This is a genomic window from Cohnella lupini (assembly GCF_003386205.1).
In the GTDB taxonomy this organism is placed as follows: domain Bacteria; phylum Bacillota; class Bacilli; order Paenibacillales; family Paenibacillaceae; genus Cohnella; species Cohnella lupini.
Genome location: NZ_QRDY01000007.1, coordinates 172,357 through 230,027 on the forward strand (window position 1 = coordinate 172,357; position 57,671 = coordinate 230,027).

Annotated in this window: 57 protein-coding genes and 2 pseudogenes (2 of these 59 only partly in view); 43 read left to right on the forward strand and 16 right to left on the reverse strand. The window is 47.7% G+C overall.

What is annotated here, in order from left to right; all coding sequences use genetic code 11:
* On the forward strand, positions 1 to 368 hold the 3' portion of the coding sequence (locus DFP95_RS14620; RefSeq protein ID WP_115993378.1) for a TetR/AcrR family transcriptional regulator. The gene continues 346 nt to the left of window position 1, outside the view; 368 of the gene's 714 nt are visible here — the last part of the coding sequence; its start codon lies off the left edge, out of view; its stop codon occupies positions 366 to 368.
* Positions 369 to 446: 78 nt separating this feature from the next.
* Entirely contained in the window at positions 447 to 1,004 is a 558-nt protein-coding gene (locus DFP95_RS14625) for a GNAT family N-acetyltransferase (RefSeq protein WP_115993379.1), read from the forward strand.
* Positions 1,005 to 1,011: 7 nt separating this feature from the next.
* On the opposite strand, the gene DFP95_RS14630 is transcribed toward DFP95_RS14625, so the two are convergent.
* The 6 genes from DFP95_RS14630 to DFP95_RS14660 all read right to left on the reverse strand — a co-directional run bounded on the left by DFP95_RS14630 (position 1,012) and on the right by DFP95_RS14660 (position 12,314).
* Positions 1,012 to 2,205 (reverse strand): MFS transporter, encoded by a 1,194-nt coding sequence (locus DFP95_RS14630; RefSeq protein ID WP_115993380.1) that lies wholly within the window; start codon positions 2,203 to 2,205, stop codon positions 1,012 to 1,014.
* A gap of 91 nt (positions 2,206 to 2,296) precedes the next feature.
* Positions 2,297 to 3,415 (reverse strand): GerAB/ArcD/ProY family transporter, encoded by a 1,119-nt coding sequence (locus tag DFP95_RS14635; RefSeq protein ID WP_181907434.1) that lies wholly within the window; start codon positions 3,413 to 3,415, stop codon positions 2,297 to 2,299.
* A 19-nt stretch (positions 3,416 to 3,434) separates the two neighbouring features.
* Positions 3,435 to 4,538, reverse strand: coding sequence for a Ger(x)C family spore germination protein (locus tag DFP95_RS14640; RefSeq protein ID WP_115993382.1), 1,104 nt, complete (start codon positions 4,536 to 4,538; stop codon positions 3,435 to 3,437).
* Positions 4,535 to 6,049: a spore germination protein gene (locus DFP95_RS14645; RefSeq protein WP_342768230.1), complete on the reverse strand. Its 1,515-nt coding sequence runs from the start codon at positions 6,047 to 6,049 to the stop codon at positions 4,535 to 4,537. Before DFP95_RS14645 ends, DFP95_RS14640 begins: the two co-directional genes overlap by 4 nt.
* 301 nt (positions 6,050 to 6,350) lie before the next feature.
* Complete coding sequence (locus tag DFP95_RS14655; protein ID WP_115993383.1) at positions 6,351 to 6,641, reverse strand: hypothetical protein; 291 nt, start codon at positions 6,639 to 6,641, stop codon at positions 6,351 to 6,353.
* Between the two features lie 162 nt (positions 6,642 to 6,803).
* Entirely contained in the window at positions 6,804 to 12,314 is a 5,511-nt protein-coding gene (locus DFP95_RS14660) for a DUF7507 domain-containing protein (RefSeq protein WP_115993384.1), read from the reverse strand.
* A gap of 187 nt (positions 12,315 to 12,501) precedes the next feature.
* On the opposite strand from DFP95_RS14660, the gene DFP95_RS14665 reads away from it, so the two are divergent.
* The 3 genes from DFP95_RS14665 to DFP95_RS14675 all read left to right on the forward strand — a co-directional run bounded on the left by DFP95_RS14665 (position 12,502) and on the right by DFP95_RS14675 (position 16,320).
* Positions 12,502 to 13,575, forward strand: a complete 1,074-nt coding sequence (locus DFP95_RS14665) for an ABC transporter permease subunit (RefSeq protein ID WP_115993385.1) — start codon at positions 12,502 to 12,504, stop codon at positions 13,573 to 13,575.
* Positions 13,572 to 14,528 carry a hypothetical protein gene (locus tag DFP95_RS14670; RefSeq protein ID WP_147304166.1) on the forward strand — a complete coding sequence of 319 codons (957 nt, stop codon included), beginning with the start codon at positions 13,572 to 13,574 and terminating at the stop codon, positions 14,526 to 14,528. The genes DFP95_RS14665 and DFP95_RS14670 overlap by 4 nt, the downstream gene beginning before the upstream one ends.
* A 274-nt stretch (positions 14,529 to 14,802) precedes the next feature.
* A complete protein-coding gene (locus tag DFP95_RS14675) occupies positions 14,803 to 16,320 on the forward strand; it encodes a malate:quinone oxidoreductase (protein WP_115993387.1) in 1,518 nt (505 codons plus the stop codon).
* Between the two features lie 56 nt (positions 16,321 to 16,376).
* On the opposite strand, the gene DFP95_RS14680 is transcribed toward DFP95_RS14675, so the two are convergent.
* Positions 16,377 to 17,135: a Crp/Fnr family transcriptional regulator gene (locus DFP95_RS14680; protein ID WP_245987668.1), complete on the reverse strand. Its 759-nt coding sequence runs from the start codon at positions 17,133 to 17,135 to the stop codon at positions 16,377 to 16,379.
* Between the two features lie 263 nt (positions 17,136 to 17,398).
* On the opposite strand from DFP95_RS14680, the gene DFP95_RS14685 reads away from it, so the two are divergent.
* The 6 genes from DFP95_RS14685 to DFP95_RS14710 all read left to right on the forward strand — a co-directional run bounded on the left by DFP95_RS14685 (position 17,399) and on the right by DFP95_RS14710 (position 21,887).
* Entirely contained in the window at positions 17,399 to 17,860 is a 462-nt protein-coding gene (locus tag DFP95_RS14685; RefSeq protein WP_115993388.1) for a GAF domain-containing protein, read from the forward strand.
* A 50-nt stretch (positions 17,861 to 17,910) separates the two neighbouring features.
* On the forward strand, positions 17,911 to 18,564 hold the full coding sequence (locus DFP95_RS14690) for a response regulator transcription factor (protein WP_115993389.1): 654 nt from the start codon (positions 17,911 to 17,913) through the stop codon (positions 18,562 to 18,564).
* A gap of 34 nt (positions 18,565 to 18,598) precedes the next feature.
* The gene (locus DFP95_RS14695) at positions 18,599 to 19,684 is read left to right on the forward strand and encodes a PAS domain-containing sensor histidine kinase (protein ID WP_425453283.1); all 1,086 of its coding nucleotides are present in this window, start codon (positions 18,599 to 18,601) and stop codon (positions 19,682 to 19,684) included.
* 216 nt (positions 19,685 to 19,900) lie between these two features.
* Positions 19,901 to 20,443, forward strand: coding sequence for a DoxX family protein (locus DFP95_RS14700; protein WP_115993391.1), 543 nt, complete (start codon positions 19,901 to 19,903; stop codon positions 20,441 to 20,443).
* A 158-nt stretch (positions 20,444 to 20,601) separates the two neighbouring features.
* Complete coding sequence (locus DFP95_RS14705; RefSeq protein ID WP_115993392.1) at positions 20,602 to 20,814, forward strand: hypothetical protein; 213 nt, start codon at positions 20,602 to 20,604, stop codon at positions 20,812 to 20,814.
* 116 nt (positions 20,815 to 20,930) lie between these two features.
* Complete coding sequence (locus DFP95_RS14710) at positions 20,931 to 21,887, forward strand: D-2-hydroxyacid dehydrogenase family protein (RefSeq protein ID WP_245987669.1); 957 nt, start codon at positions 20,931 to 20,933, stop codon at positions 21,885 to 21,887.
* 9 nt (positions 21,888 to 21,896) lie between these two features.
* On the opposite strand, the pseudogene DFP95_RS14715 reads toward DFP95_RS14710, so the two are convergent.
* The 4 genes and pseudogenes from DFP95_RS14715 to DFP95_RS14730 form a co-directional block, all read right to left on the reverse strand.
* A pseudogene (locus tag DFP95_RS14715) lies at positions 21,897 to 22,076 on the reverse strand (low molecular weight phosphatase family protein); the annotation flags it as partial.
* A 3-nt stretch (positions 22,077 to 22,079) separates the two neighbouring features.
* The gene (locus DFP95_RS14720) at positions 22,080 to 23,372 is read right to left on the reverse strand and encodes an arsenic transporter (RefSeq protein WP_115993393.1); all 1,293 of its coding nucleotides are present in this window, start codon (positions 23,370 to 23,372) and stop codon (positions 22,080 to 22,082) included.
* A 277-nt stretch (positions 23,373 to 23,649) separates the two neighbouring features.
* Positions 23,650 to 25,365, reverse strand: a complete 1,716-nt coding sequence (locus tag DFP95_RS14725) for a SulP family inorganic anion transporter (protein WP_115993394.1) — start codon at positions 25,363 to 25,365, stop codon at positions 23,650 to 23,652.
* A gap of 146 nt (positions 25,366 to 25,511) precedes the next feature.
* On the reverse strand, positions 25,512 to 25,847 hold the full coding sequence (locus DFP95_RS14730; RefSeq protein ID WP_115993395.1) for an ArsR/SmtB family transcription factor: 336 nt from the start codon (positions 25,845 to 25,847) through the stop codon (positions 25,512 to 25,514).
* Positions 25,848 to 26,051: 204 nt separating this feature from the next.
* Here DFP95_RS14730 and DFP95_RS14735 point away from each other — a divergent pair, with 204 nt between their 5' ends.
* From DFP95_RS14735 to DFP95_RS14750, 4 genes are all read left to right on the forward strand, one after another.
* Positions 26,052 to 26,624 (forward strand): dihydrofolate reductase family protein, encoded by a 573-nt coding sequence (locus DFP95_RS14735; RefSeq protein ID WP_115993396.1) that lies wholly within the window; start codon positions 26,052 to 26,054, stop codon positions 26,622 to 26,624.
* 59 nt (positions 26,625 to 26,683) lie between these two features.
* Positions 26,684 to 27,895, forward strand: a complete 1,212-nt coding sequence (locus tag DFP95_RS14740; protein WP_342768231.1) for an MFS transporter — start codon at positions 26,684 to 26,686, stop codon at positions 27,893 to 27,895.
* A 35-nt stretch (positions 27,896 to 27,930) separates the two neighbouring features.
* On the forward strand, positions 27,931 to 28,944 hold the full coding sequence (locus tag DFP95_RS14745) for a helix-turn-helix transcriptional regulator (protein WP_115993398.1): 1,014 nt from the start codon (positions 27,931 to 27,933) through the stop codon (positions 28,942 to 28,944).
* A 93-nt stretch (positions 28,945 to 29,037) separates the two neighbouring features.
* Positions 29,038 to 29,832, forward strand: a complete 795-nt coding sequence (locus DFP95_RS14750) for an SDR family NAD(P)-dependent oxidoreductase (protein WP_115993399.1) — start codon at positions 29,038 to 29,040, stop codon at positions 29,830 to 29,832.
* A gap of 44 nt (positions 29,833 to 29,876) precedes the next feature.
* Here DFP95_RS14750 and DFP95_RS14755 read toward each other — a convergent pair whose 3' ends face one another.
* Complete coding sequence (locus DFP95_RS14755) at positions 29,877 to 31,490, reverse strand: S-layer homology domain-containing protein (RefSeq protein ID WP_181907437.1); 1,614 nt, start codon at positions 31,488 to 31,490, stop codon at positions 29,877 to 29,879.
* Positions 31,491 to 31,701: 211 nt separating this feature from the next.
* Here DFP95_RS14755 and DFP95_RS14760 point away from each other — a divergent pair, with 211 nt between their 5' ends.
* The 9 genes from DFP95_RS14760 (at position 31,702) to DFP95_RS14800 (ending at position 40,053) form a co-directional block, all read left to right on the forward strand.
* Positions 31,702 to 32,175, forward strand: coding sequence for a hypothetical protein (locus tag DFP95_RS14760; RefSeq protein ID WP_115993401.1), 474 nt, complete (start codon positions 31,702 to 31,704; stop codon positions 32,173 to 32,175).
* Positions 32,163 to 33,197, forward strand: coding sequence for a CehA/McbA family metallohydrolase (locus DFP95_RS14765; RefSeq protein ID WP_115993402.1), 1,035 nt, complete (start codon positions 32,163 to 32,165; stop codon positions 33,195 to 33,197). Before DFP95_RS14760 ends, DFP95_RS14765 begins: the two co-directional genes overlap by 13 nt.
* Positions 33,194 to 33,925 (forward strand): glycerophosphodiester phosphodiesterase, encoded by a 732-nt coding sequence (locus DFP95_RS14770; protein ID WP_115993403.1) that lies wholly within the window; start codon positions 33,194 to 33,196, stop codon positions 33,923 to 33,925. Before DFP95_RS14765 ends, DFP95_RS14770 begins: the two co-directional genes overlap by 4 nt.
* Positions 33,915 to 34,916 carry a LacI family DNA-binding transcriptional regulator gene (locus DFP95_RS14775; protein ID WP_115993404.1) on the forward strand — a complete coding sequence of 334 codons (1,002 nt, stop codon included), beginning with the start codon at positions 33,915 to 33,917 and terminating at the stop codon, positions 34,914 to 34,916. Before DFP95_RS14770 ends, DFP95_RS14775 begins: the two co-directional genes overlap by 11 nt.
* Positions 34,917 to 34,946: 30 nt before the next feature.
* On the forward strand, positions 34,947 to 35,771 hold the full coding sequence (locus tag DFP95_RS14780) for an ABC transporter permease (RefSeq protein WP_115993405.1): 825 nt from the start codon (positions 34,947 to 34,949) through the stop codon (positions 35,769 to 35,771).
* 35 nt (positions 35,772 to 35,806) lie between these two features.
* Positions 35,807 to 36,844 (forward strand): ABC transporter ATP-binding protein, encoded by a 1,038-nt coding sequence (locus DFP95_RS14785; protein ID WP_115993406.1) that lies wholly within the window; start codon positions 35,807 to 35,809, stop codon positions 36,842 to 36,844.
* A gap of 22 nt (positions 36,845 to 36,866) precedes the next feature.
* Positions 36,867 to 38,069: an extracellular solute-binding protein gene (locus DFP95_RS14790; RefSeq protein WP_115993407.1), complete on the forward strand. Its 1,203-nt coding sequence runs from the start codon at positions 36,867 to 36,869 to the stop codon at positions 38,067 to 38,069.
* Positions 38,066 to 38,905, forward strand: a complete 840-nt coding sequence (locus DFP95_RS14795) for an ABC transporter permease (RefSeq protein WP_115993408.1) — start codon at positions 38,066 to 38,068, stop codon at positions 38,903 to 38,905. The genes DFP95_RS14790 and DFP95_RS14795 overlap by 4 nt, the downstream gene beginning before the upstream one ends.
* Positions 38,906 to 39,018: 113 nt before the next feature.
* Positions 39,019 to 40,053, forward strand: coding sequence for a zinc-binding alcohol dehydrogenase family protein (locus tag DFP95_RS14800; protein ID WP_115993409.1), 1,035 nt, complete (start codon positions 39,019 to 39,021; stop codon positions 40,051 to 40,053).
* A 384-nt stretch (positions 40,054 to 40,437) separates the two neighbouring features.
* Here DFP95_RS14800 and DFP95_RS14805 read toward each other — a convergent pair whose 3' ends face one another.
* Positions 40,438 to 41,346 carry a DMT family transporter gene (locus DFP95_RS14805; RefSeq protein WP_115993410.1) on the reverse strand — a complete coding sequence of 303 codons (909 nt, stop codon included), beginning with the start codon at positions 41,344 to 41,346 and terminating at the stop codon, positions 40,438 to 40,440.
* 147 nt (positions 41,347 to 41,493) lie between these two features.
* Between DFP95_RS14805 and DFP95_RS29805 the strand changes: the two are divergent.
* The 9 genes and pseudogenes from DFP95_RS29805 to DFP95_RS14840 all read left to right on the forward strand — a co-directional run.
* Positions 41,494 to 41,682: pseudogene (locus DFP95_RS29805) on the forward strand (GntR family transcriptional regulator); the annotation flags it as partial.
* Between the two features lie 12 nt (positions 41,683 to 41,694).
* On the forward strand, positions 41,695 to 42,870 hold the full coding sequence (locus tag DFP95_RS14810; protein ID WP_245987671.1) for an aminotransferase-like domain-containing protein: 1,176 nt from the start codon (positions 41,695 to 41,697) through the stop codon (positions 42,868 to 42,870).
* An 88-nt stretch (positions 42,871 to 42,958) separates the two neighbouring features.
* Positions 42,959 to 43,375 carry a VOC family protein gene (locus DFP95_RS14815; protein ID WP_115993412.1) on the forward strand — a complete coding sequence of 139 codons (417 nt, stop codon included), beginning with the start codon at positions 42,959 to 42,961 and terminating at the stop codon, positions 43,373 to 43,375.
* A gap of 23 nt (positions 43,376 to 43,398) precedes the next feature.
* Complete coding sequence (locus tag DFP95_RS14820) at positions 43,399 to 43,785, forward strand: VOC family protein (RefSeq protein ID WP_115993413.1); 387 nt, start codon at positions 43,399 to 43,401, stop codon at positions 43,783 to 43,785.
* 156 nt (positions 43,786 to 43,941) lie between these two features.
* Complete coding sequence (locus tag DFP95_RS14825; protein WP_115993414.1) at positions 43,942 to 44,418, forward strand: DUF6376 family protein; 477 nt, start codon at positions 43,942 to 43,944, stop codon at positions 44,416 to 44,418.
* A gap of 79 nt (positions 44,419 to 44,497) precedes the next feature.
* On the forward strand, positions 44,498 to 45,166 hold the full coding sequence (locus DFP95_RS14830) for an RNA polymerase sigma factor (RefSeq protein WP_115993415.1): 669 nt from the start codon (positions 44,498 to 44,500) through the stop codon (positions 45,164 to 45,166).
* A gap of 196 nt (positions 45,167 to 45,362) precedes the next feature.
* Positions 45,363 to 45,770 carry a VOC family protein gene (locus DFP95_RS29810; protein WP_115993416.1) on the forward strand — a complete coding sequence of 136 codons (408 nt, stop codon included), beginning with the start codon at positions 45,363 to 45,365 and terminating at the stop codon, positions 45,768 to 45,770.
* Positions 45,655 to 46,002: a VOC family protein gene (locus DFP95_RS29405; RefSeq protein ID WP_425453284.1), complete on the forward strand. Its 348-nt coding sequence runs from the start codon at positions 45,655 to 45,657 to the stop codon at positions 46,000 to 46,002. The genes DFP95_RS29810 and DFP95_RS29405 overlap by 116 nt, the downstream gene beginning before the upstream one ends.
* An 18-nt stretch (positions 46,003 to 46,020) precedes the next feature.
* Positions 46,021 to 46,482: a hypothetical protein gene (locus DFP95_RS14840; protein WP_115993417.1), complete on the forward strand. Its 462-nt coding sequence runs from the start codon at positions 46,021 to 46,023 to the stop codon at positions 46,480 to 46,482.
* A gap of 120 nt (positions 46,483 to 46,602) precedes the next feature.
* Here the strand turns inward: DFP95_RS14840 and DFP95_RS14845 are convergent, their stop codons facing one another.
* The gene (locus DFP95_RS14845) at positions 46,603 to 47,592 is read right to left on the reverse strand and encodes an SDR family NAD(P)-dependent oxidoreductase (RefSeq protein WP_115993418.1); all 990 of its coding nucleotides are present in this window, start codon (positions 47,590 to 47,592) and stop codon (positions 46,603 to 46,605) included.
* A 300-nt stretch (positions 47,593 to 47,892) separates the two neighbouring features.
* On the opposite strand from DFP95_RS14845, the gene DFP95_RS14850 reads away from it, so the two are divergent.
* From DFP95_RS14850 to DFP95_RS14865, 4 genes are all read left to right on the forward strand, one after another.
* Entirely contained in the window at positions 47,893 to 48,372 is a 480-nt protein-coding gene (locus DFP95_RS14850) for a hypothetical protein (protein WP_147304168.1), read from the forward strand.
* A 351-nt stretch (positions 48,373 to 48,723) separates the two neighbouring features.
* Positions 48,724 to 49,500 carry a TerC family protein gene (locus DFP95_RS14855; protein ID WP_115993420.1) on the forward strand — a complete coding sequence of 259 codons (777 nt, stop codon included), beginning with the start codon at positions 48,724 to 48,726 and terminating at the stop codon, positions 49,498 to 49,500.
* A 186-nt stretch (positions 49,501 to 49,686) separates the two neighbouring features.
* On the forward strand, positions 49,687 to 50,730 hold the full coding sequence (locus DFP95_RS14860) for an Atu2307/SP_0267 family LLM class monooxygenase (protein ID WP_115993421.1): 1,044 nt from the start codon (positions 49,687 to 49,689) through the stop codon (positions 50,728 to 50,730).
* A 79-nt stretch (positions 50,731 to 50,809) separates the two neighbouring features.
* Positions 50,810 to 51,577, forward strand: coding sequence for an SDR family NAD(P)-dependent oxidoreductase (locus DFP95_RS14865; RefSeq protein ID WP_220376389.1), 768 nt, complete (start codon positions 50,810 to 50,812; stop codon positions 51,575 to 51,577).
* Between the two features lie 212 nt (positions 51,578 to 51,789).
* On the opposite strand, the gene DFP95_RS14870 is transcribed toward DFP95_RS14865, so the two are convergent.
* On the reverse strand, positions 51,790 to 52,293 hold the full coding sequence (locus tag DFP95_RS14870) for an RrF2 family transcriptional regulator (protein ID WP_115993423.1): 504 nt from the start codon (positions 52,291 to 52,293) through the stop codon (positions 51,790 to 51,792).
* A 259-nt stretch (positions 52,294 to 52,552) separates the two neighbouring features.
* Here DFP95_RS14870 and DFP95_RS14875 point away from each other — a divergent pair, with 259 nt between their 5' ends.
* The 5 genes from DFP95_RS14875 (at position 52,553) to DFP95_RS14895 (ending at position 56,685) form a co-directional block, all read left to right on the forward strand.
* The gene (locus tag DFP95_RS14875; protein WP_115993424.1) at positions 52,553 to 53,014 is read left to right on the forward strand and encodes a carboxymuconolactone decarboxylase family protein; all 462 of its coding nucleotides are present in this window, start codon (positions 52,553 to 52,555) and stop codon (positions 53,012 to 53,014) included.
* Between the two features lie 216 nt (positions 53,015 to 53,230).
* Positions 53,231 to 53,557 carry an ArsR/SmtB family transcription factor gene (locus DFP95_RS14880; RefSeq protein ID WP_115993425.1) on the forward strand — a complete coding sequence of 109 codons (327 nt, stop codon included), beginning with the start codon at positions 53,231 to 53,233 and terminating at the stop codon, positions 53,555 to 53,557.
* Between the two features lie 33 nt (positions 53,558 to 53,590).
* The gene (locus DFP95_RS14885; protein ID WP_115993426.1) at positions 53,591 to 53,959 is read left to right on the forward strand and encodes a DoxX family protein; all 369 of its coding nucleotides are present in this window, start codon (positions 53,591 to 53,593) and stop codon (positions 53,957 to 53,959) included.
* Between the two features lie 29 nt (positions 53,960 to 53,988).
* Positions 53,989 to 54,387, forward strand: a complete 399-nt coding sequence (locus DFP95_RS14890) for an SRPBCC family protein (protein ID WP_115993427.1) — start codon at positions 53,989 to 53,991, stop codon at positions 54,385 to 54,387.
* 42 nt (positions 54,388 to 54,429) lie between these two features.
* The gene (locus DFP95_RS14895) at positions 54,430 to 56,685 is read left to right on the forward strand and encodes an ATP-binding cassette domain-containing protein (protein WP_115993428.1); all 2,256 of its coding nucleotides are present in this window, start codon (positions 54,430 to 54,432) and stop codon (positions 56,683 to 56,685) included.
* Positions 56,686 to 56,750: 65 nt separating this feature from the next.
* On the opposite strand, the gene DFP95_RS14900 is transcribed toward DFP95_RS14895, so the two are convergent.
* Complete coding sequence (locus DFP95_RS14900) at positions 56,751 to 57,122, reverse strand: iron chaperone (protein ID WP_115993429.1); 372 nt, start codon at positions 57,120 to 57,122, stop codon at positions 56,751 to 56,753.
* Positions 57,123 to 57,309: 187 nt separating this feature from the next.
* Here DFP95_RS14900 and DFP95_RS14905 point away from each other — a divergent pair, with 187 nt between their 5' ends.
* A protein-coding gene (locus tag DFP95_RS14905; RefSeq protein WP_115993430.1) for a cache domain-containing sensor histidine kinase crosses the window boundary here: on the forward strand, positions 57,310 to 57,671 show its 5' portion. Its footprint extends 1,420 nt past the window's final position; only the first 362 of its 1,782 coding nucleotides appear in the window; it begins with the start codon at positions 57,310 to 57,312; its stop codon lies off the right edge, out of view.

Sequence of the window (57,671 nt, forward strand, 5' to 3'; positions counted from 1 at the left end):
CTTTTTTCTTAACGGATATCTTTCTCCAAGATCTGAAAGCCGCGTACCCCGACCTGTACGCAAAACTATCTGAAGCCGTAGAACAGTGTCAGAGGAAGCTAATCGCTTATTTGAACAGCGGAATGGAGCTTGGCGTATTCCATCGAATGAATTCGGGAATCCTGCTCATCCAATTAGATGTCGTGTTAAGAAAGTTGTTAGATCCGAATTTGCTTATGTTACACGACATGACCTTGAAGCAAGCTCTCTTGGATTTCTATGAAGCCATAAAGCATCAGACCTTTAACGAAAAATGGATTCATGAAGACCAATCGGGAATCGAGTCGTTCATTAATCAGATGGTCATAAAAAAGTTATCTCACGACTAACGTTTAACGAGAATTGAACGAAGGAGCAGGCTGCCGCGGCAGCCTGCTTATTTAAATAAACTTAGAGGAGCGGTTAGCATGGTCAATATTCGACCAGTGGAACTTCGCGATGTAGACGCGATATACCGGTTCAGGCTGGATGAAGAAGTGATGTTCTGGGCGTCGGGCGGGTATGGCAACGCGATTCCGGCACGCGAGCAGTTGGTTGAACAATTTCGGAATCAGTCGCCTCTTGATACGCAACGTTATTTCGTGATCGAGCTACAAGAAGAGGAGCATGGGATACCGACCGTAATCGGACAAATATCCTTTCGCGATATGGACCGGGTGGCGCGAAGGGCCACCATAGGCATGTTGATCGGCGAGCGCGAATATTGGGGCAAAGGGTACGGGGCGGCTGCGTTGGAGAAATTCGTAACGATCCTCTTCGCGCGCTACAATCTGAATCGTATCGATATGGACACGTTTGCCGATAACAAACGGGCTATCCGTTGTTATGAAAAAGCGGGCTTCGCCATCGAGGGAATGCGGAGAAAAGCCATGTGGACGATGAATGGCTTCCGCGATCAAGTCGTCATGGGTCTCTTACAGGAAGAATGGCAGAAAACTCAAGGGAATACGTCATATTATCTATAGCCGCCTATTATTTGGTTTTAAGCTCGGTTATAAAGTAAAGGAAAGCAAGGAATGGGAAGAGAACGCCGAGCCAGGCGGACAGAACCCAACCTCCATGAGCATAGGACAAACCGCCTAAGAACGATCCGACTGCACCGCCTATAAAGAAGATCGCCATAAATAGACCGTTTAACCGGCCTCTCGTTTCATTACCCAAGGAGTAAATCGCTCTTTGACCGACGACAAGATTCCCGGATACCGCCATATCCAACGTAATAGCCGCAATGAAAAGCAAAGCCAATGAAAAATTCGATTTGCCGTGAATAAGCGCGATTAATAAAAAGGACAATGTCGCAACGATTATCGCGCCCATGGTCAATGGCTTGGTCCAATTTTTGTCCGCCAACCTTCCGGCGATAGGTGCCGCGATTGCACCGGCCACTCCGACGAACGCAAATAACGCTATGCCTTGCTGAGACATTCCGTATTCATCCGCTAATCTCAAGGGAACGGTAGTCCAAAAAAGGCTAAACGCCCCGAAAAGGCAGGCTTGATAAAAAGAACGGCGTCTTAAGATAGGGGTTTGCCTAAATAATTTTAGCAAGGATGCTACTAGCCCTCCGTAGCTTAGGGTTTGATCGGGATGCCGTTCCGGTAAAACACGTGACAACACAATCGCCAGCAACGCCATCAGAATTGCGGATATCATAAAAATGGTTTGCCAACCCCATATGTCGGTAATCATGCTTGCGATCGGTCGGGCCAGCATGATTCCAAGTAAAAGGCCGCTCATGACGTTCCCCACTACGCGACCTCGTTGCTCCTCCGTTGATAGGAAAGCCGCTAGCGGCACAAGTATCTGTGCGACCACGGAGCTCGCTCCGATCAATAAAGAGGCCGTCAAGAACATTGCGGACCCTGTCGAGAACGCGGCACCGATTAATGCGAGTACCACAACGGAGAGAAAAGAAACGACAAGACGACGATTCTCCAGCTTATCGCTTAACGGGACGATAAAGAGAAGACCGGCAACATAACCCAGTTGGGTCAATGTCACAATAAGTCCCGCGGCTCCGGATGGGAGTCCCAGGTCGGAGCTTATCGGTCCTACAAGAGTTTGGGAATAATATAAATTGGCGACGATAAGTCCGCATGCGGCGGCTAATAGCAGGATAATGCCGCTTGAAATGTTAGGTTTCTGCGCGCTAATTGGTTTTTGCATGACCATTTCCTCCCTAGTCATTTATACCAAACGTGAAGGGCTTTAGCCATGCTGATCTTGAAACGGGTAGTTTGATCTTGCTTATAAGGATTCAAGTATTACCCTTGGCTTCGGTCTTTCCCGAATTTTTTCCGATAAGAGAAATAATGAAAATCAAGGGTACGTACAGATAGACGAGAATCTCGCCCGTATGGGAATAAAAATCCTGAAGGATCGCGGTGGAAGAGGGCTCTCGGAAAATGAAACAAACAAAAAAAATCAATAAAATAACGAGCAGGAATCGACTCGGCCTTATGGAATGCATTAATTTGGCGCTATGACAGCTTGCCCATATTCCTATGCTTATCGCTGCTAGTATTTTCAATAAAAAAACGGCGACGATAAAGTATTCCATACGTTGCAATACAGGAAGTTCGATCATGGCGATAAAGCTTAACGTTGGCCATAGCGTTATTTTTAATTCGCCTAAGCTGAAGTACATATAAGACATAAAAAAATAGATCAAATAAATAAGAGCGGAAGCACCTATTGCGATAAAAGCCCATTTTTGAGATTTTTTCGGATTTTGGACAAACGGATATACGGCTAGGAGAATAATGCAACTTATAAATTCGTGAGAAAACTCGCGGGTAGTGAAGAAATATTGACTAAGGTTATGATTGAACATCGGTAACAAATTGCTTGGTCGGATATACGGAGTAATGTAGTACAACTGCGGGAGAATAAAAGTGTAAAGGAGCAAAGTACCCCAAAAACATATAGCAGTGATGGATTGGAATCCACCCGAAACCGCGTAATAAATGAGGGAAATGATAAGTAAACTTAGCGGCCACACGTTAACGTTGGGGAATAACCAGAGTTGTATAACTTGAATATAGGTTTGAAACCAAACGAATCCTCCGAGGATGAAATAAAGAATAAATATCCAGTTAATCATAAGGCCAAAGAATCGCCCGAAGTACCGGAGATTTATATGTACGAGACTGGCCTTTTTGATGTCCTGGCGAGCAAGAACGACGTACATCATTTTGGTCAATAGCAGTATCAAGAGAGCCGCGATGATAATGCTAATCCAACCATCGTTCTCCGAGCCGTTTGGTAATATCATTTTTTGTTGAAAATTCATGATTCCAATACCGACTAAGCTAATGTACATCAAGTAAAAAACGTTACCGGGAGATACGGAATATTTATCGTTCATGAGTTTCATTTCGCATCGTTCCTTTGCATTAATCTTCTGTTCCGATTTGATTGAGCTTGATTTCGACATCGAGATTAAATGTAAATTGTTTATCGTATTGCCGATAAAATTCATTCTCGTTCCATTTTCGATCTCTGCTCCGAGTAAATCTGCCGAAACCGACCGGATCTACCTTTAAGCTTTGAAGCTTTTTCGTCAGTTTTTCTATGTTGTTTCTCACGTACTCCTCGAGTTCTTTCTCCAGTTCATCCAGTTGTTGTTTCTTCCTGATCGGAATTTCTTCCGAGATGTTTTTTATCGAAGCGTTTATTTTTAAGCGGTCTTGGATGATTAATTGCGGATTGCTTTGAATTAATTTCATTTTATTTTTCGAAGAATCGATGTGAATCAGTATGTTTTCATTGTGCTCCTTTGTCATGGCGAAGGTTCCGCTCTTGGCATTTTGGAGGAGTAACTTAAGCCAAATACATTCATCGATCGACAAGTGATGGACGTCTTTGTCTTTTTTGAACAGGGCAATACCGTCAATCTCGACCGATTCATTCGGTGTCAATTTGAATGTAGGGATGTAAATGTCTTGGCCTTGACCATAATAGTTAAAAACGTGTGTATGAAGATTTACATTAGGCAAATTTTCGTTAATATAATTTTGCTCTATCATTCTCATTAAATACAATGGATCATGGGTTTCGATCGTTGCTCGCATGATGTCTTCGGGCTTATCGGAACTTACGGCAAGCTGCAAATGACTTGAAATCTCGGCATCTCTCGACAAAATATTAATGACATCGCCGATTCCCTTTCGAGCAAATGCTTGACCGAATAGAATCATCCTCATTTGGCCATAGGCGATTGGTTTATTCATTTGCGTATTCAAATGCGTTATTATTTCATAGTTATTGTTAGAAGTTGTCTTTCGGAAGATGATATTGGTTTTATCTTGTTCGGTGTATTCTCCGATCAACACGTTGTTTTCTATCTTATTATCGTTCAAGTCATAACTGGCCGTCAGGACCATCGTTAATTTATCGATAATGTGTTCGCTGTTGCATGAACATAAAAGCAAAGAAGTAAAGACGAGATAGAGGGTTTTCGATTTTCTGATGCCAATTGGAATAATGTGGTTTTTCAGACATAGCCCTCCTCGTCTATTTTACTTTTTTTCCTCTGTTTTTTAGGGGTCTCATATCTCTTCAAGAACGGAGGCCGAAGATATCCAGGTCGATTAGACGTTAACGAGAAAGGAGCTCGAATAAATCTGTCGTTTAAGTCCTTGGCTCTTAAAGGAAAGAAGGGAACCGTATAGGGAGAACCGAGCGATTCCAATCGCGACAAATGCAAAAGCAAAAAGCTTAATCCCACGGCAATTCCGAATAACCCCCACATCGCGGCGAGTATAATCATCGGGAATCTAATGAATCGAATGGCGTTTGACATTTTATATATGGGAGTCACGAATGAAGTCAGCGCGGATAATGAAACGACAATAATTAAGATATTGCTCGTTAACGCAGCATCGACCGCCGCTTGCCCCAAGATAACGCCGCCGACGATTCCTAAAGTTTGCCCGATGCGGCTTGGCAGCCGCGCGCCGGCTTCCCTAAGAAATTCTACGGTTGCTTCTAGGACTAAGGCTTCCAGCACCGGGGGAAAGGGGACGTTTTGTCGCGAATAGATGAGGCGTCCCAGAAGCTCCTTCGGTATCACCTCATAATGGTGAGTCAATAAAGCAACATACAGGGCCGAAGCGAATAAGGAAAAGACAACTCCTGTAATTCTGATGACTCGGAAAAAGGACCCCAAAACCCAGGGCAAATAGTAATCTTCGGGGGATAGGAAAAAATCGAAAAGAGTAGATGGACCGGTGATGAAATAAGGAGACCCGTCGGTCGATACCGCGATTTGTCCGGAAATCAGAGCAAATACGACCCGGTCTCTTCGTTCCGAAGTCGTAAATAGCGGGAATGGAGTATTGTGGTTGTCCGTTATAAGCTCATCTAATTGAGTGGTATCTAATATGATGTCGAACTCGATCTCGCGAATTCGGGCTTCCATCATGGATACATTATCCGGATTGGCTATGCCGTCTAAATACATCATGACCACTTTCGTTTTGGATATGGTTCCGACCGTTAATTCCCTTACGATTAATCGAGGCGTGCGCAATTGCATTCTTACGAGGTGAACATTCGTATCTATGTCCTCAATAAAGCCTATTTTGGGGCCGACGACGCTGAATTCCACATCGGTATCGTTATCGGTACGCAGACCCTGTTTGCCGGTGATAGGGATTAGTAAAAACGCATCCGATTTATGCTCTTCTTGAATAAGCAAGAAGCCCCCAAAAACAGACGATTCGATTTTATCAAGATCATTCGTTACGAATGAGCCTTCGAAAGGATTATATTGTTTGAGCTGATCAAGCGATTTAATTTCATGTGCATCGTGCGGATTTTGGAGGCTATGTATAAGTTGTTCCAAATGGGATTGATCAACAAGAGTTTTTAAGTAATGGGCGATAAAAGTGCAGGATGAGTTTATGTTAAGATTAGCGGTCACAAAATCATTGGAGCGAGAGCATAAATCTATGAATTGGTCAAACGTCGAGATGGAGTCGTTTGGCATGCTTGGGGATGTGCTCATAGCTGTGTCTCCATTCTATAATGTGCTTCCTACATTATCACCTCATTTGGGAGTAATATTCAGTGCATAGCCGACTCAGTTCTAAGAAGACGATGGAGAGAGTAAGAGACGAAAGAGGCTCCAGCGAGAGGCGCCGGAGCCTTATGGGTTCAAATCGACAGTCCGCCGGTGACTTAGATGCGTTGAGCGGTTATCCAACGGTTATCTTCAGATAGGAGAGAGGCGATCATCGGACCGATGTCGTTCGGTTGACCATCCCGGTCGAGCGCCGTCAAGTCCGTGAACATGAATAGGTCTTAATTTATTCGGGGAGCGATACGGAGAATGATCCCGTTGCCGTTGCTCCGCTTATGTTCAGAATGCCGATACTTTGAATCTGGGTGATGCTGATGCCATATTCCTTGCCACCCGGAACATCCAATTCGAAGGTCGAGAGCCCGTTATATCGCGTAATGACCAATCGAACAGGTCCCGTCAGGCTGTCGGTGCTGACCGTTACGATCCCGGACGTACCGGGGGGATCGACGGCAGAGTAATATCCTTGCCCGACGCCGGCTTCTTGCGAATAGAATGTGAAGAACCCAATCGACATACCACTCCACCTCCGCTTCTACTATAAGATGAAGATGAGGGAGTCCGCGGAACGGCTAATGTCTGATGTCGATAGAAGCCTTGGAGGTCGTGGGCAACCGGCAACCAAGGCTTTTTTTGGCATACTTCCGATCAAACGTCTATGTTAGCGTATCAGCCCGGATTACTCCTCATTATCGAAGACTTCGACGCGGACCAGATTCGAAGCGGACGTTACTCTTAGCTCGAAATCGGTAATGAACGTGGAGCTGGCGAAAGCTTGGTTAACGAGCGTGTCGTTCGGCTGTTCGTTATCGAGCTTGATACTAAACGCTACGTTGACGCTGCTTCCGGCATTCAACGTTCCTAGCGGGAAGCCCAGCTCCAAGTTCGGGTCAGCCTCTGGCATTCCATTTAACGTAAAGCTTCCATCGACGAGAGATGTGCCTGGCGCCAAAGGATCCGTCAGAACGACATCATGCGCGGAGAGTTTCGTTGGATTATTTACCTTAATGCGGAATATAACGGATCTGTTCAATTCAGTGGCATCGGCAGAAGCGCTCTTCTCGACGATAAGCCCGACTACCTGCAATTCCTTAGACACTTTTACGGGTCCGGCTTCTTCCGAGATGGCCTCTGCCCGATTGACGATCGTCGATCCGATGATGGCGTCACTTGGAATGGTATAAAATTCATGCAAACTAAATGAATGTTCCTGAAGCAATTTGGCCGTAAATACGTTAATTGGCGGCACGGAATCGGTCAAACGTACAAGATGCAAGGTTTGATTTCCTACGTTGGCAACGGTCAGTATGACGTGAACTCTTTGTCCAGGAAAGCCGAGCGATGGGAACTGCTTGGTTAAGCGAAGCTTCGGCCTCGCTAGAACGGTAACCTTGCTTTCCGCGGAGGTTACTCCCGTTTGCGTCGACGAGACGAATATTTGATTGGAGATCTGAGAATCGACGCTTGAGTTGAATTGGACGGGAACAAGCGTAGATAGTCGAATCGTCGCTCCTGCGTCCAGGGAAGAGATGTTCTCGGTCAGAAGGACAAGAGGGTCCTCTATAAACAGATTCGTCAGTCTAGCGTTTGAGGTATTCGTTATTTCAGTTACAAAGGTAATGAAAGAACCCGGATCTACGGTAGACGATTGCGCTGTTTTGGTGACGAGAATGGAATGGACAGGAACGATTTCGATGTTGGTAATCGACTGCTGGGTAGGCGTCTGGTTCGATGAAACCGTTGCGATATTGATGATTCTCGAACCGGCGATCGCATCGGTCGGGACTCTGTATATGGCCGTGATCTCCACGGTTGATTGCGGCTGAATGACGGAGATTATTTCATTCAGATTAATCAGCGGGTCTATTAATACGATCCGGGTGAGTGGAGTATTGCCGGTGTTAATCAATTTAAGCGTATAGATAATCGTATCGCCGGGGTTGGCAAGAACATTGTCTTGCAATTTACGTAGCGTCAATGCCGGTAAAGCCGTTACGAACACGTCAGCTTCAGCCGATGCGGGAAGCGTCTGGTCTGAGATTACGGTTGCCGTATTTACGATAATTGTGCCCTCCGGGGTACGCGGCGGGATCACCGAGTGGAGGACGACCGACTTTGAAGTTCCTGGGGGCAGCGTTGGCACGGTCTCGATCAAATTGAGGATTGTATCCGAGACGATGACATTCGTTAACGTAAGCGCAGAAGTGTTAGTCACGACTATCGTGTATACGATAACTTCGCCGGGAGAGCCTTGGACGGGATCGGCTGTTTTGGAGATCGCGATCGTGGCGGCAACGCCTACGCTGATGTATGCCGTAGCTTGAATAGGGTCGGGCGTTTGATCGGATGCTGCTGTTGACGTATTTGCAATAATGGTCCCGATCGGCAGCGCGGGAACGACGAAGGGGACGACGAAGCTTTGGCTTGCTCCTGCCGCTAGAGAGGGAAGGATCGTTGCGAATCCAAGCTGCGGATCGGTAACGTCGATGTTCGTCAAAGGTACGTTCCCCGTATTCGTGATGGTCAAGGTGTAGTTGACAGTACTGCCCGGCAAGGCAGACTGGACATCCGCCGACTTTGCAAGAGCAAGTCTCGGCTGGGCAAGAATAGTAACCGTCGCGGACGAGCTGACGCTTAATCCGGCGACCGATGCTGTCGCGGTATTGGTGAGTTGCGACCCGCCTGGCGTTCCGATAGGGATGACGTACGGGACGAGCAATGATAGGCTTTCGCTCGCATCCAGGGAAGAAATCGTTTGGTCGATTCCGATTGTCGGATCGGTCACTCGGATATTGAAAATCGTGAATAAGGTATTATTCGTAACGATGATCGTGTATTCTACGGTTTCGCCGGGAAGGGCGATTTCAGGCACTACGAGCTTCTGAACGTTGACCGAATTACTCGGAAGAGGCGTAACCAGAACATCGGCCTCAGCAGTCACGGGGGTTGTCGCGGAGGAGCTAGCCGTTGCCGTATTGGCGATTATCGCACCCGGTATCGCGGTGCCCGAAACTGTGAACGGGATGATGAAAGTGGTGCTTCCACCTTGACTTAGGGAAGGAATTAACGTATCAAATAGAGGCATGTTGTCCGTCACGATTACGTTGTTGAGCGTAGTATTGCCGGTGTTCGTCACGGTTATCGTGTATATCACTCTCTCGCCAGGAAACGCAATCGTGACATTGGCGATCTTGGATATAGCAATCCCTGGGACCGCTAATACGGTAACCTGCGCTTGGGCGGATACGAGTGGAGTTTGGTCGGAAACCGCGGTGACGACATTGGTGAAGACCGTTCCCGCAGGAGTGTCTTGGGGAACGATAAATTCAAAAGTGAAGACTCTTGTTTCTCCCGATTGTAGCGTCGGGAAGCTGTCGACTATACCGAAGAATTCGTCCTCAAGAATGACGTTGGTTAACGAAATAGCCGAGGTATTCGTAAGACTGACGGTGAAGACGACCGTTTGTCCTGGCGTTGCGGTGTTATCGCTCACGGTTTTCGTCAACTCGATAGACGGAGCGGCAACAACGGTTACAGATGCCGAATCTTCCACCGGCGTCGGTGTCTGGTCCGAAACCGCCGTTGCCGTATTCGTAAGGATTGTTCCGGGAGGTACGGCAGGCACCGTGAACGGAATAATGAATTCCACATTCGCGCCTATCGCGAGCGTGGGTATCATCTCATCGACGCCGAGGATTGGATCGATCACGCGCACGTTGGTCAGCGCAATATTCCCGGCGTTGAAGACACTGAGCGTAAACGTTACCGTCTCTCCCGGATTCGCGATTTCGGGCGATACGCTTTTGATCAGCGTCAGATTCGGAACCGCCGCGACCGTAACTTGCGCCGAAGCGGTTCTAACCGGCGTCTGGTCGGATACGACGCTGACGATGTTGGCTATGTCGGTTCCAGCGATTGCGTCTTCCGGAATCGCGAAAGGAATTTCGAATAGGATCAAAGCATGGGCGGGCAGAGAGTTGATGGTTTGCATCAAGCCGATCGTAGGATCGGAGATCACGACATTCGTGATTGGCGCGTTAGAAGTATTGGTAACGGACACGGTGTAGGTGACAAGTTCTCCTGGAGCGGCAGTCGTTGGAGCGACGAGCTTCTGGATCGATACCGAGAAAACCGGAGAGACGATAATCTCGCTGGTGGCTTCCTCGGGAGGTGTTTGGTTCGTGATGACGGAAGCCGTGTTGAAGAACTTCGTTCCGGCTGCGGTGCCTAACGGAACGGTGAAAAAAGCCTCGGAGACGCTTTGGGCACCGATCGCGAGCATGTCTATCGTGGTGGAGAACGAAAGGGCGGCGTCGCTAATGACGACATTCGTCAGAGGAACGTTGCCGGTGTTCGTCACGACGATATCATAAATAACTGTTTCGCCGGGTACGACTGTCGGGTGTCTCGGCGTCTTCGTAATAGCGATCGATGCCAATGGAGCTACGGTGACTTGCACGGTCGCTGTCTGCGTGCCGAGCGAAGATTGAAGCACGGCCGTATTCGTGATGACGGTTCCGGCCGGAGTGCCGAGAGGTACGGTGTACATGCCGGTAAAGACGATCGAGGCTTGCGGGTTCAATTGGACGATTAGTTGATCCAACGATAGGAAGGGATCCGTCAATTGAAGGTCAAATACGGTCGTCACCGTGGAATCGTTCGATACGGTTACGATGTATTCAATCGTATCTCCGGGCAGTGCCGTGGAACGATCGGCGGATTTAGTCAACATGACGGTAGGTGTCTCCGTTATGAGTACCGACGCTTGAGCGGAGACCGGATTAGGCAGATTCGACGCATTCAGAATCGCCGTATTGACGAGCGTGCTACCGATTACGGCATTGTTTGGAATCATGTAGGAGAATGTGGCGATGGTGCCGCTCACGAACGTGGGGAAGAACAGATTGATCCCAAGCGTTGCATCGGTAAGCGTCACATTCTCCAGCGTCGCCTGTCCCGGATTCACGACGGTGAACGTGTAGTTAACCGTATCGCCGGGAGCCGCTGACATTCGGTCCGCGGTTTTAATCAAACTAACATCGAAGAAGCCTTCTATTGTTATGGTGACGGAGCTGGATTGCTGCGGAGTTTGGTTGCTCTGGACGAAAGCCGTATTAAGATAGCTGCTGCCTGGAGCTCCGGGTAGAACCTGCGAATTAATCGTGAAATCGACGGATTGACCGGATGCCAGGGATGGCACCGTTTGGTTGTACCCCAGTAACGGATCGCTGATCTGGACATTGGTTAAAGTGCCCCCTCCGGTGTTGCTCACCTGGACGACGTAGGTGAGCGGCGTTCCGGTCGGACCTGTAAAGGAAACACCTCCGTTTACCGTCTTCCGTATGGTCAGCATTGGCATGCATGCTACTTCCGGGAGGCAGCCGATGAAGGGTATCGTATGCGCTTCAAGCGTTCCCGTCGTATTAACGAACGACTGCGCGACCATCGTTCCATCGATATTGCCGAAGCCGACGGCGCTCCATACTGCGAGCGGAGCCAGTACCGAGCCCTTGATGGACAGGTTCAGGTTGAAGGCCGTCGTCGCCTGAAAGAAGTTCCATAGAATAACGGCACCGTTACTTGGCGTAGACTGGCCGCCGTTAATGAAGATTGCATAGCTACCAAAACCGACGCCGGTGCCGCTAATATTGACGAGAACGGTCGAACCTGGCGGCGTGACGATATTGATTCCGTTGGCCGACGCCAGCGAGGTGCCGGATCCAGCTACGTTCAATCCATTAATCGTGAAAATATTAAGAGTCGGACTGGTTCCCGTAAGCGTGATCGTCCCGAAAGCAACGGTTGCAGTCCCCGTTGGTAACAAGGCTCCCCATGAGGCGGAGGCGCAGGTTAAATACTGTCCTGCCGCCGCAAAATCGATCGGCGTGCCGATCTGCGGTTGCGGGCTTACGCCGTTATTGTTCGTCATGCTGTAATTGACGATCGTCCCGGTAGGGGAGATGACGCTGTTCCCAGCGAAATTCGTCCCTCCGATGATGTCCATATTGCCGCCTACGATCAAATCGGCTCTCGTCGTGGACACGTTCAGCGCGCTTCCTATTCCGTAGCTTCGGTAAGTCGCGTTTCCTCCTACGGCAACTCTTCCGCCGGCATCCACAAAAGACTGCGTGTGATTGCCAAGTACGAAAACGTTATAATCGTTAGCAACGCCAAGATTCGCACAAGCCATTGTTCACTCTCCCCATTCCAACAAGTTCCGCCCCAAATGGCCGCTGTTTTTTACATATTCGGCCCATACATCTTTAAGAACCGCTTCCAACAGATGGGGCTTTACTGTGAGGTATTTTGTTGTGGTATACTGCTTTAGTCATAATTAACGTAAAATTTTTAATTTGATCGAGAGGAGTCTTATTGCATTGAAAGCCATCATGAAGTGGGGATTACTTAGCCTTTGTACGATTGCAGCCGTCTTCCTGATGAGCGGTATCAGCAAAGCCTTCATCCATGAAGAGCCCGACCAGTTGAGCCTTAAAATGGGCTCGCAATCGACGATCCAAGCAGTCGTGTCGCAGCTTCCCGGTAGCGCGATCGTCGACGAGGAAAACCTGATATTATCCGTACCTTACGGCAGAGTCGACGATTACAGGAAACTGGCCGTCAAGCTTCCCGGCGTGCTCAAAACCTTTGTCGTTCCATTGGACAAGCCTGAAATCTCGTTTCGCTATTACTGGCTTTCCGTCAAGGACTTATTGCATAACTATTCGCATGGCGATTTAGGTTTGATCCGTACAACCAGTAATTATGATATCCCCGTCACCGACATGTTGAAGGAAACGGTCGCCCGCACTAGCTTATATTTAATTCCGGGATTGATTGTCGGGGTATTGTTGTCCGTTCTGTTATCGTTGTTGGCTTCCATTCGGCGGGGGATAGGAAAGGTAACGGATTCGGTCCACGCGTTATTGAGCGGACTGCCGGATTTTCTGCTGATCATTCTCATCCAGCTCGCATCCATATATCTAACCCGTTTAACCGGGAGAAACGTTATACTCGTTGCGCAATTCGGCGATGAAATTCCGTTCGTGATTCCTTTCCTTACGATTACGTTTATTCCCGGCCTCTTGATATACGGAACGCTGCGAATGGCAATTGAACGCGAATTGTCCCAAGATTACATTACGACGGCGCTGGCTAAAGGATTATCCAAAAGGAATGTCCTGCTGCGACACGTATTAAGAAATATTATGGAGGATTTGTTGACGGTGTTGCCCAAAGCGACGACGTTGGCGCTCGCAAGCATGGCGGTGGCGGAAGCGATCTGTGATATTTTAGGCCTTGGGGGATACATCGTAAGTCCGAGAATGCAAAATATTAGCGCCACTCCGACTATCTGCATCGTTCTGGCTATCTTCTCGATTCTCTTTCACATCCTGTATGCGTTGCTCGGCAAGCTCTTCGTCGTGCGAGTCGGGGACGGTGTCCAACCGTGAAGAGAAAAACATCGAAAATGTACTACTTCGCATGCGCGATTATTGTTGTCATCGTATTATTGGCGGTTTTCGGCGGTATGCTGAAGCCCCATGGCCTGACGAACGAAGATAAAATCAATATGATAACCACTGAAATAGACGGGAAATTGAACTACGAATTGCCTCCGTTCGCTCCGAACGGTACTTTTCTTCTAGGGAGCGATCACAGGGGGTTCGATATTCTGAGCCTGCTACTGAACGGATTGAAATATACGCTGGCATATGCGGGAATATTAATGGCATTAAGGTTTATGGTTGCGGTGCCGCTGGGCATGTGGTCTGGGACGACGGGAAGGGGAGGCGTCGCGATACGCGCCATGCAATGGGTCGTCTCGGCCGTGCCGGCGTTCTTGTTTCTGTATCCGTCGCTGTCGGGCATGTATTTCGGACTTGGCCTGAATGAAGGGGATAAGGCGGATCCTTACTATAGGATGCTATTTACGATTGTCTTTTTCGTCATGGTGACGGTCTTGGGTGTTTTTCCGCTTGCTTACCAGATCGCCGAAAGAACTCGTTTCTACAATCGGAAAACTTTTGTCGACGCGTCTCGATTAATGGGCGCTTCTCCGTACCATACGACAGTAAGACATATCCTATCCAGCATGCGCCTTGAGTTGCTGTTTATGGCGATAAGCGAATTCATCCTTGTGCTCTTTCTTATGGGGCAGCTGGCGATTTTCAATATCATCATCGGCGGTTCGGAAACCTTGGAATGGGAAGACGGTTTGGGTTACTTTATTCATCTGACAACAACCGGCGAGTGGACCTCTATGATCGCATACGGAGCTAAGTTTATCCGGATATATCCCTATATGGTAATCGAGACGGGTATAGCCTTTGCGCTTTTAATACTCGCGCTTCAATTTTTCCTGCATCAATTCAAGAAACAATTTGACGCAAGACCAAAACTATAAGATCTATTCCGTTTAACCGTGTCATTTAGCGATAGAAAATTTATCAAAATACGGCGATGAATGGAATACCTTGCTGGAGCCAGGCGAAAAACTCCTAAAATAGTACAATATATGTACAATTATTTTTATCCATAATTGAAAGTGATACACTATAATAGAGTTAGTACTGATCCAGAAAAGATGTGTGACTAGGTCGCGCACTGGTTTTGCTGCGGCGCCTGAGCAGGATCTCCTACATCCTTTCTGCAAATCATAGGATATAAGGACGGTAAACATGAGTAAACCACAAACAAAATCAGACGTTATATTAATCGGTGCCGGAATCATGAGCGCGACTTTAGGGTCGTTGCTGAAAGAATTAGCACCCGAATGGGACATTACGGTGCTTGAGCGGCGCGCAAAAGCCGGAGAGGAAAGCTCCAACGAATGGAATAATGCGGGAACAGGGCATTCTTCGCTATGCGAGCTTAACTATACCGTCGAAAAACCGGACGGATCCATAGATATCAGCAAAGCAATTAAGGTTAATGAAGAGTATCAGGTTTCAAGACAGTTTTGGTCTTATCTCGTAAACAGCAAACTTATACGCAATCCGCGGGACTTTATCGTGCCGATACCCCATATGAGTTTTGTTCAAGGGGATCAGGATGTAACGTTCTTGAGGAAACGTTATGAAGCGTTATCCCACAATCCTTTGTTTCATGGAATGGAATACTCGGAAGATCCGGATAAACTGCAAGAATGGATTCCGCTTATGATGAAAGACCGGATAATGAATAAACCTATAGCCGCAACAAGAATCGAATCCGGAACCGATGTTAACTTCGGTGCTTTAACTCGTATGTTGTTCACTCACTTAAAGAATAAAGACGTTGATATCAAATTCAATCAAAACGTCGATGACATTAAACGCAGTAACGATGGCTCGTGGGAACTGAAAGTACGGAACGTCGAAAGCGGCAACGTCGAACGACATACCGCGAAATTCGTCTTTATCGGCGGAGGCGGAGGAAGCCTCCATTTGCTGCAAAAATCCGGTATTCCTGAAGGTAAAGGGATTGGCGGCTTCCCGGTAAGCGGATTATTCATGGTCTGTAAGAATCCGGAGATTGTAGCGAAGCATCAAGCCAAAGTATACGGACAAGCTTCGGTAGGCGCTCCTCCAATGTCCGTTCCGCATCTTGACACTAGATTTATCGACAAGAAGGAATCGTTGTTCTTCGGACCGTTCGCCGGCTTCACGCCTAAGTTCTTAAAATACGGTTCGATGTTTGATTTGATAACTTCCGTCAAGCCGCATAATCTGGTAACGATGATGGCTGCCGGCGTAAAAAACGTTTCGTTGACGACTTACCTGATCAAGCAAGTCATGTTATCGAAAGAGAAGCGGATGGAGGCGTTACGGGAATTTGTCCCGAACGCCAGAAGCGAAGATTGGGAATTGGTGGTAGCGGGCCAACGCGTGCAAATTATCAAAGATACCGCCGCGGGCAAAGGAACGCTCCAGTTCGGCACGGAAGTGATTAGTGCCGCCGATGGCTCGATAGCCGCATTGCTCGGCGCTTCTCCAGGTGCTTCTACCGCCGTTTCGGTCATGCTCGAGGTAATGAAAAAGTGCTTCCCGCAGCATATCAAAGCATGGGAGCCGAAAATTAAAGAGATGATTCCTTCTTATGGCGTGTCTCTATTGAACAATCCCGAGATTATCCGCGATAATCAAGCTTCGACGGCGCAGTCGCTTGGTTTAAGCGAGAAATCGCCTGTAAAGGTTGCGCGACGCACAGTATCGTAAATAATAGATAAACAAAAAACACAGGATGAGATCCTGTGTTTTTTTCGTATGAACAATTAAATTCGGCAAACTTCCTTCGGACAGCTAGGACATGCGGGACAATGGCACATTTGCCTCAATGCTCTAAGATTTAATATGATGATTCGGCATTTGACGATATCGATCGTTCCTTCATCCTTTAACCCGTTCAACATGCGGTTGACGCTTTCCCGAGTCGTTCCGATGAAATCGGCAAGCTCTGCGTTCGTGAGCTTCAGGCTGATTCGGATCCCATCCGAACAGGCAATGCCATACGAGTTCGCCAATCGAATAAGCGTAGAAGCCAGTGCTCCCGGCTTGCCGAAGAGCAGCAGATCGCGAAATTTCGATTCGGTCACCCGATGCATGAGCGCGGTCCAGTTGAGGAAACGAACGGCAAAATCTCCATGACGGTAGAGAAGAATCTCGAGGTCTTTCCATTGAATGACGCCAAGCTCCGCATTCTCGATGACTTCAGCGCTAAAGCTGTGTACCCCGCGCATTCCATCCTCCGGCTCGCAAAGCATGTCGCCAGGCTGCAAGATCGAAAGAATGAAATCTTTACCCTCTTCGGTTGATTTTCTGAGCTTCACTTTGCCGGAACGAATATAATACAGCTTTCCTGTCGGTTCGCCTTCCCAGAATAAATAACTGCCGGCTTCCGCGCTCTTTGGATACATGAGCTCTTGAATACGTATGAATTGCTCCTCCGAGAAGAAGTTCTCGATTCCAAGCGGATTTTCTTTCCGTACAGTCCCCAAGCCCGATTTATTCAAGACGGCTTCGCTCATCTTCATGTCCGTCAGCTCCTGTTCCTTGATAAATTCATCATATCTCCTACGGCGAATAATTGTTATCGGGGAAAGTTCTGATTATATAAGGGGGAATCCCCCTAAATTGCTGTGAGCAATATCACTACATTGATGCGAATATTATTACGGACAAAAAGAAATCAGGGGTTTTCCCTATCGATAATTCAGGGAGTTCCCTGAATTACATCGTGTAGCCGATACATTACACTTAGATACATATGGGGCTATAGAGGAGAGGGAGTAACGGCATGGATAGTTGGGAAACAACCTTCATGGAGGACTTGAACCAACTTCGAGTCTCGATAAACAGCGATTTCTGCGCATTAGCTTTATTGGATGCGGACGGATTTACGCTTAGATGGAAGTTGGCGTCGGGAAACGAAAACGAAAGGTATCGCAGTATGAAATTTCAGCCCGGGAGAGGTTTGTCGGATACGGTAGTCAAAGTAGGGCGGGCTGTATCGCTGAATCTTGCCGAAATCATCTTTACTCGTAAACTGCATGAATATCCGATTATGCTCGCCGAGAGTTTGCGTTCCGCCTATGCCGTTCCTCTGCATGATGGAATCCAGGTAATAGGCGTGTTACTCATAGGCGATCGGAAAAAGCGCTTGTACCGTCCAGAAGAAAAAAAGGCAGCGGAGCATGCCGGCGAACGTATTTCTAAGCTCGTTTCTCGGCATTCACTTGATCGTCTTCCCCCTAATTAAATATGGTAAGCTAGTCATGACACATTATAAATATCGGGAGGAGAAATCGAATGCTTCGTATATTAGTCGTAGATGATCACGCTGTCGTTCGCTCCGGACTCATGTTATTACTAGATGGCAAACACGGCATGCATGTGGTCGGAGAAGCAGCGGATGGCGATGAAGCGGTGCAGAAATCCATCGAGCTGAAGCCGGATGTCGTTCTTATGGATCTTAGCATGCCCCACGGTAAGAGCGGACTGACCGCGACGGCCGAGTTAAAGAAGGCGCTGCCTGACACGTCCGTCTTAATCCTGACGATGCACGATGACGAGGAGTATTTGTTCCGAGCCATTCACGCCGGAGCTTCCGGATATATATTGAAGAGCGCTCCGCATGACGAGCTTCTGAAAGCCATTGTTCACATTGGATCGGGTAATGCTTATTTGTACCCGTCCGCAACCAAACGACTGATAAGCGACTATTTAGATAAAATAAAAAACGGAGAGCATGCAGACACTTATGATTCTCTATCTATCAGAGAGAAGGATGTGTTGGCGAAGGTTGCTCAAGGTTATTCCAATAAGGAGATCGCAGAGCAGCTCTTCATTAGCGTTAAGACGGTAGAATCCCATAAGAGCAATCTAATGGAAAAGCTAGATTTGAAGACCCGGCCCGATCTCGTCAAATTCGCAATGAAGAAAGGACTGCTGAATTTTGAGTGAACGCCATCACGGGGAACACTATCCGTCCGAGAACATCGCGGTAAACGTAGGTTCACTTCTCGAACGGTTGGACGGGAATATTGATGATCCGGAATTGAGAGCGCTTCTGAAGCGATCTCTTAAGCAGCTTGCCGATGTCAAATTCGCATTGGACGAAGCGTCCATCGTTGCCGTAACGGATAGCAAAGGCATGATTCAATACGTGAACGATAAGTTTTGCGAGATTTCAGGTTATTCACGAGAAGAATTACTCGGTCATGATCATCGCCTTGTTAATTCCGGCTATCATGGAAAGTTGTTTATTCGTGAACTATGGGTAACGATTTCTTCCGGGCGAGTATGGCGGGGAGAGATTAAGAACCGTGCCAAGAGCGGCAGGGAGTATTGGGTCAATACGACGATCGTTCCGTTCGTCGATGAAGAGGGTCATCCTTATCAGTATCTTGCCGTTCGCCATGAAGTAACGAAATTGAAGGAAACCGAAGAAGAACTCCAGTCTATGATGGCCAAGTTGATGCAGATCCAGGAGGAGGAACGTCGTCGTTTCTCGCGGGATCTACATGATGGGATCGGTCAGAGCCTGTTTGCCTTGAAGATATCCTTAGAACGTATAATCCAAGGCGGCGGAGACACTAGGCTTGAGGCATTTGGCCGAGAACTCTCTCAATTGATGACGGAGGTCCGCGAGCTAGCCTGGGAGCTTCGTCCGTCCGTGCTCGACGATTTAGGCATTGTGCCTGCGCTTAGAACTTATTTCGATAATTTCGAACGTCATTATGGCATTCGTATTCGCTTCGACTGTAACTTAATGAAACGGCTTCATCTTCTTGCGGAAACGACGATTTACCGCGTTGTTCAAGAAGCGCTGACTAATATCGGTAAATACGCAAGAGTGTCCGAGGCATCTGTAAAGCTTAGAGATCTGGATACGAAAGTCGAGGCTGTTATAGAAGATCAAGGTATAGGATTCATACGCAAGGAAACGAGGCATGGGGTTGGCTTGTTCAGTATGGAAGAACGCGCTAGAACGGTTTCCGGAGAACTTCATATTCATTCGGAGCCGGGAATGGGCACTACCGTCAAGCTAATCGTGCCGGTTGAATCGTCGGATAAGATTTGATATTCGTATAACAACCTAATAGCTATTTCTAATAAGCCGTTTCGGATCATTACGATCCTGAGCGGCTTATATTTATGTTGCTTGCTGATGTACTTCTTCGGTCGATGCGATTATTTACTTCAGGTGTGATGAACGTCACATTCAAAACTCGGGAACTATCGCATACTGAGGCTGTAGATGAAATCAGTAACGCAATCAGGAAGGGTGATCATTATTATGGCTATGAAATGGTTCAAAGAAAACGCGTGGGCTGCCGTCGCGATAACCTTGCTAAGAATTTACGTAGGCTGGGAATGGATGCACCATGGGTGGGAGAAGCTGACGGGGGGATTCGACGCAACGGGCTTTCTGAACAACGCGGTGGGCAAGCCAGTCGCTGATAAAGCGACGCAAGAAGTATTGTTTCCTAATTTCACCTACTTTCTTGAGCATTTTGCATTGCCGAACGTGAAGCTCATTAACTTCCTTATCCCGCTAGGCGAATTTCTGATCGGGGTTGGACTTATTGTCGGAGGATTGACGTTGACAGCCGCTTTCTTCGGTATGATGCTCAACTTCATGTTCCTCTTCGCGGGAACCGTAAGCACTAACCCGTGGTTGCTCTTGCTGTTGGTCATAATCTTCACCGCCGGGGTTAATGCCGGACGTTTCGGGATCGACGCTTACCTGCTGCCGTTGCTTCGCAAAGGATGGACAAAGGCGATAGGGAAATACGGGAAAACAAAAGACGATGCACACGGTAACCCCGTACCCCGCTAACCTAGTGTAAGGGAGGGGATCTCAAGGATGCGCTCGCTAATCTAAGCCGTTTTTTAACCTCCTAGTTCCTCCTATTCGAATAATAACCGATTATTTTGCGGGTGCGGTCCTCTAGGCGGCAGCCATGCAGCCTAATATCTCGCGCGGAATCCATTCGTATGGACGGTGGGTTGAGATATGCCGATGATATCCGCCAAGGTTGTACAACGTTTGATGAAGTGTCGCACGGATTCCTGCCAATCGGTAGTTCCGATTATCCGAGACTTGCTGCATTCCTTGGACATATCAGATGGTCGGGCATTAAGGCGGATAATTGGACGAAGGAAGCCGAAATCGGCGATTTTGATTACACCATGCCGGTCGAACGATAAACCCTAACCGATTTCACGGTCGGGGTTTCAACGTTGGAACGATACATGAGGGATACTTGGCAAATGTTCGGCCGTATGCGATTATGAAAGCATATTGGGTCAGGGGAGGGTTCCGTGTGATAAAATGCGCCGTGCTGGACGATTACCAGCAGGTCGCCCTGTCGATGGCGGACTGGTCGGCTGTTACGGATCGTGTAGTGGTTAACGTGTTTCATACTCATTTCGATAACGAGGATTTATTGGCCGCTGCGATCGAGGATTGCGAGATTGTCGTTATCATGCGAGAACGGACGCCATTCCGAAGAACGCTCTTTCAAAGACTACCCCGATTGAAGCTGCTCATTACGACGGGAATGCGCAACGCTTCAATCGACTTGCCAGCCGCAACTGAACATGGCGTCGTCGTATGCGGTACGCGAGGAGGCGGCGAAGGAACAACCGAGCTGACGTGGGCTCTTATATTGGGACTAGCGAGAAAACTCGTGCAGGAGAACGAAGCGTTGCGAACCGGCGGACACTGGCAGAGTACGATCGGCGTCGATTTGAAAGGCAAGCGTCTTGGGTTGCTTGGTCTTGGCCATATCGGAAGCAACGTCGCGCAGATCGGACAGGCATTCGGCATGGAGGTTGCGGCATGGAGCCACAATCTGACCGCGGACAAAGCGGCCGCGGCAGGCGTGTATCTGGCAACGTCGAAGGAAGAGCTGCTGGAAAGCAGCGATATTGTCTCGATTCACCTCGTGCTCGGAGATCGCACGAGAGGACTGCTTAGCGCCAGAGAACTCGGGCTCATGAAGCCGACCGCCTACCTGATCAACACCTCCCGCGCTCCTATCGTCGATCGGGATGCACTCATTGCGTCTCTTCGCGGCGGTAGGATTGCCGGAGCGGGGCTGGATGTTTACGAGACGGAGCCGCTTCCGGCGGACGACCCGCTCCGGTCGCTGCCCAATGTGCTGGCCACGCCGCACATTGGGTATGTCACCGAGGCGGCTTACCGTAGCTTTTTCCGCGGCATCGTAGAGGATATTGATGCGTTCTTGAACGGATCGCCAGTGAATGTGATCGGATAGTTTGTAGACTTATTGACCATCTTGAACAAATTGTTCGATTCTGGATTTAACGGCGTCCCTTACGGCACGGAAGTGATCCATGATCTCTTCTTCCGTGCCTGTTGCTTTGGCAGGATCATCAAATCCCCAATGCCACTTGATTACGTTAGGATTTGAAATCACGGGGCAATGCTCGTCGGCATGTCCGCATGATTAGGCAACGAGTTTTAGCCAGAAGTAGAGACTCGTTAACGTGACGAATAAGACAGGTACGGTAATGAGGATGCCGACCTTGAAGTAGTAGCCCCAGGTTATTTTGATTCCTTTAGACGAAAGGACATGTAGCCACAACAAGGTAGCCAACGAGCCGATCGGCGTGATTTTAGGTCCTAGATCGGATCCGATTACATTGGCATAAATGAACGATTCACGTATGATACCGGTTGTATCCGTATCTTGTATAGCTAGCGCATTGATCATGACCGTAGGCAAATTGTTCATGATAGAGGAGAGGATAGCGGCAATAAAACCCGAACCTATCGTAGCGACGAATAGTCCTTGATCCCCGATCCACTCGAAGACTCTACCCAATTCATTCGTAAGCCCTACATTTCGCAGACCGTAGACGACGACATACATTCCGATGGAGAACACGACGACAGCCCAAGGCGCGCCTTTCACAAGGTTCCAAGTTTGAACTTCTTTACTCTGTCGAGAGAGCAGTAAGAGGAGTGCGGCAGCAACCCCCGCAATGATAGATACAGGGACGTTTATGAATTCGCTCATTAAGTAAGCAATCAGCAATATGGCCAGGATGATCCAAGAGACTCTGAATAACCGAACATCTTTGATTGATTCGCTCGGCTTTTTCAGTTGGGCGAGGTCGTAATTTTTAGGAATGCTTTTACGGAACATTAGATACAGAACGAGCAGGCTTGACGCAATGGAAAACAAAGTCGGCACAACCATTCGACCTGCGTATTCGGCGAATCCGATTCCAAAGAAATCCGAGGATACGATGTTGACCAGATTGCTTATTACGAGGGGTAACGAAGCCGTATCGGAAATAAAGCCGCTTGCCATGATAAAAGGCAATATCATTCGCATATCGAATTTAAGGGCTCGTACCATAGATAAGACGATAGGCGTCAATATTAAGGCGGCCCCGTCGTTTGCGAAGAATGCGGCAACCGCCGCGCCAAGAAGAATGACATAGACGAACATAAGCTTACCATTGCCTTTAGCGAACCTAGCCATGTGAAGAGCGGCCCATTCAAAGAACCCGATCTCATCCAGAATTAATGAAATTAGGATAATGGCCACAAAGGTAAGAGTTGCGTTCCAAACGATTTGCGTTACGTCCCAGACATCGCCGAAATTAACGACTCCCGATAGTAAAGCGATAATCGCTCCGGCGCTCGCGGACCAACCGATATTCAGACCTTTGGGCTGCCAAATAACAAAAACAAGAGTAACTAAAAAGATGAGGGAAGCGATCGTTAGCATAAATCCTCCGGGTTCAGTCGCAACTTTGAGCGCTGATGGTATCGATTCTGTCTTTCATGGATGGAAGCTGGGCGAGGATTACGTTCAAATAAGGTTTATGTGCTTTGCTCTTCGTATTATAAGGAAGTCCCGATTCATTAGTAAACAATAAATTAGCGAATAATGATTAATACGGTGAACTATATCTCGTAATGCGAGCAGCAATGAAAAAGCCATCTACGACGCCGGGAACATAGGCGTTATTCATGGCTTTTACTCTTGAGAGGTGAATAGGGGATTATTGCCGCGATTCCACGTTGGATAGCTCCGCGCATTCCCGAAAGGCGAAATGTTTGCAGCCCAAGCATTTGTTATAGTCTAGTCGGGTTAATGCATAGTCGATGGCTTCGCCGGTACGGCCGAAGAAATGTTCCGCTCCAATCCGATCGAAAAGGCCGGTTTTCTTCAAAACCTCCAGCGGTTGCGACTTGATTCCGGAAATAATCACGACACCGCCTAGCTTCTTGAAGTGGTTGACCAAGCTGGATAAGTAGGACTCGCCGGTTGTATCCATAAAGGGGACTTTCCCCAGCCGAAGCAGCAGAATTTTGGATCGAAAGTGAATCATATCCATGATCGTCTTCTCGAACATGTTGGCAGCGCCGAAGAAAAGAGGACCTTCGATGGTGTATATGCTAAGCTGCGGGCAATCATGGCTTTCTGCCACCATATGGGCTTTCACTTTTTCCGAGGCGGGATCGGGCAGCACTTTTGCCACCGTTAACATTTCGCTCATTCGTTTCACAAACAGCAACACGGCTAGAATTAAACCGATTTCAACGGCGGTAGTCAAGTTAGTTAATACCGTTAACAAAAAGGTGATCGACAGCACAAGGGAGTCACTTGTTTTGGTTTTCAGAACATGGGCGAATTGCTTGCGTTCACTCATATTCCACGCGACGAGCATGAGGATAGGAGCCATGCTGGCCAACGGAATTTCGGAAGCGTACGGCGCAAAAAAAATGAGAACCAAGAATACCACAATGCCGTGAATGATGCCGGAGAGCGGCGATACGGCGCCATTCTTAATATTGGTTGCCGTTCGTGCTATGGCTCCAGTCGCCGGAATGCCCCCGAAGAGGGGAGTCACGATATTGGCGATCCCTTGTCCGATTAATTCGCGATTACTGTTATGTCGTTTGCCCGTCATTCCGTCGGCGACAACCGCCGATAACAGCGATTCAATTCCGCCTAACATGGCAATGATGAACGCTGGTTGAAGCAAGGTCGAGATCCGTTGCCATGTGATGTCAGGGATTTGAAAGTGAGGCAGCGCACTTGGGATGGCTCCGAACGAGGACCCGATGGTGGCGACTTGCCCTTTAAAAAAGAGCGTTGCGGCAACCGTCGAAACGACAAGCCCGATTAAAGAACCCGGGACTCTCGGCAGGAACTTCGGCGTCAGCAAGATAACGGCGAAACAAATCAAAGCCGTGATCACGCTGAAGAGATTGACGGTATCCAAATGGACAAGGATTTCTTTCATATTGGATAGGAAGTCCTCATGCTTCTCGATTTGCGTCAGACCCAAAAAATTCGAGATTTGACCGCTGAAAATAATGACGGCGATTCCGGCCGTAAACCCGATGGTCACCGGACGAGGGATAAATTTGATTAAGGCTCCTAGTTTCAACACGCCCATAATAATCAACATAAGACCGGCCAACATTCCGGCAATCAACAAATTTTCATAACCATACTGCATAACAATCGCAAACAGGATCGGAATGAATGCACCGGTCGGACCGCCGATTTGATATCTTGAACCGCCGAAGACGGAGATCGCAATCCCGGCTACTATAGTCGTGTAGATTCCATATTCCGGTTTGACGCCCGAAGCAATAGCGAACGCCATTCCGAGCGGAATCGCGATAATGCCGACAATCAGACCCGAGATCAGGTCTTTACGTAGAGACGCGGGAGTAACGGCTTCAAACCGCCCTGACCATTTCATTCAAAAACCTTCTTTTATATATATTTGATTATTTGAATATATAGCGAATAATACTCCCGCAAAGAACCATTGTCAATCGGTTCGTGACTCCAATGGAACAAAAAAACAAGGGTTTCCGGTTGACGCAACGGATCGCCTTGTTTTGTTTATTGTTCCTTTCGCATTCCTTCAAGCAATGAGATGGCATCGACCAGGTGATTGTCGAAAATTTGCTTGGCCACCGCTAATAAATCTTTAATCAATGGGTCGCGCAAAGAATATACCACCGTTGTTCCTTCTTTTAAGCCGTACACCACATTTTTATTGCGCAACACCGACAATTGTTGGGAAACGGCTGAGCCTTCCGAACCCAATATGCTTTGCAGCTCGTTTACATTTTTATCGCCTTCGCTCAATACTTCCAGAATACGAATCCGCAAGGGATGTGCCAGCGCCTTGAAAAAATCAGCCTTGAACAGCTGAATATTGTGATACTGGTGCATACGGTTGTTCTCCTTAACCTCTAAACTTTTGAATATACGAATATATTACCACATTTATTCGATTGTCGAAATTGTGCTCAGTTTGCAATCCTTTAAGCAGGAAAAGCGATTAAGAAAAAATAAATAATTACTATTATTTGTTATAATGAAGAAGATTATTGAATTCACTACAAGCCCGAAACTTTTTGTAGAGGAGTCCAACAAATGAGAAAAATCATTTTGTACATGCAAATATCTCTCGACGGCGTTGTTTCGGATGTTGACGAGTGGATGACTTTAAGCGATGAAATCGTAGAAGATTCATACAACGCCTATAAGGATATAGATACCATCGTCGTGGGAAGCAACACTTACCCCTCGATGGCCGAATATTGGCAACACGCTGAAAGAGCATCGGATTCCGATCTCGAGAGGGCGGTTGCCAAGAAAATAAACGAGATGGAGAAAATCGTCATCTCTCGTTCAACCATCCATCATTTGGAATGGAACAATACTCGTCCATTGTTAATGACGGATAGCGAAGCTTTTGTCCGTGAAATCGAAATTCTCAAAGTCGGCGATGGTAAAAACATTTCCGTCGAAAGCGGAGTGAAAACGTGGCAGTTATTTATACATAACTCTCTTTTCGATGAAATATGGTTAATGGTTCATCCCGTGGTCGCCGCAAATGGCGATCGGTTGTTCGAGGACGTCGAAACGAAGTTAGCCCTTCAATTGATTAAAAGTAAAACTTACAAAAACGGCGTCATTGGTTTGCATTATCAAAAGAATATCTAATGATTTCTACCTGCGTAAATCGTAGGTTTTTCTTTTATCATTTTCATGGATAGGAGCCGATGATGAAAAATTGGAAAACAGCTTTGCTTTTAATATCGGGAATCGGATTTTCAAACTTGGGGAATTGGATTTATTTCGTAGCCATTAATATCAAGATACTCGATCTTACGGGATCCGCGGCGGCTGTTGCTGGTTTGTTCGTGATTAAGCCTATCGCCCAATTATTTACGAATCTTTGGTCAGGTAGTATTATAGATCGAATTAATGTAAGAAAATTGATGATATTCGTTGACATAGTACGAGGATGTCTCGTTTTTATTATTCCGTTTCTTTCTTCGCTATGGGTGATTTACGTTATGATTTTCATGATTAGCCTATTCGGTTCGTTTTTCGGTCCAAGTTCATCTGTTTATATGACTAAGATTGTGCCTACCGAGGACCGTCAAAGGTTTAACTCGATGATGAGTATGGTAAATTCAGGCGCCTTCCTACTTGGACCTGCGATATCCGGATTGTTAATCATGACGGTAGATGCGGATTTTTGTATTATTTTTAATGCAATAAGTTTTATTGTCTGCGCTTTAATCATCTTTATGTTACCCAACGTAGACAGGAACCCGGAATCGGTTAAACCAATGACTAAGAAGCTTCTTATCGAGGATTGGCAAGTCATAGGAAAGTTCATTACTACGGCAAAATACTTTTTTATCATTTACGTACTGTTTCAACTTGCTATGTTGATCGGCTATTCAGTCGATTCCCAGGAAGCAACTTTTATCCGATTACATTTACGATTGTCGGTAAGTGATTACGGAATGATTATTAGTCTAACAGGCGTTGGGGCATTAGTAGGATCATCCATTGCTGCAATGATGGCTAAGAAAATATCTTATCGCTGGTATATGAGTGCCGGCACGGTACTTTCAACTCTGTTTTATATTACTTTTTATGCTTCGTTTAATTTTATTACCGCTGCTGTTTCATTTGTGTTGTTAGGGTTTTTTATGTCTTTTGCCGGTGCAGGATATACCACGTTCGTTCAAAACCATGTACCCGTTTCCATTATGGGTAGGTTTGCAAGTTTAGCCGAAGTATCGCAGGGACTTGTTCAAATCGTGTTGACTCTTATTATCGGATTTATTTCGGAGTTCATTTCATTGCAATTCGTGTGCCTTGCGGTATGTGGTTTAGCGTTGATCTTGGGAATAGTACTAATAATAAAAGTTCAATTTTCTCCGCCGTCCGATGCTTCATTGGCAATTAAGCGGTAAAAGCGGACGGGAACTGCAAGAGGAGGTCATTATAGATGAAGTCGCAACACTCTGACCGAGTTAAAATCCCGCAAGGATTCTGGTCAGGATTACGTCAATTAGGGATAGCCGCCCACGACGTAGCTCGCAAAGCACATCTGCCGCTCACCGTTATAACTGAACCAGTAGTCACCACCGACCAATATTTCGCGATCTGGCAGGCTTATTCCGAACTGATTGGCGACACTGGCCAAGGATTCATCAAGCTTGCGACCGCTTTTGAAACCGCGCAGTACCCGCCGTCCGCATTAGCGACTTTCCACGCGCGCGACTACCGCGAAGCTCTAAACCGAATGGTTCGGTACAAACAACTGTGTCCTCCCGAAAGCTTAAGCATCTCCGAGGAAGGCGAGAACTGTACCATTGAACTGGAGTGGCTGCATTCCGAACAATCCGGACCACCGGTATTGGTCGGTATTACTCTGGCCTATCTTTTGGAGCTTGGGCGCCGAGGCACAGGTCAGCCTTTGACGGCGCGGTTCGTCGAATTTGCATGCCCGATGGGGGACGTGTCGGCCCTCGAAGCTTACTTCGGTTGCAATGTCAGGATCGGTTCGACTTGTAACCGCTTGACGCTCCATCGAAGCGATCTGGACCGCCCCTTTGTCTCTTACAACGAAGAGTTGCTGGAGATCTTGACTCCCGTACTGGACCGTACGTTGGATGAGCAGCAGCGCGACCGCTCGATTACGGAGACGGTCAAATGGATTATTAAACTTAGCCTTACGGGAGGGATCCCCGATATTCAGGCTGTCGCTAGAGAATTGGGTATGAGCGATCGCACCTTGCAGCGCCGGCTTACCGACGAAAACACGAGTTTCAAGCGACTGTTGACGCAAGCCAGACATGAGCAAGCACGAGAGTACTTGGCAGATCCCACGCTCGATATTAAAGAAGTGGCTTTTTTGATCGGTTATGAAGACCAGAATTCGTTCTACCGCGCTTTCCGCCGTTGGGAAGGCGTTACTCCTTCGAATTGGCGTTCCGTACATGAGCATTTGGCGCGTTGAACAAGAACGTTGGCGCGGCATGCTAGTTACCGGACCTTCCGGACAAGGTATTATTATTACTACCCGGAGCACGAGAATAAGGAGAAATTCATGATGGATATGGGATTAAACAACAAGACGGCATTAGTTACGGGATCCACGAAAGGCATAGGTAAAGCTATTGCCATTGAGCTTGCCAAGGAAGGCGTTAATGTACTCATCAACGGACGGAACTATGAAGAGGTAGAACGAACCGTAAATGAAATGAAGTCGGCTTTCCCGGCAACCACTCCCCATAACGCTACCGCCGACATCGCGGAAGCAAGGCAGAGAGAAGCTTTATTCGAAAAATACCCCCATATCGATATCTTAGTTAACAGTATGGGGATTTACGAAATAATGAAATATGAAGACGTCGAAGATGAAATATGGGAAAAATATTTCCGTACTAACGTTCTTGCCGCAAATGGGTTATCTAAATATTATTTACCTAAAATGTTGAAAAGCGATTACGGCCGCATTATCTTTATTGCGAGCGAAGAAGCCATCATGCCTTCAGGTCAAATGCCTCAGTATGGCATGACAAAGTCAATGTTATTGTCGTTATCAAGAAGCTTATCAAAATTATCGGCTGGAACGGAAGTGACAGTCAATACGATCATGCCGGGACCAACGCTCTCCGAAAATGTACGGCAAATCATCGAGGGGAGATACCCTGATGAAAATATACCGTTTTCAGAAAAAGAGAAGGAATTTATGGCTTCAAATCTACCTCAATCGGAAATACAACGATTTATCAAGCCAATTGAAATAGGTAGGCTAGCTGCATTTGTATGTAGTCCGTATGCATCCGCTTTTAAAGGCTCTCCGATTCGAATGGATGGGGGAATGGTGCCTACTATCTTTTAACGGAAGAAACCGCCAAGTTCTAATAACCTGGCGGTTTCTTCTATTTACGAGAACGAATAAGAACCGAATTTCACGACGTTGCGTAAACTCGTCCAGATGTCTACGCTCTCGCCGCCCATATACCAGTAGCCGTAACCGGCTAAGGAATGAGCTTCGCCTAACATGGCTTTCCGGGACAGCGACCGACCATCCTCCAACCATAGCTTATTAAGCATAGCTTTATCGCTGTATTGCGCATAATATTGGCCAAGCGTATTATTCCAAGAAGTCGATAACCGTCGGTCGTTCACGGTTTGGTTCTGCTGGACAAGGCTCCAGTCCGCGGAAGTGGTTTTCCCCTCCGAGCTTATTGTCCAATTACGCGTATATAGCGGAAGCGCAAGAATGACTTTTCGAGCAGGCACTTGCTTGAGCAGTGTTTCTATGCCATGCCGAAGCCAAGGGAGAGAGGAAACCGACCCTGCTTCGGGAGCCCCGCCCCAGTGTTCGTCGTAGCCCATCAGTATGACGTAATCCGCGGTTTTCCCCAATTCGGAGTAGTCGAAAACCTCTGTCCAATCCATACCGAAATCAGGAGAAACGTTAACGGATAATACGGCTGGAATGGTCTTCATTTGTTGAGATAACTCCTTAATGAAGGTCGTAAACGAGTTGCGGTCTTGAGGGCCAATGTTCTCGAAATCGATGTTCAGTCCGTCAATGCCATACTTCCGGACGAGCTCAGTCAGCTTTAGAATAAAGGCTTGGCGTTGATCCGATTGGGATAACATCTGGTGGGAGATCTCTTGATCGGAATGATTACCGACCATCGCCCACACTTTCTTTCCGTTGTTATGCGCCCATTCGATCAGAGACGTGTCGGTATGATCTTCGACCGTACTTGTCTTCCCGAGGTAAAACCAGCGCGGAGAAACGGTGTTTACTTCGGACTGTGCGACCTGCTGCTCGAATTGCCGCGTCGTCTCCCCATATTGCCAACCGAGCTGGATTCGTTGAGGAGGAGTCGCGCGAATCTGTTCCGACCAACCTGGTCTTGTCCATGCCCGATACATCATGACGGTTGCTTCTTGTCTAGTAATGGAGTCTTCAGGGCGATAGCTTCCGCTATCACCTTCTATTATTCCGAGATGACTTAGTTGATAGACGGATGGAAGCGCCCATGAATGTATTTGATCTTGATCGACGTACTGGGAGTCGGCAGGAGGACTTACCGCAGGCTGCTTCAATGCCCGGGCCATTAGTACGGCTGCTTCCTCGCGCGTTACCGGGCGATTAGGTTCGAACAGAGCGTTCGATGTGCCTTGGGCGATGCCCAACTGAATCGCCGGTTGTACCCACTCGTAATACCAAGCCGTCTTCGGTACGTCGGAGAAAGAAGGGATCGCGCTAGATACGGGAGTCATCCCGAGCAAGCGATCCAGCAATGCAACGAGCTCGGCTCGCGTTATGGCTTTAGTGGGCTCGAAGGTACGACCACCGGTTCCGGAAATGAGGTTTATTTTCGATAGATTAACGATTGCTTCGGTAGCGAAGTTCTGGGTTATATCGTCGAATGGCAGACCGGCATCGGCTGCCGAAGAGCGATGCAAATGTAAGGTGAATGTAAAACATAAAATAAGGGCAACCATCGGCATCCCGATGGCATAGAAACGCTTCATTATATGCAACTCGCTTTCCGATTGTAATAGAGTAGAACTCACTCTATCGTAATCAATCGGCGCGTAAATACCCATCTTCAATTATTGGTAATAGAGGAGTCTATTTTAACAAAAAACGAAATCAGCGATAATATCCGCCGAATAACCGGATTGTATATTAATTGTGGGATCGTTCCCATACAGTCATCATGTCGCAACCAAAGGAGATTATATGCTTCTAGATATAAGGGGGCAGGTTACCCCGGACGATTCCCGACAACATGTCGTTTACCGGTTTCAGTTGGATCGACTAACAGCAAAAATATGGATCAGGTTCAATTATAGCCCCAAGGTTCTCGAGGATAACGAGCGCGCCAAATCATTGATCATCGCCGGAATCGATTTGTATTCCGCTCCGGAACAAAAACAGCTTCTAAAGGACGCATGGGAACGGTACCAGCCCTTAACTAATCTGATTACCGTTTCGGTGGACGACCCGGAAGGCAACAGAGGCGCGTGTCATCGGCACGATCCGGAGCAGTTGCTGTTCCTGGCGGAGCGGGATTCCTCTCCCGGACTGACGAAGGGCAAGTTGGTTGCGGGAGTATGGAGCGTAACGCTCAGTTTACACTCTATCGTATCGGAACAATGCTCTTATCATCTTCAAGTTTGGGCATCGGAGGAGGAAACGGAATGTATTGGTTAGCCAGCGAACTCCATACCCACACCGATCACAGCGACGGCAAACAAACCTTAAGCGAGCTTGCAGAAGGCGCGGCAAAGCTGGGCTTCGAATGCATCGCGCTCACGGATCACAATACGTTATCAGGACTCGATGGTCGCGAGAATGTCGAACGGGAATGGGGGCTAACCATTATCCCGGGCATGGAATGGACAACGTTCTACGGTCACATGCTTACGCTCGGCTTACAAGATTTCGTGGATTGGCGTACGGCAGAACTAAGCAATATCCATAAGGGAATATCCGAAGTTCACCGGAAGGCGGGGTTAGTTGGATTAGCCCATCCCTATCGAATCGGAAGTCCTATCTGTACCGGCTGTCATTGGGAGTATGAAATTCGGAATTGGAACGACATCGATTATATCGAAGTATGGTCGGGTACTTTTCCTTCCATTAAGACGGATAATCTTCGCGCTTTCTCCTTATGGACTGATCGGTTGAACGAAGGCTATCGCATCGCCGCTACATCCGGTCGGGATTGGCACGCTCAAGTCGCGACGGAGGAACCCGTATCCGTCACTTATCTTGGACTTCGCGCGGATAAGCCGCAAGAGAGGAATCAAATATCTCAAGACGCAGTCGACGCGTTGAGCCACGGACGCTCCGTCGTGACGATTGGACCGCTGCTGACGATGGAAGTAGAATCGGCTAACTCTTGGTTCGGAATCGGAGATAACGTACCGGCTCCAAGCTCCGATCCGGATGAAAGTATCGACGGATATTGGGGACATGTAAAAACTGTTTTTTCAGTTAGACAAGGTTTGTGGGAGCTCCCGGAACAGAATTTTACGCTAAAGATTGTAGGCAATACGGGGACGGCAGCCGAACGATCCGTGGGAGCCGCGGACGAGGTATATCGAATGAACATCCCGGAAGGCGGCCTTCTATGGGCAAGGGCTGAATTGTGGGGAACCGTTCACGGAGTAAGAGCGCTTATCGCATTTACGAATGCCATCTATTTCAATGAGGGGAGAGGTACGGAATGAAGAGCTTCCCGCTGATTACGGCTCATACCGGATGTATGGGCACGCCAATGAACTCGTTACTGTCGATCGAAACCGGGATTTCATCCGGGGCTGACATTATTGAAGACGATATTCAAGTCACTCGAGACGGCATCCTCGTGCTATCCCATGACGATACGGTTCATTTGGCGAACGGGACAGAGAACCGAATTTCCGGTATGACCTTTAATGAGCTTTCCGATGGGCTTTCTACACCAATCTCAACGTTGGAGCAGGCTTTGGAGCTGTTACAAAACGCCGGAAAAATGATGAACTTGGATTTGAAGACCGATGGGGCCATCGTGCCACTATCCGACTTAATCGAAAGGCTCGGCTTGCTCGACCAAGTGTTCCTAACGGGATGTCAATACGCGTCTGCGCTTAAGGTCCAGATGCACAACCCTAGATTAAACAAGCTTCTGAACGTGGATGTCCGGATTTTTCAAACCTTAAGCTACGTGGATGCCATCCGCCAAACATGCGAGCACGCGCAAAGCGCCGGATGCATCGGATTGAACGTCCCTTATCAACTCGTTCAGCCGCTCTTACTCGAGCTGTCGGCAGATTATAAATTGCCGGTGTATCTCTGGACCGTAAATGAAGAGGGGCTATTCAGACAGTTCGCGGAAATGGGCGTTAGATCGATTACGACCAAGGACGTTGCCGCTGCAATAAGGGTGAAGCAGGAGGTAACGGGAATTGGCTTATAACATCAAAGAAATCGCTTTGCGCGTCGGCGTGTCCAAGTCGACGGTTTCTCGAGTCATCTCCGGAAAAGGTTATACCAGTCCGGAAGTGCGCGAGCGAGTGCTCAGCGTCGTCGAAGAATTGAAGTACAAGCCGAGCGCCGTGGCGAGGGCAATGGTTTCCCAACGTACGAACAATATTGGCGTCATCATATATCGTGATCAGCAACCGATCGTTTCCCATCCGATTTACGGTAAAATCGTCGATTCCATTCTAGTCGCGGCCCAAGCCAGGGGATATTCCGTTTATCTGACCACGGACCAAGGGATGTCGCTAAGTTCCACCGACTTTATGATGGAGAAGCGGGTTGAAGGACTGATTTTAATCAGCCGACTACGGCAAAACGTTATCGAATACGTCAAGAAATTCAATATTCCTTACTTGATGGTAAATGGCTCGACGGAAGATCCGGAGGTTATGCATTTCGTGAGCAGGGATGAAGAAGGCGGCAGCCACGCGGCCGACTACCTCTATCGGCAAGGTCACCGTAAGCTATTCGTAATCGCAGGGCCGCAGGAGCACAGAAGTCATAACTTGCGACTGAAGGGCTTCCAGGAAAATATGGACCGGATGGACGGAGATGTCGAAATGTCCGTATGGTACTCCCCGGAATCTAGCTTCGAGCAAGGGTACCGTCTACTGGAGGAGCAGTGGGATTTTTTCGTCGGACAAGGCTTTACCGCTCTATTCGCGACCAACGATATGATGGCGCTCGGCGCCATGAAACTTCTGCAGCAACGATCCGTCCCTATTCCCGGCCAGGTCGCGGTGATGGGCTTCGACGATATCGAATATGCCGCTATGTATTCGCCGTCGCTAACGACGATCAAAGTGGACAACAGCAAGATCGGGCACGATGCGGTCGTGATGCTGGACCGTTTGATCAAGCAGGAGAAGATATCGTCCAAGCTTAACGAATATTCAAGCGAACTTGTCATCCGGGAATCGACATAAATCGAGCACGTAAAGGAGATGAATCGTTGCATGCGTTGGTATTTCCGAGCCATCGGAACTCGCAAAATCATTGAGTTTCTGCTTCTGATCGTGTTTATCGTGTTCTTTGTCAGTCCCTTATTGAACTTGGCCGTTCTGGCTTTTAGCGGAAAATGGTCCTATCCCGATTTGCTGCCCCAACAGTGGTCGTTGCAGTGGTGGAAATTCGTGCTTCACGAGGATGAGATATCCAAATCGATCGGACTGTCATTCTTGATTGCCGCATTGGTTACGGCATTATCCATTGTGTTGTGCATTCCTGCCGCTTACGCTTTCGCGCGCATCCGGTTTCCGCTCAGCAAAGTATTCCTTTTCTCTTTTCTGCTTACGCATGCTTTTCCGAAAATGGGGCTGTACGTATCGATTGCCGTCCTATTCTATAAATTGGGTCTCATGAATACGCTGCTCGGCGTCGTGCTGGTGCATATGATCAACGTCCTTATGTTCATGACTTGGATCCCGACGGCCGCCTTCCGGAACGTTCATTCGGCACAAGAGGAATCCGCCAGGGACGTAGGAGCGTCACCGTTTCGCGTATTCCGCAGCATTACGTTGCCGATGGCATTGCCCGGAATTATAGTCGCATCCATCTTTACGTTTCTTAACTCTCTGGATGAAGCTCAAGGTACCTTTCTTGTCGGCATTCCCGATTATAGAACGATGCCGATCGTCATGTATTCCATTATTTCCGATTTTCCGGGGAGCGCAGGAGCGGTATTCTCCATCATTCTGACGGCGCCAACCATTATCTTACTCCTCGCGGCCCAACGGTTTGTAAGTGCTGACGTTATGTCCAGCGGTTTCCAATTGAAATAACCGGACCCTAGATTCCGGCATGCATGGAGGAAATCATGAGCATTCAACTATCCATACGCGATTTGTCAAAACGTTACAAGACGGGTGAAGGCGTTAGCGGAATTTCGCTCGATGTGAACAAGGGGGAGCTCATCACCTTGCTCGGTCCTTCAGGATGCGGAAAGACGACCGTATTGAGAAGCATTGGAGGTTTTCTGGAGCCCGATTCGGGAGACATCCTGATCGAGGGTCGAAGCGTGGTCAAGCTCCCGCCGGAGAAGAGACCGACTTCTATGGTCTTCCAGGGTTATAACCTTTGGCCGCATATGACCATCTACGATAATCTTGCATTCGGGCTCAAGATTCGAAAAATGCCTAAAGCGGAAATACGAAGCGCGGTCGAGGAAGTTCTCCGTCTTGTTCGGTTGCCGGGTGCGGAGAAGAAATATCCGAGCCAGCTTTCCGGGGGTCAACAGCAGCGTATAGCCGTTGCCCGTTCGCTTCTTCTTAAACCGGCCGTACTGCTCCTGGACGAGCCTTTCTCGGCGCTTGATGCCAAGCTTAGGCACGAGATGAGAGAGGAATTGCGCGAAATTCAGACGGAAACCGGTCTTACGATGGTATTCGTTACCCATGATCAGGAGGAAGCACTTTCGCTATCCGATCGGATCGTAGTCATGAATCACGGACATATCGAACAAATTGCCGCGCCTCAGGATATATACGATGCGCCTGAAACGCTTTACGTCGCTGAGTTTATCGGCAAAATGAACTTTTTGAAGGGGGGTGCGCAAGGAGACAAGCTAGTCGTGGGACGAATGGAATTTCCGAATGCCAAACATCTAACGGGCGAGGTTGTCGTCGCCGTCAGACCGGAGGATATCATCCTGGAGCCGGGAACAAGTCAGGCTGCGGGTTTACCCGGTACGATCAAACAAATGATGATACTCGGACACTATGCCGAAGTATCAATAGATCTAGGCGATCATGGCATTATTCGTGCTTTTCAGCCGAGGGATAAGGTCAAAGAGCTACAGTTGGGCCAGAGCGTCAACGCAACCTTTAATAAAGTTATCGCTTATTCGAATAACTAAGAATAATAGGAGGAATTTCAACATGATTCAATTGAAAAAGGGATTAACGGTACTTTCGGCGCTGGCTCTGACATCTTCGATTCTGGCAGGCTGCGGTACTAAAGCGGACAATGCCAATTCTAACGCTAATGCTTCTTCCGCCGACGCAAGTGCTCCAGCTTCGGAAAGCAGCACATCCCCCGCTTCGGATAAACCTGTTGAATTCTCGTTTTATTTTACCGGATCCCAGAACGTGAAAGACATGTGGGACACGCTCGTTCCGAAATTCGAAGAGCAAAACAAGGACGTAAAGGTCAAGCTCGTGTACATTCCTTCCGGAACCGGCGCGCAGCCGACCTATGACCGCATTCTAGCTGCGAAGCAAGCGGGCAAAGGGTCTGGAGACATTGATCTATATGAAGATAGTCTATCTAATGTGACCAAAGGCGGCAAAGACGATCTTTGGGATACGCTGAGCCTGGATTCCATCCCTAACATCGGCAAAATCAATCCGAAGACAATGGAAAATGTATCCAATCTGGCTGTGCCTTACCGTGCATCCGCCGTTGTTCTGGCTTATAACAGCGATAAGGTTACTACTCCTCCAAGCACGCTTGACGAGCTATACGAGTGGATTCGCAATAACCCCGAGAAGTTTGCCTACAATGATCCTACCACTGGAGGCGCGGGCAGTTCGTTCGTTACGACTTCCATATACAAAGACCTGCCGGATGAGGCGATTTACAGCACCGACCCGGCGATTCAGAAGGATTGGGACAACGGGTTCGCTACGTTGAAGGATCTTGGCAAATATGTTTACGGCAAAGGAATTTATCCGAAGAAAAACCAAGGCACGCTTGATCTGCTTGCTAATGGAGAAGTGGACATGATAACCGCATGGTCCGACATGGTGCTTGAACAAACAGCCAAAGGCCAATTGCCGGCTACGACCAAAATGAAACAAATCACGCCAGGCTTTAACGGCGGCCCAACCTATCTGATGGTGCCTAAGCTGTCGGAGAAAAAAGAAGCGGTATATCAATTCCTGGATTATGTGATGTCACCTGAGGCGCAAGGAGTCATCGTCGAGAAAATGCATGGCTTCCCGGGTATTGAATTGTCGAATATGCCTCAAGAGATCCAAGATTCGTTCAAAGGCGTATCGGAGGGCTTCCGCAGCTTTAACATTGGTGATCTGGACAAGGAAATCACCAAGCGTTGGCAGAGCGAAGTCGCGGCGCAATGAGTAAGTCTATGAAAATGGGGATGCTGGGACTGATTCTAGTCATCCCCTCTTTTCTATTGCTATTCGTTATCGTCGTGATTCCGATCGCGCTCTCGTTCGTGGAAAGCTTGAGGAACGAAGCGGGAGGGTTCGATTTAAGCCGTTATCAATTTCTATTTACCGATAAAGCCATGCGTTCGAATATCATATTTACGTTAAAGGTAACGGTCGTGTCTTGCCTCATCGTGCTCATCGTAAGTTACTCTCTTGCCGTCTACATGCGCTTCAGCTCGGGAAGACTGGTCGATTTGATACGCAAAACCTATATGATACCGATCTTCATTCCAGGCGTAATCGCAACATACGGACTGATTAACCTGCTTGGGAACCATGGCTGGCTATCCCGGTTTTTATTGCTGATCGGCATAACATTGCCTCGGATTATTTTCGACGAAAAAGGGATTATCATCGCCAATTTGTGGTTCAATATCCCGTTTACGGCAATGCTTCTCAGTTCGGCGCTTGCAGGTATACCGAATTCGGTATTGGAGAGCGCGAAGGATGTTGGAGCAGGTAGGCTGCGCGTCTTCTTCCAGATCGTCTTCCCGTTATCTTACAAAACGTTCCTAGTCGCGGCTACGTTCGTATTCATGGGCGTCATAGGCTCGTTTACGGCTCCGTTCCTTGTCGGCCCTAACGCGCCGCAGATGCTCGGAGTTTCCATGGAGCAAGTGTTCGGCGTCTTCCAAGAACGAGAGCAGGCTGCAGCGATTGCATTCTTCACCTTCTTGCTCTGCTCGGTACTCGGTTACTTTTATATCCGCTCTATGGTCAAGGACGAGACAGCCCGCTCATGAGTGCCGGAACGATATTCGATGATTTGATTTTGTTGTTCCCGTGATCTAAACTTAATAGAAGAGCGACCTCCTGGAACTCTAACCCTAATCCTAACCATGATGGAGGCATAATGATGTCTAATGAAACAATGAAAGCGGTAGGTCTTTACAAATATCTGCCGATAGATCATCCGGAGAGTTTGATCGACTTGGAAATAGCAAAACCAGTACCTGTCGGCAAGGACTTGCTAGTCAAGGTGAACGCGGTCTCCGTCAACCCTGTCGACACTAAAGTACGATCGCCGAAAAGCAAGACGGAAAGCTCACCGAAAGTTCTTGGCTGGGACGTTGCTGGCGTAGTGGAGCAGGTGGGACCAGACTGCACGTTATTTAAACCAGGTGATGCGGTATATTATGCCGGAAGTATCGTTAGACCGGGCGGTAACAGCGAGTTCCATCTCGTCGATGAGCGCATTGTCGGAATGAAACCGACCACGCTAAATTTTGCGCAGGCCGCCGCCTTGCCGCTAACGTCCATTACCGCATGGGAAGGGCTGTTTGACCGTCTCGGCATCACGCATAACAAAACCGATAACGAGAACAAGAAGATATTGATCGTTGGCGCTGCGGGCGGAGTGGGTTCCATCGCGATTCAACTGGCTAAATACGTCGGACTTACGGTTATCGGTACTGCTTCCCGCGAGGAATCGGCTGCTTGGGCGAAGGACTTGGGCGCGGATCATATCATCAATCATTACGAGGACTTCGTTCCTCAGCTTGAGGCGATCGGCGTTAAAGAGGTCGAATATATCTTTTGCTTGAACACTACGGAGAAGCACTGGAAGAACATGGCCGACGCGATTGCGCCGCAAGGCAAAATCTGTTCGATCGTAGAAACGGACGAGCTGTTGAATTTGACGTTGTTGAAAAATAAAAGCGTTACATTCGTATGGGAGCTCATGTTTACCCGTCCGATGTTCCAGACGGCAGATATGATTGAACAGCATAAGCTGCTGAATGAGATTGCACGTTTGGTAGATGGAGGAGTCATTCGGACTACCGTGGCCGAGACGTTGATTCCAATCCATGCGGCCAACCTGCGTAAGGCTCATGAATTACTGGAAACGGGCCGAATGGTGGGCAAAGTCGTACTGGAACGTTTCAACTGAACCATGATGTGATGATGTGAACCTATAAACGCCTAAGCGGATGATGGAATCCTCCGCTTAGGCGTTTTCGATTGTTAGGAGCTCTTACTTCGAAAGGGAAATGGCATTTTATGTCGAATTTTCATAGATAAATTGAATAACCAAATTATCTCTAGGGTGCGGCTTTCGTCGACACTCTTTTCGTTTGTTTAAGGAGGTTGCGCGCTGAAGTATTACCTCGGATATAACGGGAAACGCATTAACGTTCCGCTATCGAAAGAGGAAGCAATGAAGCTGTTATTTGAAACGAAGGGGGCTATTAAAGGGCTAAGTATTATGGTCTATGATGACAACGGTAAGTTTATAAAGCATATTCCGAAAAAGAGAAGTTAAAGGACCTCAAAATCACTTATTATAGTTCTGAGTTATCGGAGCCGGCGGTGAAAATTTATTGGCTGAGAACCGACGTGCGAGAGCTACGCACAGTACGACGGCGATATTCACTGTAAAGATAGGCCAGCCGATCGACTCGTGCAGGACGAGAGACGCTAGCAACAGACCGAAGAAAGGCTGGAGAAGTTGTAACTGTCCAACCGCCGCGATGCCGCCTTGGGCAAGTCCGCGATACCAGAAAACAAAGCCGATGAGCATGCTGAACAGGGAAACGTAAGCAAGGCTGAAGAGAGCGGGATGGCCGATACCCGTCCACGTGACAGGCATGTAAATAATGGAAAGCAGCAACATAAAGGGAAGCGACAGAACGAGCGCCCAGGAGATCACTTGCCAGCCTCCAAGCCTCCGAGAGAGCCTGGCCCCTTCCGCATAACCGTAACCGCACGCGATGATAGCAGCCAGCATGAACGCATCGCCGACCGGCGAAGATGCAAGCCCTTGAGTAAGGGCAAATCCTACTACAATGGAGCTACCTAACGTAGAGAAGATCCAAAAGGCTGGTCGCGGGCGTTCGCCGCCGCGCAGTACCCCGAAGATCGCCGTCGCAAGCGGCAGTAGTCCAACGAAGAGAATGGCATGCGCAGATGTGACATACTGAAGCGCCAAGGCAGTAAGCAGCGGGAAACCGACGACTACGCCGAGTGCTACCATCAATAGCGGAACGATGTCGCTTCGGATAGGACGTTGTTGTCGGAAGACCAAGAGAAGCGCTCCCGCAATCACGCCAGCAATTGCGGCGCGGCATACGGTGAGGAACAAGGGATCAAAATCCACCACAGCCACTCGCGTTGCGGGTAGCGATCCGCTGAAGATGAGAACTCCGAGGAAGCCATTAATCCAGCCGCTAGTCGTTTTGTTCAATTCAATCACTCCAAAATAATCATATGATACGCATTCGCTTGATGTTTTGTATTATAATGGTTACAAACTATCATGAATATAGACCATAAATCCATCTGTATGGATACAGAATAGCAAATCAATTCTTTTAGACGGGGACAAATTGTTATGATAACGAAACAAGAAACCATTCAACAAATCATTCGCACGGACATCACCAACGGTTTCGTCAAACCCGGTCAGAAGCTGGCATCCATCCGTATGCAGAGCCAAAGATTCAATTGTAGCCTCAATACGATCATTCGTGTATATCAGGAACTCGAGATGCAACATCTCATTTATTCGCGCCCGAAAAGCGGTTACTTTGTCGTGGCCGAAGAAGCGCTTCTTCCGTTGCTGCAAACCAAACGAATCGATTTTGCATCTGCGGCTCCCGATCCCGCATCCATGCCGCAAGCAGACTTCCGGCAGTGCTTGAACAAAGCGATGGAGTTATTTGAGGCATCTATCTTTACATATCCCGATCCGCAAGGTTTGCTTTCTCTTCGACAGGAGATCGTGAAGCTTTTTCAGCAGCAACAGGTTTTTCCTTCGGCTCAGCAAGTTTTTATATTTTCCGGCGCCCAGCAAGCACTTCATCTTCTATCCGGGATGCCTTTTCCAAACGGAAAAACCAACATTTTGGTCGAGCAACCAACGTATTGGGGCATGCTGGAAGCGCTTAAGACGCAAAGAAATACCGTAATCGGTATCGAAAGAACTCCGGACGGGATCGATTGGGTGACTTTGGAGCGCTATTTTCAAAGTAATATGATCAAGTTTTTTTATACCATTCCGCGTTTCCATAATCCCTTAGGTACTTCTTATACACCGGAAGAGAAGCAGCGGCTTGCCGAACTCGCTAAAGCCAATGACGTTTACATCGTTGAAGATGATTATCTTGCCGATTTGGAAACATACAGTAAAGCAGATCCTATTCACGCCTATAATGGAGCCAGTCATGTCATTTATCTCAGAAGTTTTTCCAAAGTGATGCTGCCCGGATTAAGGATTGCCGCGGCCACGGTTCCGACTTCGTTTATTCCTTTGCTCCAACGGCATAAACAAGCGGCGGATCTAAGTACGTCTGTGCTCTCTCAAGGCGTGCTTGAGATTTATATGAAGTCCGGGATGTATTCTCATCATGCGAAGCGAATGAAATCCGTATATGATTGTCGAATGAAACATCTAAGAGAAACGGCTCAGCGATTATTGCCCAAAGATTGCTTTTATACCACGCAAAGAGCCGGGGGAATCTTCGCTTCAATACGTCTTCCGGACTCCATTCATACAGAAGATTTGGTCAAGCGATTGGAGAATCGCGGTGTTGATGTACTGGCAACCGATAAGCATTTCCTCTCCACTTTTCCTAAGCTTAACTTGCTGCGCCTTAGCATCATTAGGACCGATGAGCAAGAAATCGAAGAGGGTATCCGCATCATTGCCGAAGAACTGGAGCGTGCCCAGTATACAAGCAGCTCTCCCAAACCATTCTTTTGGTTATGATTATAAAAACATGAGTTATCTGAGTTAAAAGGTAAATGTAGGTATTTATCGAATATCTATCTGACGAAGACCAAAGGAGTTGGTAGAATTGGCCGAAAAATTGAAGTTCGTAACCAAAGCGATGGAAAGAATTACGGGGCTTGCTTGCATTAATCTCCCGGTTCGCAATGTGAAAGCTTCGGCGGAATGGTACGTCAAAAATTTAGGTGTTATTTTGCTCAGAGAGCCAACTCAATTTGATCAAGGCGCGAATGCGATGATTCAACTCGGAGAAAATGGACCAAGCGTGCTGATGCACGAGGAGCTAGAACCGACACCGTTTCATTTTATGCGTAACGGCAAGCCTGCACCGATTTTTGAACTACGAACCGATGACGCGGATGCGTTTTATAAGCAATTGTTGGAAAAAGGAGAAAACGTGACTAATCGCTTTGACAATGTACCCTGTGGCAAATATTTTCACGTTTCCGATCCAGATGGAAACGTAATTACGATAGTTGAGTAACATATAGAAAGGAATGAGGCAATTTGGTTGAGACTAATATTGAAAGTGTTTCATATCTACAGATTCCAGTTAAAAATCTTGAGGAATCTAGCGAATGGTACATAAACAATCTGGGATTCCAGGTACATTGGAAGAGACCGGATAATAAAATGACTATTCTTGCCCTTCCTTCTGGTCCGTCCATATTTCTGTGCGAAACGGAATTGCACCAGGAAAAGCTAGGTGTCGTTATCGGTTTTGCAGCAGTAAATATTCGGAAGTTGCTAATTGATTTGCAGAATAAAGGGGTGCGAATTGGAGAGATCAGAGAAGACCGAGGGGAAGTAGAAGGTGAAATTCTAGGAATGGATTTTGACTTTTTTGATCCTGACGGTAATATGTTTGTGGTTCATGCTAAGTTCGCTGAGTAGATTCTATTTTTTATTATCCGATTACGCGAACGGGAATCTAAAGTGGAGGAGCTGCTTACCGAGGCAGCTCCTTTATTGATTTTTCGTCTAACAGAACAGGAGTGTTCGAGCTTATTGGAATACGAATTTGTGAAACGCTAATGGGGAAAGGGGAGTATGAATAGTAAACGAATGGGGGTTGAAGACGATATGAAAATAAAGCTAGCATTACTTCTTGTGGCCGTTACGATTGTGACGGGTTGTTCGGTGGTGGAGCAAATCGACCGAACGGTGAACTATACTAGCGAAGCGGCAACGTATGTGGATCGGACTGCCGAATTTGCCCGGAAGTTGCCGGACATGGCGCAGCAGACAGCGAACGATCTTGAGGTGAAGGAAAAGCTGGTCGCGGAGATGGAAGCCATGAAACAGCGGGTGGCGGATTTCAATGGGCTAGAGGCACCGGATATCGCTGCGGATGTTCATGCCAAGCTGCAGAGCTACAACGCTACGCTGCGACAGGAGATCGACCAAGTTTTGAACAGCTTGCTGGACAACATCCCGGCTGTACAGGCGATAAAAGATTCTCAAATTATCCAGACGCTGACTGACATTACGAGTCTGACGGGACAGATCGACAAGTTAGGCGGGTAAGGCACCAATATTAAGAAACTCATTAATTGTAGATTTTCGCATTAAAGGTAAATAACATCGGAACAAAGAACTTATAAGAATGAACTGGAAACCTATCATATATCAATATTGCATGCGGATTACAGGTAACCGCTGGGATGCGGAAGATTTAACGCAAGAGACATTGCTTAAACTCGTCGAGGCGATTCGAAATAACCCTGAGATGCGTATAACAAGAGCTTTTCTGTATCGCGTTGCGAAAAATGCATGGATAGATATTCAAAGAAAACAAAAAATCCGAACCGTTCCCTTTAATCAAAATGACGAAGAGACAGCTCCTGATCCGCTATTGTCGAGTCGGGAGTTGTTGGAGCAGCTCGCGGAAAGGCTACCGCCCAAAATGGCCGTTATTTTATTACTGATGGCCGTATTTGATTTTACGGCAAAAGAGACAGCAGAATACGTGCGAATGAAGGAGGACACGATACGAGTAACTCTGGGACGCGCCCGCCTGAAGCTCAAGCTTATGTCTCATTTAACACCCGCAGATGAACCCTTCATTGTAATGAATAAAGACGGATCATCTCCCAAAGATTTTGATGCGCTTGTCGATGCATTTCGTAGACGCGATCCGGGTGCCATTTATCACGCATACATCGGTTTAGCCAAGGTAGACGTTCATCTTACACAGCTTCTAACCGTTGACGCACAATTGCATTTTACATTCAGAGATCCAGACGGCAACTTGTTTAGAATCGTTTCTAATTAATTAGCAATGGACTGTTTGGTTTTGCTATTTATTTTCGTTACTTAGGTCGAAGGAATAAATAATCGAAGGGATGATCAAGGTGTCTGGAACATCGAGTGAATTTCAGGAGAAGTTGTCCATTCTCATCGAACGCCAGCAGAAGTAGAAAAGGTAAAGAATCATCTATTCAGTCTTGCACATTACGGAGGTTAAAGAGATGCCAATTGAGCGTATTGGTTCATTATTTATTCAAGTAAGCCATTTGGAGAAGTCGATTTCATTTTATTCAGACATACTGGGACTCGTTTGCCGGGGGATCGAGGATTGGGGAGATGGGCAAAGAGGGGCAACGTTATTTTGCGATCCTCATCCCGATCAAGCGGCATTATTGAGTTTGGCGGAAACGAAGAGTCTGATTCCCGTGTTCAACCAACCGCTATTCAATTTCAAGTGCAACGATGTACCCGCGCTCCATGAAGCGTTAAAGGAAAAAGGATGCCGTGTTACCGATCTACATCCCCGTTTCAAGTCGAAAGAAGTCCGAAGAATGGTATGTCGAACATCTCGGAATGGAGCATGGCGAAGGATATTTACTCGTAGGCAAACAAGAAGTTTTTTTGCGTGAGCGACTAGATGAACAGGTGTTAACTTTTCGAACAAACGAGTGGCTGGATAATGGAGAGAGCTATGATATGCCAGTTGTTTGTTTTCGAACTTCAGATATTGATGGAATATATGGACACCTCAGTAAATTAGGGATTCGTATTGGACAAGTAATCGAACATAGTTGGTTTAGAGAATTCGATTTTTGCGACCCCGATGGGAATAAACTCAAAGTATGGCAACCGAATGAGTAGGTTAAAGGGAGTGTGAAATTGAGCGTAATAAAGCATTCCATTAGGAATCCTTCTGGAATTAGAACCATTATTAGCATGTCAATGATAGCTTTGGGTTCAATACCAAATTTAATTATAGTATTAACTGAAAAAGCGAATTTAATTCGAATATCCGCTGCGGTGACAGTGTCTCTTGTATGTGTTCTTATAGCTATATTGGCGTTGTTCCGAGCATTAAAGAAACCAACTGAAATACACCTGTACAGTGGAGAAATCTTATTAAACGGACGTACAATTCAAGCAAAGGAAATAAAAGCAATAAAACATATGGGTTATTTCAGGCCCGTTATTGGATTATTACCAAATGGGAAAAAAATTGTCCCCGTTCATATGTGTTTCCGGTTTTCGCAAAATGAGGATAGAGGCATTGCGGATATCGTTAATTGGGCAGAAGCTAACCATGTGAAGGTGGTCAATAAATCTTTCATGAGATGGATTTAGATGCAAGAGGAGAACGTAAACGTAGGAGCCTGCCTCAGTAAAATAAACTAATAAATAGTCCGTTGCAAATCACCGAAAGAGGTGGTTGCAACGGACTTTTCTATAGGCCGGTACTGTGTTTTATTTTGCGAGTACTGGAATAGCACCATGAGCCATTTGCAATAGATCTTCGCTAGCATTCCAAAGCGTTTCAGCAGCGGATTGATCGATAGCCCATGGTCGAACACCGCTGAGAAGCGTGCTATCCGCGGGAGCGATAGCAGCAATGTCACAGTCCTCGCAGTATACTCCGCCTTTCCCCTCAAGCGACGGACTCACCGCGCACCAAACGGATGTGGCAGCACCTTGCTCGATGGTTTTGAAGCCTTCGGGAGCTATGAAGTTACCGTTATCTCCCCGGCGAACGCCCCAAGCGGCTAATTCTTCATCGGTCAGATGACGAGTCAAACCGGTAAGAATAGCGCCCGGATTGACGGCAAACGCGCGAATTCCGTGCTCTTTGCCCCGTTTATCGAGTTCGACCGCGAAGAGAGAGCATGCGGTCTTCGATTCACCGTAGGCAATATCCTTGTTGTAGGGTCTCTTGGTAAAATTCAGATCACCGAAATCGATCGGACCCACCATGTGCGCGATTGATGAGAGGGTGATTACGCGGGAATTTCCGGATTTGATCAACGCATCCCATAGCCTAACCGTCAGTTGAAAATGCCCTAAATGATTCGTAGCGAATTGGGTATCAAATCCGCGAGCGTCTTTAATCGTTGGAGGGTTTGCGACGCCTGCGTTATTGATAAGAATATCCAGCGCCCGATTGGATTTCATAAATTCAACGGCGAATTGATCGATGGATCTGGGATCGGCGAGGTCGAGGTGGATGACTTCGACGTTGCGAATGGCCGAGAGATTGTCTTGTGCCTTCTTGACGTCGCGAGCACCGACGATAACGGTGGCTCCCGCATTGGAAAGAATTCGTGTCGTTTCAAGTCCAATGCCTCCGTGGCCGCCTGTAACTATGGCAATCTTTCCTCGAAGGTCGCGGCCAGCAAGCGCTTCTTGAGCAGTCGTATGCGGTCCAAATCCCGAATGTAAAGGTGTTTGTTCTGTTGTCATACTGATTGGTCTCCCTTATAAAGAATTTAGACATTAATTAAAAAATGTCTATGTGTCTATATTATACACTTGGACAATAAATGTAAAGTGTATAATATTGTTTGTGATGAAACTTCGCGCAATGATTGAACAATTGCTTGGGATTATTCTCTAGTCCTAGAGAGAAAGAGGAATATGTTTACGATGCCCTTTTCAAGGAATTCTACGCTTAGGTCGATTCTAGAACTGCAAATCGTAGGCCCTTATCGAATATTAAGTATCTCTGCGGGGATGTTAAAGGAAAACGCTAGGAGGTTGAATTTGACTAATATGAGATACATTCAAAGCGTGATTATCATTGTATTGCTGACAAATATACTCATACCTTTTGGAGGGCTCGATGACATTGTTGCTGTGGCACAGCCAACCCAGCCACATGATCTAATGAAACGCTTAGAAAATTTGGAGCCACCGACGCCTACAGATATTCAAATTCCTTTTTTTCAACGTCCATTTCCGTCAAAGACGAATCCGATAAAAGATGTTATGCGTACAGGCAATCAACTTCCGTTTAGGCTTATCTTGAGCGAACCGCAGTGGCAAAGGCCACTATATAGGGAGCAGTGGCATAGCACTTATTCAGCTGGGCGTTGGTCATACATACCTTTAAGATTGTTCTATGCCCAGCACAGGATTTTTGCAACTTCTGCGGTAGGGTTGTCTAACATGTATGATTTCTTGCACAATTTAGGACTAAGCGACCTTAATGTTGAGGAAAAAGGAGCAAGTCAGGAGGAGTGAGTAAACGAGATAGTAGTCGTTGTCATACAAGCTAAGATCGTACGCGTCACGTCAAAGGACAATCAAGTAGTTGTTGTAGCCAGACCGCAACGAACAGGTGTACAAGCGATTACCGTGAATAAATTGAACATGAAGCTTAATAACGACGATGAGGCTATTATTATCCAGTTAGTTACGCCTGATGGAGATGAAGTGGATTACTCTATTTATTAGGAAGTGAAAAGAAAATGATGAAAAAATGAACTCCATCGGCGACTTATTCCGTATACCTATTGCGGACACTTCAATATGATCTAAATCAGACTTGTCGGCTCATTATACTAATCATGGATATAAAGGGGAGAGTGCAAGTTGGATTCATTGTGGTTGGAGTATGCTTGGGCACTATTAATTCTTATCGCTTTGGAAGGTTTACTATCGGCTGACAATGCGCTCGTATTGGCTGTTATCGCAAAGCATTTACCGGAGGATCAGAAGAAGAAAGCGATCAACTATGGGATCATTATGGCATTTGTATTCCGCTTCGGCGCGCTCTTCGCGATATCGTTTATTGCGAACGTTTGGCAAATACAGGCGATCGGGGCTGCATATCTTCTATACCTCGGGTTAAAGCATCTCATCAAAGCGCGTTTTGGCAAGGAAAACGAAAACATTCGGGAAGATCTTAAGAAAGATTCAGCGGGTAAAAGGTTCTGGCCAACCGTGGGGAAAATCGCTCTAGCGGATCTCGCTTTTGCGATCGATTCCATCCTTGCTGCCGTAGCTCTAGCGCTTGGTCTCCCGGATTCGCCTCTTGCCGATTTCGGCGGTATGGACGGAGGAAAATTTATCATTGTCGTGCTTGGCGGAATAGCGGGACTCATCCTGATCAAATTCGCGGCGGCATGGTTTGTTAAGCTGCTTGCCGATCGTCCAGCACTCGAGACCACGGCTTATGCAATCGTGGCATGGGTAGGCGTGAAGCTCGCCGTAATAACACTGGCTCACGATGATATTCATGTGTTAGATCATGATTTTCCGCATAGTACGGTCTGGACTCTTATCTTCTATGCCGTGTTGGTTGCGATAGCTCTTCTCGGTTGGTTTGCGCCTTCGAATAAAAAACATTCGCAAACGGATCAGGTTTAGGTTGTACACCAAGACAGAGATTCTCGAAAAGCAGGTTGCCATTGGCAACCTGCTTATTTTTTTGGAGGATTTTTACTCGCGATCCATTTCGGCTCTTCACGTGTTGACAAAAAACAGACAACTATTTATATTTAGATTATTATTAGAATAAATAATTATAGGATAAAATAAGAGGAGGATATAAAAATGGAAATTGGAATAGATACGTTTGTTGAAACGACTCCGGATGTTCGTACGGGGAAGACGATAAGTCATGCCGAGCGATTACGCCAGGTTGTCGAAGAAATCGTGCTTGCCGATCAGGTTGGGTTGGATATTTTCGGAGTCGGCGAGCATCATCGTAAGGAATTCGGGGATTCCGCTACTGCCGTTATTTTGGCTGCAGCGGCTTCCAGGACTCAAAGGATACGCTTAACCAGTTCGGTTACCGTGCTCTCTGCCGTTGATCCCGTACGTTTGTTTCAGCAATTCGCTACGCTTGACGGGATCTCGAATGGACGAGCCGAGATCATCGCGGGGCGCGGTTCTATGGTCGATGCTTTTCCCTTGTTCGGATATAATCTGGAGGACTATGACGAGCTATTCGAGGAGAAACTGGAGTTATTATTAAAGCTAAGGGAGTCCGAGAAGGTCACATGGAAAGGAGGACATCGTCCGGCTTTTACGGATTTGGGAATATATCCGCGTCCGGTTCAGAACCCTTTACCCGTGTGGATTGGAAGCGGAGGTAATCCGGAATCGGCCATACGCGCAGGCGTACTTGGATTGCCGCTTGTATTGGCGATCATTGGCGGGAGCCCCATTCGATTTGCTCCAATCGTACAACTCTATAAGAACGCAGCAACTCGAGCAGGACATGATGCATCGAAATTACGAGTAGCCGTTCACTCTCTCGGTTACGTTGCTGATACTACCGAGCTTGCGGTCGAGCAATATTTCCCTCCCACTCAGGCCTCGTTTAATTTATTCGGCAAAGAGCGCGGAAGGGGCAATTATAGCCGGTCATACTTCGATTCCGAACGTAGCTTGGAAGGCGGACTCTACGTTGGCGATCCAGAAACGGTAGCCAACAAAATAATTCATATGCGCAAGGAATTAGGTTTCTCTCGATTTATCCTTCATTTACCTGTTGGCACAATGCCCCATGAGGAAGTCATGAGAGCTATTGAGCTGTTGGGAACCGAAGTCGCACCGCGAGTTCGGGAAGAATTCGCAAAATCAGGGGACTGACCCATAAATAGTCCAATGAATGATTTGAATACCAAACGTCAAGATTAACGTAGCGCAAAGAACAAGACTAGGAGGAGACATGATGGGAATACTCGACAATAAAGTTGTGTTGATTACCGGCACCGGTGGAGGTCTGGGTCGCGTCGCGGCACTGGCCTTTGCGCGAGAAGGCGCGAAGGTCATCGGATCCGATATTAATGTAAATACCAACAACGAGACGGTTGAACTATTGCGTCGCGCGGGCGGTGAGATGACCGGAATCGCGCCGGTCGATCTCACCGACCCCGAACAGGCGCGAAAGTTAGTTGAGGATGCGGTAGCAGCCTATGGCGGAATCGACGTAGTCTATAACAACGCCGCCATACAACGCTTCGGTCCGATGCCCGATTTCTCTATCGAAGACTGGCGGACGACCATCGCCGGCGAGCTCGACATTCCTTTTTTCGTATCGAAGTTCGCTTGGCCGCATTTGGTCCAGCGCGGCGGCGGCGTCATCATTAACGTCGCGTCCATTTCCGGGATGATCGCCGGAGAAACTCCCCCGATGGTCGGGCACAGCGCAGCGAAAGCCGGCGTTATCGCGATGACGCGACAACTAGCGCTTGAAGGCGCACAGCACGGGATCCGAGCAGTGTCGATAAGCCCCGGGCCTTTCCTGACCCCGGCTAGCGACCGCGATCTCGGTGACAACCAAGCGGCGAGGGATGCGGTAACTAAAAAGACGCTTCTTAAGCGCTTCGGTCAACCCGAAGAACTCGTTGAGCTTGCGGTCTTCCTCGCTTCCGACAGGGCGTCTTACATCACCGGCACTAACTACGCAGTCGACGGTGGCGCAACCGCTTGGTAACCATAAGCTTCTTTTGGTGAAAATTTAAGATATCAAGCAAAAATCAAAGCACAGCTTCCGCAACAAGCGTTGTGGAAGCTGTGCTTCTTACTATGACGACCTACTTAAACGAATAGCTCTTCATCTTCGCCGAACAGTAAGAGAGGACGTAGAGAAACGGAAAATCACCCTTCTTCTTTGATATAACATAAATTCGCGGAGCAAGGACGCGATTAAGCATGGTTGCTATTGGCAAAATATTCACGCGTATCTTTGCGCGATTGAGGGGTTAATACGCGATCAAGCTCTTCGTTCAACCAAGTAAGCGTCTTGCTACGCAGTGTATTGCGCATGCTTTCTTCGGCTTCGAGCATCGTTAAGTTAATCAAGCAAGGAGTTGCTCGCGTGCACGCCGCATATTCTTCGTCTCGGCATAAATAGCTATTATTTTTGATATTCTTACATTGAAAAATGGGGGTAACGCCTTCAACCGCTTCGACTACGTCCCAAAAAGAAATGTCCGCGGGCGACTTGGCTAATTTGTAGCCTCCTTTAACGCCAGGAACAGAAATGACAATGCCCGCTTTCGCTAATTTACCGAAAATCTTCGAAAGATAGGTCTCCGAAACACCTTGGAAAGCGGAGAGTTCTTTAATACCGATAGTAGAGTCGATAGGAATATCAATTAAATAGACTAAGCAATGAAGTCCATATTCAACGCCGATACTATACTGCATGCAAACACCTGCTTTCCGGATAACGATTGTTATAAATCATCTTAGGTGGATTTAAAACCCTTGTCAAATAGGGTGATTTAGGTATTACTAGGTAAATGATTTGACGGGTTGACATACTTCTCTTAAAGTTTTATATTGTAGACAAGGTTAATCGCCGATTATAGTTGTCGACGTTAAGGTTGCGAATCATGTCATGTACGGCAGGGGATACTCTGTTAGAAAATCGCGATTCACCAAATAATGAAGGAGTGTATTGAACATGGAATTGAGATTGAATTATATGAAAGTCCAACCGGAATCTTTACAAACGCTATTAAAATTGGAAGGCTACGTAAAGAAGAGCGGTCTTGAGCACTCGCTGTGGGAGTTAATTAAAATCCGTGCATCGCAAATCAACGGCTGCGCCTTCTGCATGGACATGCATACGAAAGATGCGCGTGCGGCGGGGGAGTCGGAGCAGCGATTGTATTTGCTTAATGCATGGCGTGAAGCTCCGTTCTACACCGAAGCCGAGCGGGCAGCATTGGCATTAACGGAAGCCGTGACCAAAATTTCGGAAGCCGGCGTGCCGCAGGAATTATACGAGCATGTCCGCAAACATTTCGACGAAGCCCAATTCGTCGATTTGATCATGGCGATTAATGCGATTAATTGTTGGAATCGCATTGCGATTTCAACGGGTATGATACCCGGAGAATATCAACCGGCTGCACAAAAATAATAGAATGTTGCAAGTGAAATCCCCGTATATCGACGATATACGGGGATTTTACTTTAGTTATAGGAGAGAGAAAATGCCTTTTTTTGTTTATCAAAGCGAAAATGAATTCGAAACGCCATAACGACGCCGTTGACACGACACCAAATGGTGGCATATAATCAAAGCGTCACTAAATGGTGTCCAATTATGAGTTTGTAATATTTAGGAGAGGGTGTTGTGAACGAGAACGAACAGTTGAGGGATGTGTTCGACGCGATTGCGGATCCCACTAGACGTCAATTGATTCGATTGCTATCAGAGGCGAAGGAGTTACCGCTTCATGAATTAACGGCACAGTTTCAAATGGGCCGTACGGCGGTATCCAAGCATTTGACCATTCTTAAAAAGGCTGGAATGGTACTCGACCGGAAAGTCGGCAGAGAAACGCTATTCAGGTTAAATGCCGCCCCGCTCAGGGAAATTCAAGATTGGGTGGCTTTCTACAGCAAGTTCTGGAGTACGAATATGTTTCGTTTGAACCAGTTGTTAGAGGAGGAAGAGTGAGCCCTCCTTACCATTAAACCAGAGGTGAATGTAATGCATATCGTTTCGATCGTGATTCAAAGTTGGTTGCTCTTGTGGATGACCTTTCAGGCCGTAAGTAAAATCGCCGGGGCGAAAATTCAGGTGGATCTGTTCGAGAGCATCCGACTACCTCAGTGGTTCCGAGTCGTCACCGGAATCGTCCAATTGATCTGCTGCGCCGGGCTCGTTATCGGGTACTGGTACCCGGGGATCGCCGCATGGGCTGGCATTGGGCTCGGCGTTATGATGGTGTTCGCGGCCCTTTCGCATTTCCGGGTCAAAGAGCCCGCCGCTAAAGCGGTACCGGCTTTGGTCACTTTCGTGCTCGCTGCCGCCGTGCTTATCCTGTTCGCGGAGGAAATGGCGAATCCATTAATCTAGCAAGTTTAACGATAGGAGGAGGAAGTAGAATGAGCTTGACTTTAAACCTGGATTTTCAGTATACGACATCCATCGAGAAGCTTTGGTCCGCAATAACCGATTCCGACAAGCTTGCCAAGTGGACCATGGAAAACGATTTTAAACCCGTCATAGGATACCGTTTTCAATTTCGCCAGAAGCCGACCGAATATTGGGATGGAATCGTTGAAGGAGAAGTGCTTATCGTGGAAGAACCAAACCGGTTGTCCTATACTTGGGGCAGCGGGGGAGAGAAGCACACGGTCGTTTGGACGCTGCAGGATTTAGGAGACGGAAAGGTTAACCTTCATCTTGAACAATCCGGGATCTCTAATAATCAAGCGCTCGGAGGCGCTAAGTATGGCTGGAGCGCCATGGCCGCCGAACTCGATAAGTTGCTGGCGCAATAAACGCATTTCGGTAGATATTATGGTATCGGAAGGATGTCAGGTATGAGCGAAAATAATCAGGAGTATATCGTAATCTCGGGCGCGAGGGAAAATAATCTCAAGAACGTATCTTTGCGCATTCCCAAACGGAAGATCACGATCTTTACCGGGGTATCCGGTTCCGGTAAGTCATCGATCGTCTTCGACACGATTGCGGCGGAATCAACGCGATTGCTGAACGAGAACTTCAGCATGTTCGTGCGAACTTTCCTTCCACGCGTTCCGCAGCCGGATACGGACGCGATCGAGAATCTCAGCATGGCCGTTATCGTGGATCAGAAGCGTCTAGGAGGCGGATCCCATTCCACGATGGGTACGATTACCGATATTTCTCCCATACTGCGTCTTCTTTTCTCCCGAGCAGGAATGCCCTTTGTCGGGCCGGTTAACTTATTCTCGTTTAACGATCCGCAAGGCATGTGCCCAGAATGCAACGGGATCGGTCGCAGACTTGGCGTCGATATGGGCAAGGCATTGGACTTGTCAAAGTCGTTGAATGAAGGGGCAATTCTGTTGCCGGACTATGCCGTCAACGGCTGGGAATGGAACATGACGGTGCAATCGGGAACCTACGATCTCGACAAGAAGCTGAGCGATTATACGGATGAGGAATCGGAGCAGCTGCTGTATGCCAAGGCAAGGAAAGTAGAGATGGATTTCGCGGGGAAGGCTATGAACATTACGGTCGAAGGTATTATTGAGAAGTTCACGAACAAATACATTAAGCAGGATGTGAAGACGAAGTCCGAACGCACGCAGAAAACCGTTATGCCGTTCATCACCGAGGGACCTTGCTCCAGCTGCCGCGGCGCGAGACTCAGTCAGGCCGCGCTCGGCTGCAGGATCAATGGACTCAACATCGCGGAGATGTCGGCGATGGAGGTCGGACAACTCATCCGCGTCGTTCGGGAGATCGAAGATCCGGTCGCCGCGTCGATCGTCAGGACGTTGACGGAGCGGTTGCAGCATCTGGTGGATATCGGACTTGACTACTTGACGCTGGACCGAGAGACGGATACTTTGTCCGGCGGCGAATCGCAGCGCGTGAAGATGGTGAAGCACCTGAGCGGCAGTCTGGTAGACGTTACATACATATTCGATGAGCCGAGCATCGGCTTGCACCCTCGCGATGTTCATCGATTAGTCGGATTGCTTCGGAAATTACGCGATAAGGGGAATACCGTAATCGTCGTCGAGCATGATCCCGATGTGATCAAGGTAGCGGATCATATCGTCGACGTAGGGCCTCACGCCGGCAGCCGCGGCGGTAACATCGTCTATGAAGGAAGCTACCAAGGCTTACTGGAGGCGGGCACGCTGACAGGCACTCATATGAAACGACCGATCCACTTGAAGCAAGATTGCAGGCAGCCGTTAGGTAAATTATCGATCAAGGATGCCTCATTGCACAATATACGGAACGTTAGCGTAGATATTCCGACGGGCGTGCTAACGGTCGTTACGGGTGTCGCAGGCTCGGGCAAAAGTACGTTGATTAACGATGTATTCCTCGGCAAGCATTCGGACGCGATCGTCATCGACCAATCGGCGGTAGGCGTGTCTACGCGCTCGAATCCCGCGACCTATACGGGTATTATGGATGACGTGCGCAAAGCGTTTGCATCCGCGAACAAAGTTAATCAGGGCTTATTTAGCTTCAACTCTAAGGGAGCTTGCGAGAACTGCCAAGGGCAAGGCGTTATATCTATTGATCTTTCGTTCTTAGACAGCGTGAATCTGCCGTGCGAAGTATGCGGGGGCAGACGGTTTAAGGAAGAGGTGCTCGCGTACAAGCTGAACGGCAAGTCGATTGCGGATGTGCTGGAGATGACCGTAGAGCAGGCATTGGATTTTTTCGAGTTAAAAGAGGTTGTTCGCAAGCTCCAAGCGATGAGCGACGTGGGGTTGAACTATATTACGCTCGGTCAGCCGCTTAGTACGCTCTCGGGCGGGGAATGCCAGCGCATCAAGCTGGCAAGCGAGCTTCATAAGAAGGGTAGCATCTATGTGATGGACGAGCCGACGACAGGCTTGCATATGTCGGATATCGGTCATCTTCTGGAGATCATGAACCGCCTCGTGGACGCCGGCAATACGGTGATCGTCATCGAGCACAACCTTGAGGTGATCGGCCAGGCGGATTGGATTATCGATATGGGACCCGACGGAGGCAGCAAGGGCGGCCAGGTGGTATTCGAGGGAACGCCTACGCAGATTCTTCAAGCGGAGCAGTCAATCACGGGAAAATATTTGACGTAATGCATCATAGTCGGACCTGAAGAGCCCGCCATACTGGGCTCTTTTTCAATTCCCCAATCCATTTTTTATTTGCGCCAAAAAGTTGAACATTCCGCCTTATCCCAAACGTTGAACTCGATCATTTTCTCAAGCAATGAATAATCGACCGGACTGTCCCACCGTATCCGAATCAATTCTTTGCTATGGTCATAACCGGAAAGCGCGATTTCATCGGCAAAATGGATCATGCCTGCCCTTTCAGGGGCAACGGCCAAATGATGCTTGGATACGCTAAAGCCTATTATAAATGTGCCGTGATCGGTATACATGGGCTGATTCCATGCCATTTTCGGTATTAGGCTTGGAAATTTTCCGGAAACCCAACTCAAAACTTCTTCCGTTCTAGCCCGATTTTGCGGATTATCAATACGCGACAAATATTCTGCGAATTCTTCCAAGTCGTTCCCTCCCGATATAGATATATTTTCATGATATCAGGAGGTACAGGCACAAACAACTTAGCGGAAGGTATTATACCATGGCGATTGACAGAAGTTGGATTCGGACATAAGATTTGGAATGTACAAATTGTAAGCGATTGCTCGAATGCGTTCTTGACCTGCCGAAGGAGGACATACGAACGTCATGCTCTCATACTCCAAACCGATATCCATTCGAACCTTGCTTTTAACCATCTTCCTACTGCTCATGATTTTTCCGATGGTGGTCATTACCTTCGTCACCTACAAGAAGGAAAATCAAATCTTCCAGAACCAGGTCAGCCAGTTCCTTGCCCAAACCGTTCAGCAAACCGGCAAAGCGTTAGATGCCAACTTAACGGAAATCGATCGCCTTACCTGGTCGCTGCTCTATCAGCGGCATCTTGATTTTCTAGATTCTCCGCTGAATACGCCTTATCAGCTGCAGGAAGCCAACCGTAAGTTTCAACAAACGGTTTTCTTCGACTTGTTTCGCGGCCGGTTGGATCATATCCGGGCTGTCTATTT

Coding starts and splice junctions, on each gene's coding strand:
- DFP95_RS14625 (WP_115993379.1), top strand. CDS start 447: ATGGTCAATATTCGACCAGTGGAACTTCGCGATGTAGACGCGATATAC.
- DFP95_RS14630 (WP_115993380.1), bottom strand. CDS start 2,205: ATGCAAAAACCAATTAGCGCGCAGAAACCTAACATTTCAAGCGGCATT.
- DFP95_RS14635 (WP_181907434.1), bottom strand. CDS start 3,415: ATGAAACTCATGAACGATAAATATTCCGTATCTCCCGGTAACGTTTTT.
- DFP95_RS14645 (WP_342768230.1), bottom strand. CDS start 6,049: ATGAGCACATCCCCAAGCATGCCAAACGACTCCATCTCGACGTTTGAC.
- DFP95_RS14655 (WP_115993383.1), bottom strand. CDS start 6,641: ATGTCGATTGGGTTCTTCACATTCTATTCGCAAGAAGCCGGCGTCGGG.
- DFP95_RS14660 (WP_115993384.1), bottom strand. CDS start 12,314: ATGGCTTGTGCGAATCTTGGCGTTGCTAACGATTATAACGTTTTCGTA.
- DFP95_RS14675 (WP_115993387.1), top strand. CDS start 14,803: ATGAGTAAACCACAAACAAAATCAGACGTTATATTAATCGGTGCCGGA.
- DFP95_RS14680 (WP_245987668.1), bottom strand. CDS start 17,135: ATGAAGATGAGCGAAGCCGTCTTGAATAAATCGGGCTTGGGGACTGTA.
- DFP95_RS14685 (WP_115993388.1), top strand. CDS start 17,399: ATGGATAGTTGGGAAACAACCTTCATGGAGGACTTGAACCAACTTCGA.
- DFP95_RS14690 (WP_115993389.1), top strand. CDS start 17,911: ATGCTTCGTATATTAGTCGTAGATGATCACGCTGTCGTTCGCTCCGGA.
- DFP95_RS14700 (WP_115993391.1), top strand. CDS start 19,901: ATGGCTATGAAATGGTTCAAAGAAAACGCGTGGGCTGCCGTCGCGATA.
- DFP95_RS14705 (WP_115993392.1), top strand. CDS start 20,602: ATGGACGGTGGGTTGAGATATGCCGATGATATCCGCCAAGGTTGTACA.
- DFP95_RS14720 (WP_115993393.1), bottom strand. CDS start 23,372: ATGCTAACGATCGCTTCCCTCATCTTTTTAGTTACTCTTGTTTTTGTT.
- DFP95_RS14725 (WP_115993394.1), bottom strand. CDS start 25,365: ATGAAATGGTCAGGGCGGTTTGAAGCCGTTACTCCCGCGTCTCTACGT.
- DFP95_RS14730 (WP_115993395.1), bottom strand. CDS start 25,847: ATGCACCAGTATCACAATATTCAGCTGTTCAAGGCTGATTTTTTCAAG.
- DFP95_RS14735 (WP_115993396.1), top strand. CDS start 26,052: ATGAGAAAAATCATTTTGTACATGCAAATATCTCTCGACGGCGTTGTT.
- DFP95_RS14740 (WP_342768231.1), top strand. CDS start 26,684: ATGATGAAAAATTGGAAAACAGCTTTGCTTTTAATATCGGGAATCGGA.
- DFP95_RS14745 (WP_115993398.1), top strand. CDS start 27,931: ATGAAGTCGCAACACTCTGACCGAGTTAAAATCCCGCAAGGATTCTGG.
- DFP95_RS14750 (WP_115993399.1), top strand. CDS start 29,038: ATGGATATGGGATTAAACAACAAGACGGCATTAGTTACGGGATCCACG.
- DFP95_RS14755 (WP_181907437.1), bottom strand. CDS start 31,490: ATGAAGCGTTTCTATGCCATCGGGATGCCGATGGTTGCCCTTATTTTA.
- DFP95_RS14760 (WP_115993401.1), top strand. CDS start 31,702: ATGCTTCTAGATATAAGGGGGCAGGTTACCCCGGACGATTCCCGACAA.
- DFP95_RS14765 (WP_115993402.1), top strand. CDS start 32,163: ATGTATTGGTTAGCCAGCGAACTCCATACCCACACCGATCACAGCGAC.
- DFP95_RS14770 (WP_115993403.1), top strand. CDS start 33,194: ATGAAGAGCTTCCCGCTGATTACGGCTCATACCGGATGTATGGGCACG.
- DFP95_RS14780 (WP_115993405.1), top strand. CDS start 34,947: ATGCGTTGGTATTTCCGAGCCATCGGAACTCGCAAAATCATTGAGTTT.
- DFP95_RS14785 (WP_115993406.1), top strand. CDS start 35,807: ATGAGCATTCAACTATCCATACGCGATTTGTCAAAACGTTACAAGACG.
- DFP95_RS14790 (WP_115993407.1), top strand. CDS start 36,867: ATGATTCAATTGAAAAAGGGATTAACGGTACTTTCGGCGCTGGCTCTG.
- DFP95_RS14795 (WP_115993408.1), top strand. CDS start 38,066: ATGAGTAAGTCTATGAAAATGGGGATGCTGGGACTGATTCTAGTCATC.
- DFP95_RS14800 (WP_115993409.1), top strand. CDS start 39,019: ATGTCTAATGAAACAATGAAAGCGGTAGGTCTTTACAAATATCTGCCG.
- DFP95_RS14825 (WP_115993414.1), top strand. CDS start 43,942: ATGAATAGTAAACGAATGGGGGTTGAAGACGATATGAAAATAAAGCTA.
- DFP95_RS14830 (WP_115993415.1), top strand. CDS start 44,498: ATGAACTGGAAACCTATCATATATCAATATTGCATGCGGATTACAGGT.
- DFP95_RS29810 (WP_115993416.1), top strand. CDS start 45,363: ATGCCAATTGAGCGTATTGGTTCATTATTTATTCAAGTAAGCCATTTG.
- DFP95_RS14845 (WP_115993418.1), bottom strand. CDS start 47,592: ATGACAACAGAACAAACACCTTTACATTCGGGATTTGGACCGCATACG.
- DFP95_RS14860 (WP_115993421.1), top strand. CDS start 49,687: ATGGAAATTGGAATAGATACGTTTGTTGAAACGACTCCGGATGTTCGT.
- DFP95_RS14865 (WP_220376389.1), top strand. CDS start 50,810: ATGATGGGAATACTCGACAATAAAGTTGTGTTGATTACCGGCACCGGT.
- DFP95_RS14870 (WP_115993423.1), bottom strand. CDS start 52,293: ATGCAGTATAGTATCGGCGTTGAATATGGACTTCATTGCTTAGTCTAT.
- DFP95_RS14875 (WP_115993424.1), top strand. CDS start 52,553: ATGGAATTGAGATTGAATTATATGAAAGTCCAACCGGAATCTTTACAA.
- DFP95_RS14885 (WP_115993426.1), top strand. CDS start 53,591: ATGCATATCGTTTCGATCGTGATTCAAAGTTGGTTGCTCTTGTGGATG.
- DFP95_RS14890 (WP_115993427.1), top strand. CDS start 53,989: ATGAGCTTGACTTTAAACCTGGATTTTCAGTATACGACATCCATCGAG.
- DFP95_RS14895 (WP_115993428.1), top strand. CDS start 54,430: ATGAGCGAAAATAATCAGGAGTATATCGTAATCTCGGGCGCGAGGGAA.